The sequence below is a fragment of the Streptomyces sp. B93 genome (genome assembly GCF_018070565.1).
GTDB lineage: Bacteria > Actinomycetota > Actinomycetes > Streptomycetales > Streptomycetaceae > Streptomyces.
Map to the genome: position 1 here is coordinate 1 of NZ_JAGPXL010000013.1, position 57,671 is coordinate 57,671.

Here is a 57,671-nt window from a genome sequence, read left to right on the forward strand (position 1 = left end):
GGACGCAGGGGGCTGGTGTGGTGAGGCGGTCGGGGACGTTGGGGTGTGGTTGTTCGGTGGTGGGGGTGGGGGGTGGGGTGTTGGTCAGTTTGGCTTTGAGGCCGTCGAGGAGGCGTCGGTATTTGGTGCGGGCGTCGCCGGTTGGTTCCCAGCGGCCGGCTTCCCAGGCGCTGACGGTTTCTCGGCTGACTCCGACGGCTTGGGCGACCTGGGTCTGGTTGAGCCGGGCTTTGCGGCGGAGTTGTTTGCGTTCGGGGGGTGGGGGCAGGCCGTCGTCGATGGTCACCGAGGCGAGCAGGGCGTCCACTGCGTCGAAGTCCACGATCCCCTCATTCTCTTCACGGGTGCCTCGCATGGGGCTTCACATTCTACTTCTCATCTCGGTGAGGGGTTCGGGTGCCGGGTGTGGTGTGTTTGGCACTGTGGGTGGGTTGGCGGGGGGCGCGCGGGACACACGTATGTGGTGTGTTTCGGTGTGGCGAATGACCGGACCCGGGGGGTGGGTCCGGTCATCCGGGGGTGTGGGTCAGATGCCGGGGCCGGCGACGTAGGTGAAGGCGGCGACTGCGGTGTCGGAGCCGGCGGGGTTGGTGACGACGACGTCGGCGGTTCCGGCGGTGCCGGGTGGGGTGACGGCGGAGAGGGTGGTGGCGTTGATGATGGCGAAGGGGGCGGGGGTGCCGCCGAAGGTGACCGAGTCGGTGGTGTCGAGTTCGGTGCCGGTGATGGTGACGGCGGTGCCGCCGGAGGCGGGGCCGGAGGTGGGGGTGAGTGTGGCGATGGTGGGGGCGTCGAGGTAGGTGTAGGAGAGGCCGTTGTTGGTGCCGCCGGCGGTGGTGACGGAGACGGGGACGGGGCCGACGGCGGCGCCTGCGGGGACGGTCACGCTGAGGGAGCTGTCGGAGTTGATGGTGGGGGTGGCTGTCTCGCTGCCGAAGGACACGCTGGTGGCGGTGGACAGGCCGGTGCCGGTGAGGGTGATGGTGTTGCCGCCGGCCAGGGGTCCGGCGGTGGTGTCGAGGGATGACTTGAAGGGCGCGCCGACGTAGAAGAAGGGCACGGGGTTGCTGGTGCCGCCGGGTGTGGTGACGGTGATGCCGACGGTGCCGGTGCCGGAGGGGGACACGGCGGTGACCTGGGTCGGGGAGACCTGGGTGATGTTGGTGGCGAGCTTGGTGCCGAAGGAGACCTTGGTGGTGTTGGCGAGGTTGGTTCCCGTGATGGTGACCAGCGTGCCGCCGCCGGTGGAACCCTGGTTGGGAGAGACGGGCATGACAACAGTCCTCTGCTCGAACGTGTGGGAAGGGGTGCTGGCGGCGGGGTCTGGCGCGGTGGGTCCGTGTTCCGTCTTCGCGGGGCGTGTTTGAGCATCTCGCTGCGAGGAGGGTGGGGTTGGGGGCCCGGTGCGGCCTGGTCCGCCGTTGTCGGCTGGGGATGGGCGGCCCGCCGATTGGTTACTTCAGTCACCCATGGGGCGGTGGGAGGGACAAGCGGCGCTCGTCTGGCGTCACTCGAATGGAGTAGTGGGGTGTGGGGGTGGTGGGTGTCGGTGGGGCTTCGGTGTGCTTAGGCCATTTGGGTGTCCCTGGGTGGGTGGTCTTGTTGGCGGGGTGGGTGTGTGGGTCACTGGGGGCGGGGCCAACCGGTGGGCCGTTGTTGCCCGTTGTCTGTTGCCCGTTGGGGCCAGGGGTCTCCTTCCTTTCTTTCTTGTTCCGGAAATGACGTGGGCCGCTTTTGGTGTCGGTCTCGCGTGCCCGTCGGCTTCTTCGTTCCTGGAGGCACTCATGCCGCCCGTGGTCAGTTCCATCAGTCCCGCGCAGGGTCCTGTGTCCGGCGGTACGGCCGTCGTCATTACCGGTACGGGGCTGACGGGGGCCACCACCGTGCGTTTCGGTTTTGCGAGCGCGTCCTTCACGGTGGTGTCGTCGACGCGGATCAACGCGGTGGCGCCGCCGGGCAGTTCGGGGTCGGTACCGGTGTGGGTGACTTCTCCCACCGGTTCCAGCAACGTCTCGGTCTACTTCACCTATACGGTGGCCTCCGTTCCGGCGGTGACCGGTCTGTCGCCGTCGGGGGGTCCGGCCAGCGGGGGCACGGTGGTGACCGTGACGGGAAGTTCCTTCCTCGGTGCCACGCAGGTCCGGTTCGGTGCGGTTGATGCGGCGTCGTTCGAGGTCGTGTCCGGGAGTGTGATCACCGCGGTGTCGCCGCCGGGGGTGGCGGGGTCGGTGCCGGTGCGGGTGACGACGCCCGCGGGGACCAGTGCCGCCTCGCCGCAGTCGTACTTCTTCTATGCGGCGGTGCCGGTGCTCACGGCGCTTGCTCCGGGCGTCGGGGGGACGGGTGGCGGGGAGTCGGTGGTGTTGACGGGGTCGGGGCTGTCCCAGGCGAGTGAGGTGCGGTTCGGGGCGGTGTCGGCGGGGTTCAGTGTCGTCTCGGACACGGAGCTGGTGGCTCAGGCGCCGCCGGGGACCGGGCAGGTGCAGGTGAGCGTGGTGACGCCGGGTGGGGTCAGCAATCCGCTCGCCTACGCCTATGTGAGTGGGCCGGTGCTGAGTGGTCTGTCGCCGTCGGGCGGGCCTGCGGCGAGCGTCACGGTGGTGACGTTGACGGGCAGCGGGCTGGCGGGGACGACCGGTGTCACCGCGGACGGGGTGCCGGTGGCGTTCACGGTGCTCTCGGACACCCAGGTGATCGCGACGATCGGGGCGGGGCCGGTGGGTGGGGTCGCCGTGCGGGTGACGACGGCGGGGGGTACGTCGGGCGCGGTGGTGTTCCAGCGCCTGGCGGCTCCGGAGATCTAGGGGGTGCTGCGGCGGCCGGGCTGGTGGCACGGGCTGGGGCGGCTGGGCTGGTGGCACGGGCTGTCGGTGCCGGGTTTCTCACACGATCGGTCTGTTCGGCTGGACCGGGTAGACGCACCGGTGCGGGCGGTGAGCGGCGGAGGGGGTGTCGGGGGGCCTAGCGTGGACGCCATCGGCTTGGAATATTCCCCCCGCATTTTCTGGAGTCGCGTATGCAGCGCAGACATGGCAGACGTATCGGTGGTCTGGGGGCCGTCGCCCCGGCGGCGCTGGCGCTCGTGCTGGCGGCGGCCTCGTCGGCCGTGGCCGCCCCGTCCTCCACCACCCTCACCGCTTCGCCGATGTCGGCCGCGGTGGGCAGTGCCGTCCAGCTGACGGCCGCGGTGAGCTGCGGCTCGGATCCGGGCGGCGGGCTGGGTGTGTCGTTCTTCGACGGCGATGAACTGCTGGAGACCGTGCCGGTGGCCGGTGGGGTGGCGGCGTACCGGGCGACGTTCGCCACGTCGGGCAGTCACACCGTCACCGCCGCCTACAACGGCAACGGCGCGTGCGATGCGTCCCATGGCACGGTGACGGTGCAGGTGTCGCCGTCCGGGTCCTCGCCGTCAGCGCCGCCGTTGCTGGGGCTGCCGGATGTGTGTCTGCTGGCCTGCGGCGGTGTGTTCGGGTTCGGGGTGGGAGACATCCACAACAACGTCGACGTCCGCTGAGAGCCGGGGGGGGCTGGCGGCGGGCGGGCTTGGGGGTGTGTGGGCAACGGCGGGCGTCCGGCGGGCAGGATGCCCGCCGGATGCGTGTGCCCGACAAGGGGAGTTGTTTCTCAGCGGCGCAGGGAGACCGTCGCCCAGATCGTCCGGGAGCCGTCGTCGGCGACGTGGGTGCCAAGGGCGCGGGCGCAGCGGGCGACGATTCCCAGGCCGCGGCCGAAGCCGGAGGTGTGGTGCCAGTGCTGTCGGTCTTCGGGGGCGGTTCCCTGGTCGCGTACTTGGATGCGCAGGTGGCTGCGGTTTCGGCGCAGGTGGGTGGTGATGACGGTGCTGTCGGTGTGGAGGATGGCGTTGGTGGCGAGTTCGGTGGTGACCAGCAGGGCGGTGTGGCGGACGCTGTCTTCTCGGACGTGCTGCTGGTCGAGCCATAACCGTGTGAGGGAGCGGCAGATGGGGACGGCCCGGTCGACTGCGGGGAGGCGGACGGTCAGGGAGCGGGATCGGGGCCAGAGGGGGGGTGGGGGGTGGTCTGGGGGCCTGTCGGGCCACTGCTCGATGTCCTGGGGGGAAAGGACGATCCGGATGCATGCTGGTTCGCTCAACATGTCTTGATTGGTCGTCAACATGTCTGGGTCTCTCCTGGTGCTGTGAGGGTGCAGTCAACAGCGAGAGTGCCGGCGGGGCGTGCGGCCGGTCGTTCGGCAGGCGCGGTGGCATCGCGCAGCTGGTTGGTCCGCCTGTCGCCCCCCTGGTACAAGGCAGCATGGAGTTGGGCAGGCGTCAGCCGGCGCCGGCCGACGCCGGCTGACGGTCCAACTCCTCTCGCGGGGTGCCCATCGCGGCGGCCCGCGGTTCGGCGGCCGGCGTTTCTGCCGGCGCGCAAAATCCCGGACACCGCTTCCCCGGAGAGGACGGGCAGCCCACCGTTGGACGTAACTGTTATCGCTGGGTTGGCATATGGCGGCAACACATACCGGAGAAGCAACACCCAAACGGCGTAAGCGCGAGTGATAATAGCATTTCCTTTGATGCTCTAAAACGCGGTGGTCACATGGCGCGTTTTGCCGGTTAGGCGGGGGTGGACCGTCTGTGGTGTTTCTGATATCGGGGCCCGGCGAGGGCTGAATACGGCCCGGGATACCGACCATTTCATTGCCCCGATTTCCCCGGTCGAAACGAAAGATCGGGCGGCGTGTTTCGGCCACCGTGACGGGTCCTGGCCGGGGGTGGGTGGCCGCCGGTCCGGCGGCGGTGAGGGCGGCCGTCATGCAGGGGGATTCGCGGCTGGTGCTGTACTCCGATCGAGTGACGCGGGCATTGGGCCTCTTGAGATACGAGTTGTACGTGCCGCATTACTTGATTACGAACCGGCGGGTTGCCCATCCCTTTCCGGGAACGTGACAGCTATCCGCTCCGGTCGTCACTCCCAGCACGCAGACACCCCAGCGGCCAGGCCGCGTTCACGTTCCCCAGGCAGCCAGCTCCCCGTGACGGAGGGCGCTGTGGCCGGCGTCGTGATCAATCTGCTCTTACTACCTTTTCAGGGAGTGTCAACATGTTTCGTTCTCGTCTTGCCGCCGCGACCGTGACCGCCGTCATGGCGGCGGGTGTGGTCGCGGGGGTCGCCCCGCTGGCCGCGGCGGCTCCCGCGGAGTCCGTCTCGGCCTCCGCCCCCGCCCAGGCCGCCTCGACGTGCGTCTCCGACCTTCAGGCGGCGCAGGCGTCCAACAACGCGGCCATCGCGGCCAGCCAGGCCAACGACCCGTCGGGCGCGCGCAACCACAACCTGGCCACCGCCACCCACCTGGTGTCGGCGATCGGCAACTGCCAGGGCCAGCCCCAGGTGGTGGGGACCAATGTCCTCGCGGCCACCGCCGCCAACGCGACCGCGCTGGTGTACAACCTGCTCGGTGCCACGACCGCGGGGCTGGGGGCCGAGCAGGCCGCCGCGTCGGCGATCAGTCAGGCTCTCGCCCACGCGTCCTGACCACCACCCGGTCCGGGCGGCCGGCGGACGCCTGATGTCCTGCCGGTCCCCGGCCAGCCGCCTGCCGGGCGGTCTCCCCCCTCTCGTCCGGCGGGCGGTACGGGCGCCCGGCACTCACTGCCGAGGGTGAGTGCCGGGCCCCGGCTCCCCTGCCCTTGCGGTGCGGGCGCTGTGCGGGTCTCCCCCTTCGTCCGCCCTTTGTCCGCGCTTTCGCGCCGTCGGGGGGTGCGCTGCCTACGAGAAGCCGTCTTCCGTCGAACCTGACAGGACATCATGCTGGTTTCGGATTTCTTCGATTCGCTGTGCCGGTCCTTTCTCACGGTGTACCGGTGTCTGTTTCCGTCACCCTTCTTCTTTTCGTTCGACGACGCGGAGGGGAAGTCCTCGCACTACCGCCGGAGCCGAAAATGCCGAGAACGGTCCGAGTGATGCTTTCCGGGGGTCCGGACTGGGCCGAGGTTCCCGCCGTATGGGATGTCTCGTCCGTGGAGTCCGAACCCAAGGTGAAAATTCTGTGCGGGAATGCTTATGAACATTTTGAGTTCTCGGGCTCCTACACCCACCACCAGGGCGAGCGGATGCCCGTCTACCGCTGGTGCCGCCGCACCTATGTGGCCGAATAATCCACATCTGATCCTTAGGGAAATTTCTATGATCGACTTTTCGCCGCGGGCGGCAGCCTCATGAGGCGGCGCACTGGTGTACGGGCGCGGGACGCCGTCGTCACGGGGATCGGGCTGTGCCTTCCCGGACCGCAGGACCCGGTGTTCACCGCCGAGGACCTCTGGGAGGTCGCCTCCAGCGGAACGTCCTGTCTGGTCAAGAAGGGCGTCTACTACGGCAGTGTCAATCTGTCCGAGGAGGCGTTCGCCGAACGCGTTCCGGGTATTCCCGAGTTCTTCTCGCGTCACTACACCGACGCCCACCGCTTCGGGCTGGTGTCGCTGGCGCAGGCGTGCCTGGACGCCGGGCTGGATGTGCGGCGCGATCTGGAGGAGGCCGCCCTCCTGGTGGGCCGTGGCGGGGTGGACGCCAACATCGACAGCTACCTGGCGGTGCTGCGGGCCGATCCGGCGGCGTATCCGGTCGCCGAGGCGCTGGAGATGTTCGTGGCGGCGGAGCAGGCCGTGACCCCCTCGGACGTCGCCCTGGTGCAGGGGGCGCTCACCCGGTCCAGGGCCGCCACCTTCACGGTGTCGTGCGGCTGTGCCTCCTCGGCCCTGCAGATCGGCAACGCGCTGGGCATGATCGCCTCGGGTGAGGCGGACATCGTCGTGGTGACCGGGGTGGACGTCTTCAGCGTCACCATGATCCGCAACATCCAGCGGCTGCTGAGCGGGGCCCAGCAGGCCTACGACGCCATGCGGTCGACGGACATGCCCAGTCTGCTGCCGTCGTTCGACGCCCTGATGCGGCCCTACGACCAGCGTGCCGAGTGCATCAACCACGGCGAGGGGTCCGCGACGGTCGTCATCGAGAGCAGGGAGCACGCCTTCAGGCGGGACGCGCGCCTGTACGGGCAGGTGCTGTCGCAGGTCACCACCCGGGACGGGCTGGCGAACCCGCTGGCCTGCGACGAGACGGGCAAGGCGCTGGTGGCGGCGGTGCGGGGGTGCCTGGGTGACACCTGGGAGATCGGGCAGGTGCCGTACATCCACGGCGGCAGCGACGGCAACGGGGTCGTGACCGCGTTCGAGGCGAACGCGGTCAGGGAGCTGTACGGCTCGGCCGCGGGTGAGGTGCTGATGTCGTCGCAGGAGGGCTGCTTCGGTCACAACGGCGCTCCGGCCGGGTGTCTCGGGGTGGCGCTGACGCTGCTGATGATGGGTCACGGGCAGGTGTGTCCGACCACCAACTGCGAGCTGCCCGCCGAGGGCCTGCCCTTCGATCCGGTGCCGGGGTCGGTGCCGCGGCCGCTCGACTTCGACTACGCGTTCAGCTTCAACTACCAGGTCGGCGGGGTGAAGAGCGCGATCCTGCTGGGCTCCCCCGACATCTGAGAAGCGGGGCCGGCGCCCCGCGGCACCCGCCCGCCGCCCCGCTTCACCGCGCGCTGCCGCGCGTTCCCGCACACACCCCACCGGATGACGCTTCGCACCCCCGGACGACAAGGAGACTTCTGTGGCCCACGGCAAAAACGGCCCCCAGCCGGTGAACGTGCCCATCGCCGTCATCGGGATGGGCTGCCGCCTTCCCGGCGACGTGGACTCCCCGGCCGCACTGTGGCGTCTGCTGGTGGAGGGGCGCGACGCGGTCGGCCCTCCCCCGGCCGGGCGGGAGACGGCCGTTGGCGAGGCGGGCTCCGCCTCCGGGGGGCCTCCGGCGCCGCTGAAGGGCGGCTATCTGGCGGACGTCTCCCGCTTCGACGCGGACTTCTTCGGAGTCTCCGGGCGTGAGGCCGACGTCCTCGATCCCCAGCACCGGCTGCTGCTGGAGGTCGTATGGGAGGCGCTGGAGCACGCGGGGCTGCCGCCGGGACGGCTGGCGGGCTCCACGACCGGGGTCTACACCGGGCTGAGCTACACCGACTACATGGACCAGCTCGCCGGCCGTCCCGGGGAGCTGGAGGGGTCGATCCTGACCAACGGCCACTGTGTCGCCGTAGGGCGGATCTCCTACCTGCTGGGCCTGCACGGCCCGAGCATCGCGCTGGACACGGCGTGCTCGTCGTCGCTGGTCGCCTTCCACCTGGCCTGTGAGGCGCTGGGCCGCCAGGAGTGCGACCTGGCGCTCGCGGCCGGGGTCACGCTCATGCTCGCCCCGCGCATCACCCGGTCCTTCGCCCGGATGGGCATGCTCTCCCCCACCGGGTGCTGCCACACCTTCGACGCCGCGGCGGACGGTTTCGTGCGCGGTGAGGGGTGCGGGGCCGTCGCCCTGAAGCGTCTGCCGGACGCCCGCAGGGACGGGGACCGCATCCTCGCCGTCGTCCGCGGGAGTGCGGTCAACCAGGACGGCCGCTCCGACGGTCTGGCCGCCCCGTCCGCCGCCGCCCAGCAGGCCCTCTACCGCACCGCGCTGAAGCGGGCCGGTGTCGACCCGGCGCGGATCTCGCTGGTCGAGGCGCACGGCACGGGCACCCCGGTGGGCGACCCGGTGGAGTTCGCCTCGCTGGCCGCCGTGTACGGCACCGGTCTTTCGCCCTGTGCGCTGGGCTCGGTCAAGACGAACCTGGGCCATCTGGAGCCGGCGGCCGGGATCACCGGGCTGATCAAGGCCGTGCTGTGTGTGCAGCACGGCAGCATCCCGCCCAACTTGCACTTCTCCTCGTTCAATCCGGCCATCACCGCGGCGGACAGCCGCCTGTTCGTGCCGGTGCGGAACACGCCGTGGCCCGAGAAGGAGCCGGTGCGGTACGCCGCGGTGTCCTCGTTCGGTTTCTCCGGCACCAACGCGCACGTGATCCTCCAGGAGCCGCCGCGCACCGCCCGCCGCGGTGCCGTGCCCGCGCCTCGCCGGCCGCGGACCGCGCCGCCCGAGGTGATCCTGCTGGGCGCCGGGTCGCACCGGGTGCTGCCGGAGGCTGCCAGAAGGCTGGCCGACTGGCTGGAGGGGGACGGCAGCAAGGTCGCGCTGCGGGACGTCGCGCACACGCTGGCGCTGCGCCGCGGTCCGGGGAGGGGGCGGCTGGCGGTCGTGGCCCGGTCCCGGGCGGAGACGGCGGAGGCGCTGCGGCTGTTCGCCGACGGGCTGCCCGCGGCGGGTGTGGTGTCCCGGGCGGCCGATGTCACCGCCCCGCGTCAGCCCGTGTGGGTGTTCTCCGGGCAGGGCTCGCAGTGGCCGGGCATGGGCCGTGAACTGCTGGCCCGGGACCGGGCGTTCGCCAAGGCGCTGACCGAGGCGGACGCCCTGATCCGCAGCGAGGCGGGCTTTTGCGTGCTGGATGTGGTGCGCACCGGGATGCCGGTGGCCGGGTGCGGGCGGATCCAGCCGGTGCTCTTCGCGCTCCAGGTGGCGCTGGCGGCGGCGTGGCAGGCGCACGGGGTGCGGCCCGCGGCGGTCATCGGGCATTCCATGGGTGAGGTGGCGGCGGCGGTGGTGGCTGGGGCGCTGAGTCTGGCCGACGGGGTGCGGGTGATCTGCCGGCGTTCGGCGCTGCTGGAGCGGGTCGCGGGCCGGGGTGCGATGGCCAGTGTCGGTCTGGGCCGCCAGGCGGTGCAGGCGGCGCTGGCCGAGGCCGGTGCGGACGGGGTGTCGGTGGCGGTGCTGGCATCCCCGGGGACCACGGTGGTCTCGGGGGACGCCGACCAGGTCGCCGACCTGGTGGCGCGGTGGGAGGAGGGCGGGGTGGCGGCGGTGCCGATCGCGGTGGACGTCGCCTCGCACAGTGCGCATGTCGACCCGTTGCTGGGTGAGCTGCGGCAGTCGCTGGCGGGGCTCGCGCCCCGGGCGCCGCAGGTCCCGTTCTACTCCACGGTGAGCGAGGACCCCCGCAACAGTCCGCTGCTGGATGCCGCGTACTGGTGTGACAACCTGCGCCGGCCGGTGCGTTTCCACACCGCGGTGGCCGCGGCCGCCGCGGACCGGCATGAGCTCTACACCGAGATCTCGCCGCACCCGGTGGTCGGCCGGTCCCTGGCGGACAGTCTGGCCGAGACGGTCCCCGACGCGGTCGTGCTGCCCACGCTGCGGCGCGGTCAGGACGAGGTGGCCACCTTCCGTACGCAGCTCGCCGCCCTGCACTGCCATGGCGGCACCGTGGACTGGACACCGGTCTGCGGTGAGGGGGTGCTGGCGGACGTGCCGACCCTCACCTACGACCGCACCCGGCACTGGGCCGTGGGCCCGCCGGCCGACGCCGCCGGGCAGCAGGAGACGGCCGGGGCCAGGCAGGCCGCTTCGTCCTCGCCGGGTGAGGGGGCGGCGCTGCCGGGTCTGCGCACCGAGGTGCCGGGTGATCCGGTGCGGCACTGCTGGCACGCCACCGCGCCCGTGCGGCACCTGCCCTGGCTGGACGACCACCGGGTGCACGGCGCCCCGGTCCTTCCGGGGGCGGGTTTCTGCGCGGTGCTGCACACCGCGGCCCTCGGCGCGCTCGGCGCTACGGCCACCGAGGTGGACCTCGTCGACGTCTCCTTCCACGATCTGCTGCGGCTGGACGGCGAGGTGGACGTGAGTACCACCGTCACCCTCACCGGCGGCGACCAGGCGGCCTGTGAGATCCATGCGCGGGCCCAGGACGGTACGTGGCAGCTGTACGGCTCGGCCGTCGCGCGGCGCGCGCTGCCCTCGGGGCGGGAGCGGGCCGCGTCCGTGGCCGACCTGCACCGCAAGCATCCCGTCGCCCTGGAGCCCGCCCGGCTCTACGCCGGTCTGCGGGGCTGCGGCCTGGAGCACGGGCCGGCGTTCACCGGTATCACCGCGCTGCGCACCACCAGCCAGCGCAACAGCTTCTGGGCCGACATCCACCTGCCGGAGGCGGCGCGCACGCCCGGCGCCGCGCTGAGCGTGCATCCGGTGCTGGTCGATCTGTGTCTGCAACTGCTGGTCGCGGGGGCGGGTTCGCAGAGCGCGCCCGCGCCGATCCTGCCGGTCGGGGTCGGTGCCGTGCGGGTCCTGGGCGATGTGGAGCAGGCCGTGCACGCGCATGCGCTGGTCACCGAGGCGGGTGAGACGACGCTGGCGGGCAGTGTGCGGGCGCTGGACGCGCGGGGCCGTCTGGTCCTCGCCCTGGACGACGTGCGCTTCCTGCGTGGCGCGGGCGCCGAGGACCGGACGGTGGACCGGTGGTTCCTGGAGCTGGGCTGGCACCGCGCCCGGCGGCCCCGGACCGCCCCGGCGGCGGCCGGGAACTGGCTGGTGCTCGGCGAGGGCGACGGCCGGGCCGAGGCCCTGGCGGACGTTCTGCGCGCCTCCGGAGCACGGGCCGAGGCGCGGAACGTGCCGCTGGACTCGGGTGATCTGGCGTCCCTGGCCCAGACGTTCGGCCACTACCTGGCCGGCGGGGAGGGTTCCTGGCGTGCGGTCGTCCTGCTGTGCGGGGCGGCGGGGGACGGTGATCCCACCGAGGGCGCGCAGCAGCGTGCGCGGCGGTTGCTGGCGCTGGCGCAGGCCGCTGATGAGGAGCGCGGCACGTGGCGTCTGTACACGGTCACCGGGCGGGCGTTCGCGGTGGACGGGCAGGAGAGCGGGCGGCCCGCGCTGGGGGCGGTGCGCGGGGTGACGCGGGTGGTGGCGGTGGAGCGGCCCGGGCTGCGGCCCACCCTGGTCGACGGGGAACTGGATGAGGACGGGCTGCGGGCGCTGGCGGAGGAGTTGCTGGCAAACGCGCCGGAGGACGAGGTGGCGCTGCGGGGCGGGACGCGTTTTGTGGCGCGTTTGGACCGTGCTCCCCTCACCGCGGCCGAGACGCAGTCGCGTGCGACGCGGACGGTGCGGTTCGGAAGGGACGGGGTGCGGCTGCGGGCGGGGCGGCTGGGTGATCTGGACAGTCTGGAGCCGGTGGTGGCCGAGCGGCGCGGGCCCGGCCCGGGTGAGGTGGAGGTGCGGGTCAGGGCGGCCGGGGTCAACTTCCGTGATGTGCTGACCTCGTTGGGGATGCTCGGTTCCGATCCGCAGGCCGGGGGGCGTATCGGGTTCGAGTGCGCGGGCGTCGTCAGTGCGGTGGGGGCGGGGGTGTCCCATGTGCGGCCGGGGGACGCGGTCCTGGCCGTCGCGCTGGAGGGCGGTGCGTTCGGCTCGTTCGTGACCGTGCCGGGTACGGCGGTGGCCGCGCTGCCGCCTAAGGTGACGCCGGTGGCCGCCGCGGGGCTGCCCACGGCGTATCTGACCGCCTGGTACGCGCTGCGGCATGTGGCGCGGCTGGAGGCGGGTGAGCGGGTGCTGATCCACTCGGCCACGGGGGGCACCGGGCGGGCCGCGATCGCGGTGGCGCGGCTGCTGGGTGCGGAGGTGCTGGCCACGGCCGGTTCCGAGGACAAGCGGCATCAGCTGCGCGCGATGGGCATCCGGTGCGTGATGGACTCGCGGACGCTGGACTTCGCCGAGCAGGTGCGGCTGGCCACCGACGGGGAGGGGGTGGATGTCGTACTGAACTCGCTCAGTGGTCCCGCGGTGCGGGCCGGGCTTGAGTGTCTGCGCCCGTTCGGGCGGTTCGTGGAGCTGGGGGTGCGCGACATCATGGCCGATGCCGCGTTGAGGCTGGGGCTGCTGCGGCACAACATCAGCTTCAGCACCGTAGATCTCATCGAACTGCAAAACCGCAGGCCGCAGTTGCTGGCGACGCTGCTGCGTGAGGTCATGGACCATGTCGCGGCCGGGCGGCTGAAGCCGCTGCTGTGTACGGAGTACCCGTGGGAGCGGGCGGTGGAGGCGTTCCGGCTCATGGCGCGTGCCGGTCACACGGGCAAGATCGTGCTGACGGTGCCCGAGGAGGGCGAGACGACGGCGGTGGTGCCCGGCGGGCTGCCGGTGGTGCGCGAGGACGGCGCCTACATCGTCACCGGGGGGCTGGGCGGGCTGGGGCTGGCGACCGCGCGGTGGCTGGCCGGGCAGGGGGCCGCCCGGATCGTGCTGAACGGGCGCAGGCCTCCGTCGCTGGAGGCGGCCCGGGAGATCGGTGACCTGGCGGCCGAGACCACGGTGGTGCTCGGGGACATCTCCCAGCGGGGCACCGCCGAGCGGCTGGTGGGCGCGGCGACGGAGGGCGGTGTGCGGCTGCGGGGGGTGGTGCACTGTGCGATGGTCCTCGACGACGCGGCGCTGGCCGGGGTCACCGACCGTCAGCTGCGGCGGGTGTGGGCGCCGAAGGTGGGCGGTGCGTGGAATCTGCACCGGGCCACGGACGGTCAGGAGCTGGACTGGTTCGTCCTGTACTCGTCCATGAGTGCGCTGCTGGGCAATGCCGGGCAGGGGACGTACGCGGCGGCCAACGCGTGGCTCGACGCGTTCGCGGCCTGGCGTTCCCGCAACGGGTTGCCGACGCTGGCGGTGGGGTGGGGGCCGTGGGGGGAGACGGGGCGGGCCACGGACTTCGCCGAGCGCGGCTACGAGACCATTCCCACGGGTGAGGGGCTCAAGGCGCTGCACTGTCTGGTGGCGCACCGGCGGGTACGGACGGCGGTCATTCCCGGGCCGCCTGAGACGTGGATTCCGGGGGCGGCGGCCGCATCCAGTCTCTTCGCCCTGCTGGCGCCGGACGGTGCCGGGCAGGAGAAGGAGCAGGAGGAGCGGGTGGCGGCCGGTGGGGGTGCGGACATCCGGGCGCGGATCGAGGCGATGCCCGCGGGGATGCCCCGGCAGCGGGCGCTGGAGGACTATCTGACCGGTCACATCCGGGCGATCCTGCGCACCGGTGGGGCCGCGCTCGACCCGCAGACTCCGTTGAAGTCGCTGGGGTTTGACTCCCTGCTCGCCACGGAGCTGCGGATCCGTCTGGACACCGACCTGGCGGTGCGGCTGGCGAGCAACTTCGTCTGGCAGCATCCGACGATCGCCTCGCTGGCGTCCGCGCTGGCGGCGCACATGGGGCTGGCGGAGGAGGAATCGCCGGGGCGGTGAGGGTGCGGAAGCGGTTGTCGCCGGTTTCCCGGTCGTCTTGTCGAAGCGTGGTGGTGGCGGGCGGCCGGGGAGCCGGCCGCCGCCCTCCCGCTGAGGTGGTGGCGCACACGGCGCGCGGCTGCCGGAGCCCCGCCGTGGGGAGGCTCAGTGACCCGCTGTACCAGGCCGGGTCCAGGCGGGTCCAGGCGGGTCCAGGCGGGTGCCCTTGGGGCGTTCATGGGATGTGGGTGCGGACGTCGGTTGTGGACAGCCATCGCCGGACGTCGTCAATCAGGCTGCGGCTGGCGTGGAAGGCTTCGGCCAGGCCTTCCTGCGGGCTGGTTCCGGGACGTTGGTGCAGGACGACGCCGAGGACGAGGCGCGCCCATGAAAGTCCTGATCACCGGGGCCACCGGATACCTCGCCGGACACTGCGTGGCCGAACTCCTGGCCCACGGCTACGGCGTACGCGGCACCGTGCGCGACCTGCGCACCGCCGACGTCGCCCGTCTGCGCGCGCTGGCCGGGCGGATGGGCGGCGAACTGGAGTTCGTCGAGGCCGACCTGACCGGTGACGCCGGCTGGGCCGAGGCGGCCGAGGGGTGCGGGTACGTCTGGCACGTGGCATCGCCGTTCCCCACCCGCGTCCCGCGCGACGAGGACGAGGTGATCCGCCCCGCGGTCGACGGCACCCTGCGGGTGCTGCGGGCCGCCCGGGCCAGCACCACCGTCCGCCGCGTGGTGCTGACCTCGTCGGGGGCCGCCGTGCACCACGGGCACGACGACGGCCGCGTCTTCACCGAGACCGACTGGAGCGACCTGAGCACGGCAGGCCCGTACGCCAGGAGCAAGACGCTGGCCGAGAAGGCGGCGTGGGACTTCGCCCGCGAGACCGAGCTGGAGCTGGTCGTCCTCAATCCGAGCACCGTGCTCGGGCCGCTGCTCAACGCCGACGTCAACACCTCGGTGGAGCTGATCCGGCGGATCATGCGGGGCACGCTGCCGCTCCTGCCGAAGATCGGCTGGGACATCGTGGACGTGCGGGACCTGGCCCGTCTGCACCGGCTCGCCATGGAGACGCCCTCCGCGGCGGGCAACCGGTACATCGCCGCCGGGCAGTTCATGTGGGCCCGCGAGATGGCGCAGGTGCTGGCCGGCCGCTACCGGCCGCGCGGCTACCGGATCGCCACGGGCACGATGCCGTACTGGCTGATGTGGGCCGTCTCCCGCGTCGACCCGAGCAGCCGCCTGGCACTCACCTTCTGGGGGCGCATGGACCGCAGCAGCGCGGCCAAGGCGCAGAAGGAACTGGGCTGGACCTCCCGGCCACCGTCCGACGCCGTCCTCGACACCGCCGCCAGCATGATCGAGCAGGGGGTGGTCCCCCGGCGGTGACCTCACCGGCAAGCCGGACAGCCTCGAGATCAAGTAGCCGCCGCCGCCACCAGGGGCGGGGCATCACGCGAACTCGGGCCCAGGGCAGTTCACCTTCGCCGGCGGCTCGCCGGAACCGCTCCCGGACGCGGGAGCAGCCGTCGTCGCGCCAGGCGGCGAGCAGGTCACGGACGCCGCGCCCGGGGCCGCTGACGGCCAAGGCGCCCTGGACCACTCGCACATCCGTGCGGGGCAGGCCGGGCGGGTGGTGGCTGGGACGGCGTCAGCCAGGATCACGGTGGCGACCAGGACGACGGCGCCCGGCCGACCGGGATTCACCGGACGGGCGAGTCCGACGGCTTCCTGCTCGGGTACGCCGTACCGGCGGGGGGGCTGGTCACCGCCCGCCGCGCCCATCTGCGCAGCTCACGCTGAGAATACCCACGCGTAGCGCCAGTCGGGACGGTGGGTTCAGGTGGGGTTCAGCGGGGTGATGCCGGTTCCGGCGTACGACTCCGGCTCGAGGGAGAGCACCGTGAGGGGATCGCCCTGTCTGGTCGCCTGCCAGGCGATCGCCGCAGCGTGGGCCACCGGCCACTTCACGCTCGGCCAGCTCATCGCCTCCACGGCGTGGGCCGTGCTGAACGGCACGTTCTCCGCGAACCGCAGGGATGCGGCGTGCTTGCCCGCACCCGCCAGCTGACGCTCGGCAGCGAGGACGGACAGCGACGGGATCAGGACGCGGCCGGTGCCACGGGAGGCTTCGATGTACAGGCCGGTGAAGAACGGATCCGCCCGGTACAGGGCGGCGAGCGTGGTGTGGTCCAGTACGGCCGTCACGTTCATGCGACGGCGCCGCCCTGGTGGGCGCGGATCTTCGCCCAGGCGTCCTGGCCGGCCTGCTCGACCTGCTCGGTGTACTCGATGCCGAGTTCCTGGGCGGCCTCCCGCGCGCGCTGCTGCCGCTCGGCGGCCGTCAGCTCCCGGGCAGCGAGGTCCTCCAGCAGCTCCGTGATGGTGGTGCCGCGCTCCTCGGCGAGGACGCGCAGCCGGTCACGCACCTTCTCGCTGGTCTTGATGCTCGTCGGCTTGCTCATACCGCTGATTCTACCGCCGGTAGAACTTCTCGGGTCGCCGTGCGGCCAATTCGAGGCCGAGTGCCTCACCTGGCCACCCTTCGCCGTACCGCTTGCACTAGACCGTGTCCTATGTGGTGAGGCGTCCGAGCTCGACATGGGGCGGGGTACGTGGAGTTGGATTGTTCCGGACGGGTTGTGGGAGATCGCGAAGCCGCTGATCCCGCCGTCGAAGGTGCGGCCGCAGGGCGGTGGAACGCAGGACATCCCTGATGAGACGCTGTTCGCCGCGATTGTCTACGTGCTGGTGTCCGGCTGCGCCTGGCGAGCTCTGCCGCCGTGCTTCGGGATATCGAAGTCGACCGCTCATCGGCGGTTCCTGATCTGGTCGAGAGCCGGTGTCTGGGGCCGGCTGCACGAGGCCGTGCTGCACCGGCTTGACGACGCCGGCCTCATCGACGTCACCCGCGTCGTGCTCGACACCGCCCATGTCCGGGCCAAGAAAGGGGCGAACACACAGGTCCGAGCCCCGTGGACCGGGGCAAGCCGGGTTCCGAAATGCACGTCCTGCCGGACGCGAACGGCCTGCCCCTCCTCGTCGGCGTCTCCGCGGGTAACACCCACGACAGCGAAGGACTGAAGCCCATGGTGGAGGGTCACCACACGAGACACGACCCCCATCGCAGCCGGTACTTCACGCCCCAGCGCCTGCACGCCGACAAAGCCTACGACTGGGCCGACCTGCGCAGATGGCTCCAGAGCAAGCGCATCGGAGTGCGCATCGCCGCAAGGGCATCGAGTCCAGCAAGCGATTAGTACGACGCCGCCGGGGCATCGAGCGGACGATGTCCTGGCTGTCCGGCTACCGCCGCCTGAGCCCTCGCTACGAACGCAATCCCCGCAGCTACCTGGCCTTTCTCGGACTCGCCGCCGCCCTGTGCTGCTACAAGCGACTCATCCGCCTCACCACATAGGACACGGTCTTAGTTCCCCGCGCCCCCTGAGATGTACGGCCGCGAAGCCGCCACTTCGGAAGTCAACTCGCTGTCAGAGCTGTGCGGGATACCAGATCAGGCTGCGTTGATACGCCCACCGGCCGATGCCGGACGCCAGGACCGTCGCCTTCGAGACCTCCAGCCGCCTTTTGTGACAGAAGCGTTGACCCGGGCAGGTGCAGGATCTATGTTCTGGCCGAGTTTACGAACGACGTTCGAAATACCGGTCCGGACGGAGTACTCCGTGAGACTTGTGCTCGGCCGTCGAACGGTCCTCGGCACGATCACCGGCTCGGCCGCCGCCGCCTTCACCGGTGTCCCGGCCGGTACCGCCCATGCCGCCGTGCCCGCGTCACCCGGCGTCACGTGCCCGAACACCATCGCCGATCAGCGGGCCGCTCCGCACATCTACCAACAGGGCCTCACGTCGGTCCCCGGGACGACCGTCTGGATCCACTTGATCAACGGCAAGTGGTACATCCACGGGCGCCTGGACGGAGAGGAGCCGCATCGCGCTGCCGCTGGACACCTTCTCCCCGGACGCGACGACCTTCCCCGTCAACGGCACCCGCTACCTCTCCCCGGCGCAGCACGACCCGGCCGCCGGTCGGGGCACCAACCTCTGCAGAGCGCGGATGCCCAGAGGCGTGGCGGAGAAGAACGACGGGACATCTCCGACTCCGTCGGCGTCTCCTACGAGTCGCACAGCCTCCCCGGCCGCTACCTCCGGCACTACGACTACCTGCCGCACGTCCAGCCGCTCGGCACGGCGACCAACCGGGCCGACGCCACCTTCTCCACCCAGTGAGACACAGTTACGGTCTGTCACCCCTCGGGCAGCTTCGACGGCCCCTCTCTCGTCACGAAAGGGTGCAAGATGTCTTCCTCCGTCAGCAGACGGCGCCTCCTTCAAGCAGCCGGGGCCACCGCCGCCGCCTCTGCCACCGGCTCCTTCACCGGCGCGTCCCCCGCCTACGCGGCCGTCCCACCCGCGAGGGCTGACATCGGGGTCTCCGCGCACCCCTTCACACTCGGCCAGGTCCAGCTCACCGCAAGCCGGTGGCTCGACAACCAGAACCGTACGCGGAACTACCTGCGGTTCGTCGATGTCGACCGCCTGCTGTACAACTTCCGCGCCAACCACCGGCTGTCGACCAACGGAGCGGCGACCAACGGCGGTTGGGACGCGCCGAACTTCCCCTTCCGCACCCACGCCCAGGGGCACTTCCTCACGGCATGGGCCCAGCTGTACGCCGTGACCGGGGACACCGTCTGCCGGGACAAGGCGAACTACATGGTCGCGGAGCTGGCCAAGTGCCAGGGCAACAACAGCGCCGCCGGTTTCAACGCCGGCTACCTCTCCGGCTACCCGGAGTCCGACTTCACCGCTCTAGAGCAGCGGACCCTGAGTAACGGCAACGTGCCGTACTACACCATCCACAAGACCCTCGCCGGCCTGCTGGACGTATGGCGCCACATCGGCAGCACACAGGCCCGGGACGTGCTGCTCGCTCTGGCGGGGTGGGTCGACTGGCGCACCGGCCGCCTGAGCAGCCAGCAGATGCAGGCCATGCTGGGCACCGAGTTCGGCGGCATGAACGCTGTGCTGACCGATCTCTACCAGCAGACAGGCGACGCGCGGTGGCTCACCGTCGCCCGGCGGTTTGACCACGCCGCGGTGTTCGACCCCCTGGCGGCCAACCAGGACCAGCTCAACGGACTGCACGCCAACACCCAGGTACCCAAGTGGATCGGGGCCGCCCGGGAGTACAAGGCCACCGGCACGACCCGCTATCGGGACATCGCCACCAACGCCTGGAACATCTGCGTCGGCACGCACACCTATGCCATCGGCGGCAACAGCCAGGCAGAGCACTTCCGCGCTCCGAACGCCATCTCCGGCTACCTGAACCGGGACACGTGCGAAAGCTGCAACACCTTCAACATGCTGAGCCTGACCCGGGAGTTGTTCGCGCTGGACCCCAGCCGGGCCGAGCTGTTCGACTACTACGAGCGGGCGTGGCTGAACCAGATGATCGGCCAGCAGAACCCGGCCGACAGCCACGGCCACGTCACCTACTTCACCCCGCTCAACCCGGGAGGCCGACGCGGTGTGGGCCCGGCGTGGGGCGGCGGCACCTGGAGTACCGACTACGGCACGTTCTGGTGCTGCCAGGGCACGGGCCTGGAGATGCACACCCGGCTGATGGACTCCATCTACTTCCGCAGCGACAACACGCTGATCGTGAACCTGTTCGTACCCTCGGTGCTCAACTGGTCGGAGCGCGGCATCACGGTCACCCAGACCACGTCATACCCGAACAGTGACACCACGACCTTGCAGGTCACTGGCAACGTCAGCGGAACGTGGGCGATGCGCATCCGCATCCCGGGCTGGACCACCGGGGCGACTGTCAGCGTCAACGGCACGGTGCAGAACCTCGCCACCACGCCCGGCGCATACGCCACGCTGAGCCGCTCGTGGACCTCCGGTGACACGGTCACCGTCCGCCTGCCCATGCGGGTCGTCATGCGAGCGGCCAACGACAACCCGGACGTCGCCGCGATCACCTACGGCCCGGTGGTCCTGTCCGGCAACTACGGCGACTCCACGCTCAGCTCGCTCCCGTCGCTGAACACGTCCTCGATCACCCGGACCAGCAGCAGCTCGCTCGCCTTCACCGCCACCGCTAACGGCTCCCCCGTCAGCCTGGGCCCGTTCCACGACGCGCACGGCCACAACTACACCGTCTACTGGAACACCGGCGGCAGCACCGTCCGTCTCGCCAACGCGGGCAGCGGTCTGGTCCTGGGCATCCAGGACATGTCGACCGCCGACGGTGGCCGCGCTCTGCAGTGGTACGACTCAGGCACCGCGGACCACAACTGGCAGGTGATCACCGACGGAAACGCGGTCCGCTTCCGCAATGCCCACAGCGGCAAGGTCCTCGGCGTCCAGGACATGTCCACGACCGACGGCGCGACCGTCCTGCAGTGGTCGGACAACGGCACCGCCGACCACCGGTGGACGCTGCTCGACCAGGGAGACGGAACCTACAAGATCCGCAACTCGCACAGCGGCAAGCTGCTCGCCATCGCGAACAACTCCACCGCTGTGGGCGCGTTCGCGGTCCAGGACTCGGACAACGGCACCGCCGACAACCGGTGGCGCATCGTGAGGGACTAGGGTCCGTCTTCAAGCGGATCTTGCCCAGAGCAGGAACGACGCGAGACTGACCGCTGCTTCACAGGAGGTGGCGGTCTTCTCGTATCTGGTAGCGATGCCGCGGAAGCCCTTGAGCCGGTTGAAGCAGCGCTCGATCACGTTGCGCCGCCGGTAGGTCTCCCGGTCGAACCCTGGCGGTCGGCCGCCGTGGCCACCGCGCCTCAGCCGGTGTCACCGCTGGTCAGTCTTCTCGGGGATGGTGTGCGCAATGCCGCGTCGTCGCAGGTAGGAACGGAAGCCTCGGGAGCTGTAAGCCTTGTATGCGGAACCCGGATCCGTTCCAGCAGAGGACGTGCGCAGACACTGTCGTGGCGTTGGCCGGGCGTCACCAGGATCGCGAGCGGGCGACCCCGGCCGTCGCAGGCGAGGTGGATCTTGGTCGTTAGTCCGCCGCGGGATCGGCCGAGGGCGTGATCGTCCGGTTCGTCCTGCTGGTGCCGCCCCTTTTCGGCCGGTGGCGGCGGCGTGCTGGTGAGCGCGGACGATGGTGGAGTCGATCTGGACCAGCCAGTCGATGTCGCCGGCCGCGTCCGCCCGGGCCTGGATCTGCTGCAGGGCTTGGTGAACACGCCGTCGACCCTAGATCACCAGCCGACGTCCGTCGGGTTGGAGGCCGCCACGTCCGCGCCCAAGTCCCCGGCTCCGCCTACGACTTCGACATCGGTGCAGCCGTCGTGCCAGGCACAGGGCGGCTATCTCCGCCTCGACCTCCGCGGTGTCGGCGGCGTGGGTGCGGGCTGCTTGCTCATCACGCAGCACGTGGGTGGGCGGGCTAGCCGGCGGTGAGGACGATCTTGCCGCGGTTGTGGCCGGCGTCGCTGGCCTGCTGGGCCCTGGCCGCTTCGGAGAGGGGGTAGGTGGCGCTGATCGTGGTGACGAGGGTGCCGTCGGCGGCCTGCTGGGCCAGCTCTGCGAGGCGGGCGGCGGAGCGGCGCTGGGGGCCCACGGCGAAGACGACGCCGAGTTCGGCGGCGCGGAAGTCGGCGGTGGTGACGATCCGGTCCGTGCCGCCGCGCAGGGTGATGGAGTCCTCCAGTGCGCCCTTGCCCGCGGCGTCGAAGACGGCGTCCACCCCTTCGGGGGCAAGCTCACGGACCCGCTCGACCAGGTTGTCGCCGTAGACCAGTGCGGTGGCGCCGAGGGAAGTGACGTACTCCTGGTTGGCCGGGCCCGCGGTGCCGATGACTCGGGTGCCGCGTGCGACGGCCAGCTGGACGGCGATGGTGCCCAGTGCCCCGGAGGCACCGTGGATCAGCAGCGTCTCACCGGAGGTGACGGCGAGCAGGTCCAGGACGCGCTCGGCGCCGTCGGTCGCCACGGGCAGGGCGGCGGCGTGCGTCCAGTCCAGAGCGGCGGGCTTGGGTGCGAGGACGGCCGCGGAGGCCAGGGCGTACTGGGCGTAGGAGCCGGTGTCGGACCAGCCGAGGACCTCGTCCCCGGCCTTGAGGTGGTCGACGCCCTCGCCGACGGCGTCGACCACTCCGGCGATCTCGCCGCCGGGCACGGCGGGGAGGGTGGTGGGGAAGACGGCCTCCATACCGCCGGAGCGGATCTTGCCGTCCACCGGGTTGACGCCGACGGCCCGGACGCGCACACGGACTTGGCCGGGGCCGGGCTGGGGGGTGTCGATCTCCGCCTCGTGCAGGACCTCGGTGCCGCCGAACGTGTCGAAAACGATGGCCTTCATGGCTGCTCTCCTCGAAGTGGGGTGCTCCACCGGCCCATTTACGTGGCCAGCCACATAAAAGTAGCACTGCTTATGTGGCTAGCCAAGCGATTGTTTGAGGAGGCCCGGAACTCCCCCACCGGCGGTCAACGCCAAGCCGGTGATCCTGGCCAGGCTGGGGCCTTGGGGGGCGCGGTTCTCGTACTCGCGGCGCCGTGGGCGGCCGGGCCGTCAGCTCGGCCGCGTCGGAGCCGCGTGCGGCCGACATCTCCGCAGGTGGTGCTTCCCCGGCGGTGACCAAGGAACCACCGCCGGGGGCTGGGGCGGCAAACGTCACCGGCAGCCGCCTCTGCCCGAGACAGGCTCAACGCCGCTGTCCGCGGGCGGGAACCGGCGCGGGCGACGGCCGCCACTCCCGCCTGAGCAGGCCGAACACCCATGAGTCGGAGACCTCGCCGTTCACGACGCAGTCCTCCCGCAGCGTCCCTTCCCGCACGAAGCCGAGCTTCTCCAGGACCCGGGCGGATGCCACGTTGCGCGTATCGGCCTCGGCCTGCACGCGATTGAGGTCCAGCGTGCCGAAGGCCCACCGCAGCAGGGCGTGCGCGGCCTCCGTCGCGTAGCCGTGGCCCCACATCGCATCGCCGAGGACGTAGCCCAGCGACGCGCTGCGGTGGTCCGGGTTCCATCCGGTCACACCGCACCAGCCGACGAAGGCCCCGTCAGCGGCGCGGTCGATGGCCACCCGCGCCCCGGCGCCCTCATCCGCCATCTTCCGGCACATCCTGATGAACCGTTCGGCGCGGGCCGGTTCGGTCCACGGCGGGGAGTCCCAGTAGCGCAGCACGTGGGCGCTGCTGTGCAGGGCGAAGAGAGGGGCCGCGTCGGCGTCGGTGAAGGGGCGCAGTCGCAGGCGAGCGGTGTGCAGGACGGGGGTGGGCAAGGTCATGCGCCCCATCTTGTGTCCCCAGGGGGCGGGCGGGACAGCGAATTTGGTGAGTCGCGCTGTCAGATGCGGGCGCAGCCCAGGGTGGGGCTGTAGTGCCTCATCTTGTCGCGGGTCTGCGGGCCGTAGTAGCCGTCCGCGGAGATCCCGTACCGCTTCTGGAGGTCCTCGACGGCGAGGAACGTCTGCGGGCCGTAGAAGCCGTCGACGTCGAGGTAGGAGTAGCCCTCGCAGCTCTTCAGGCTCCGCTGGAGGGCCTTGACGGCCGGGTTCTCCGTGGTCCGGTTGAGCACCAGGTTGCAGGTCAGGGTCTTGGAGCTGCCGTAGGCGGGGACCGTGACGTAGTGGGCGGAGGTGATCGAGACGGCCTTGGTGGTGTTGCAGGTCGGGTACCCGCCGGCCGCGCTCGCGGCGGGTGAGACGGTGACGCCGCAGGCGAGTACGGCGGCCAGGGCGCCCAAGGCGGCGAGGGCGCGGGGCTTGTTCCGGGACGCGTGGGAAGACATCAGGCTCCTCAAGGGGGGATGTGTCGGGCATAAGTGACGGGGGCTGTCAGCGCTGGCGTCCGCGCTGACCCGGTGCGCCGCGGTCGGCGACCGACCGCACCGGCCCGGTCCGGGACGAGGCTGGCGGTTCGGCGCGGCGCCTGGCCACAGGCGGCGCGGAAGTGGCCGCCTTCCGGGACGTCCCGCTCGCTGAACTGCCAAGACGCCGCCCGCACAGTCACCGTGGCGGGACACCTGCGGACCGGGATCGGGTGCGGGCCTCAAGCCGGGGAGGGCGAGGGGGCATCCGCCGGCGTCGGCCGGGACTGGCCATTGTGGGGCCGGTGTGGGCGGCGAGCGTGCTGCGTGCGGGCCGTGTCCCAGCTGGGACGACGCCGTGGGCGGGTGTGGTGGCTGTGCGGTTGGGCCTGGTCGGGGTGTGGCCCGTAGCAGTGCTTCGGTTTCGGGTGGCCGGAAAGCCCCTCCCGAGCCGGTGCTTCCCGCAGCAGCCTTCTGGGCCATGGACATGATGAAGCGAACGGCCGTGGTCGCAACGGCGGCTGCCGGCCTCGCCACCGCGGCCCTGGCCTCGGCGCCCAGCGCCGCGGCCTACGACTACAACGGATGCGCCTGGCCCCGGGTCTGCTTCTATCTCACGGCCGGCAACTGGAACAACGCCAGCCCCACGGCCGCGTACCAGGACGTGACCAGCTCCTACCAGAACCTCGGCTCCCAGAGCCGGGGCGCGGACTACGTCCGCAACACCCGCAACGACGACCGGGCCTACCTGCGCTACATCCGCCACAGCACCGGCGCCACCGAGTACCTCTGCGTCCTGCCCAACCAGACCGCGTACTTCTCCTCCGCGTACACCGTGACGGGCATCCGCATCGACACGGCGGCCACCTGCCCGTGACGGGCCTTACGTGGCGGCGCCGGTGGCGTCCATCGTCATGCGGGCCACATGGAGGGCCAGGTAGGAGACCTCGTCGTCGCTCAGCTGCTGGCCCAGGCGCAGTTCGACGATCGTCGCCAGCTGCTGCGCGGTGCGGGTCGCCTCCGGGTAGTGCTGGCGGATGCCCTTGCCGATCGTGGACTCCTGGCCCTTGAGCTGGCGCCGCTGCTGGATCCGTACGAAGAGGTAGCGCACGTGGGTGATGAACCGTGCCGCGCTCATGGACGCCTCGGAGACGTTAAGGCCGTAGCGTTCGCGGACCACGGCGAGCATCTGCTGGATGACCCCGGTCATCGTGTACGTGAAGGACAGATCGCCCGAGACGAAGCCCGCGTTGACCAGGTGCAGGGCGAGCGCGGTCGCCTCGGAGGCGTCCAGCTTCGGGCTCACGCGCTCGTTGACGGCCCGCAGCAGGCGCTGCGCCTGGGCGTACTCGGCGGCGTACAGGGTCTGGACCTCGGCGCGCAGCGGGTACTCGACGACGATGCCCCGCCCGGCCCGTTCCAGCGCGCCCGCGATGTGGTCGGCGACGGCGATGGCGAGGGTGGGGCGGGTGGATTCGCGTTCCTCGATGCCCACCTCGTGCAGGGCGGTCACGACGGCCTGGAGGACCTCCTCGCTGATGAGGGCGAGGGCCTCGGCCAGGTGGTCGGGGTCACGGCCGTCGACCGGGACGAAGACCCGCTTGACCAGCGCGGGGTCGACGCGTTTGCCCTGGCTGGAGCTGAAGCCGATGCCGCGTCCGGTGAGGATGACTTCCTGGTTCTTCTCGTCGCGCGCGAGGACCACATTGTTGTTGAGGACACGCAGCACCTTCACCGCCGCCCCCCTCCTTCACGTCCGTGCCCCCATCCTTCTGCGGCCTCTTCCGGTCCGGCGCGCACCCGTCATGCTAGAGGGTGGCGCGCCGGACCGGTCGCGGCCGTCACCGCCGTACGGTCACCACCGGGGTGCCGGCGGTGACGTCCTGGCCGGTGTGCGGCTCGACCGCGGTGAGGTCGGCGGTGTTCAGGACGGTCATGAGGGTGACGGTCGGGTGGTTGGCCACGCGTACGGCGCCGAGGTCGACCTCGGCCAGGAGGTCTCCGGTGCTGACGTGCTGGCCGGGCGTGACGTGCACGTCGAAGCCCTCGCCGCGCATCTGTACGGTGTCGATGCCGATGTGGATGAGCACCTCGACGCCGTCCGCGGTACGGATGCCGAAGGCGTGGCCGGTGTCCGCGACCGTGATCAGCTCACCGTCGACGGGAGCGACGACGCGGCCGTCGGCCGGTTCGATGCCCACGCCCTCGCCTAGCGCGCGGGAGGCGAAGACCGGGTCCTCGACCTGGTCGAGGCCGATCACGCGGCCCGCGACGGGGGCGGAGAGGCCGGTGCCGGTGCCCGTCGTCCCGGCGGGGGCGGCGACGACGGGAGCGGTGGCGGTGGTGGTGGCCGGGGCACCGGCGGCCGCCGCGCCGACGGTGACCAGTTCGCGGTCGTCGGCCGCCGCGGTCCCGGTGCGGGTCTCGGTGGCGGCGGCCTCGGCGGCGTCACGCTCGGCGTTGGCCTGGGCGCGCTCCTCGGGGGTGCGGTAGTCGGAGACGTAGACGAGGACCATCGCGGTGACGAAGGCCGCCGTGATCGCGATGAGGTAGACGCCCACCGGGGAGAACACCGGGATGGTCAGTACGGAGGTGAAGGCGAAGGCCTCGGTGTCCACGCCGCCCAGGACGCCCACGATCACACCGCCGACCAGGCAGCCCACCAGCATGCGCGGGTAGATCCGCTTGAAGCGCAGGTGGATGCCGTACAGGGACGGCTCGGAGATGCCGCCGAGCAGGCCCGCGGCCAGGGCGCCGGTGGCGGTCTGGCGCATCAGCGGCTCGCGGTGGCGGATCGACAGCAGCAGCACGCCCGCGGTCGCGCCGAAGCAGGCGAAGTTCCAGGCGCCCATCGGGCCCTGGATGAAGTCGTAGCCGATGGTGTTGATGTTCTGGAGCATCAGCGCGTTCAGCGGCCAGTGCAGGCCCAGCGGCACCAGGAACGGGTACAGCAGCGGGATGAAGATCGCGAAGACGATCGGGGCGTTGTCGTTGAGCCAGGCCAGGCCCTCGCCGATGCCGCTGCCGGCCCAGACCCCCAGGGGGCCGATGAGGAAGGCGGTCACCGGGATCATGATCAGCATGCTGAAGAACGGCACGAAGACCAGCTGGATGTTCTCCGGGAACACGCGCCGCAGGCCCTTGTAGACCAGGGCGAGCAGAGCGACCATCAGCAGCGGTACGAACACCTGGCCGCCGTAGTCGTTGAGCTGGAGCGGCAGGCCGAAGACTTCCGCCACGCACTGCTGGGTGCCCAGCGTGGAGTTGGTGGTGCAGGTGACGCCGGGGATGCCGGAGTCGGGGTTGAGCATGCCGGTGAAGTTCGGGGTCATCACCGCGGCCATCACCGTGGCGCCGACCCAGGGGTCGATCTTCAGCTTCTTGGCCGCGTTGTAGGCGACCATGATCGGCAGGAAGTACAGCACCGAGCGCCACATCGCGTCGACGAACACCCAGGTGGCCGACTTGTCCTCGGCGCGGAAGTCGACCACGCCCAGGGCGTCCAGGACGGAGGCGATCGCGATGATCAGCGAGGCGCCGAGCAGCACGCCCAGCAGGGGGCGGAAGGAGTCGGAGAGGTACTCGAAGAAGTTGTCGAGCCAGGCGAAGCGGCCCCGGCCCTTGGCGCGGACCGCGGCCTTGACGTCCGCGTCGGACTGCGGGCGGGCCGCCCCGGAGCGGCTCATCGACGGCAGGTTGACGATCGTGGAGTGGACGTTCGCGACGGCGCCGCCGATCACGATCTGGAAGCGGTCCCCGGACTGCGGCACCGTGCCCATGACGCCGTCGAGGGCGTCGAGGGCGGTCTGGTCGACCTTGCTGCCGTCATGGAGCTGGAAACGCAGCCGCGTCGCGCAGTGGGTGAGGCTCTCGATGTTCTCCGGTCCGCCGACGCCGCGGAGGATTGCCTCCGCCAGTCCGTCGAGCCCCGGTTCGGGGGTGTTCATGATGCGTCCTTGCATCGCTGGTTCCTGCCGTCCTGCCTAGGTCCGCGATCTCTCCCGCCCGGATCCGGGCAACAAAAAAGGCCCGGGTCGCGCACGCGGCGCTACCCAGGCCTTGCCTCTCCTCAAGCGGTCCACCGGCCGTGGCACCGCGCGGGGCGATGACGGTGGCGACCTCGGAGAGTCACAATCCTGCGATCGAGATCGATCAGGCAACACTGTAGCAGCGGGCGGGGGCGGGGTGGGGCGCGCTGCGCTGTCTCGCTCGTCACTCGTCGCTCGGCACTCGGCCCTCGGCACTCGTCGCTCAGTGAGCGCGGCGCCTGGCGAGGTGGCGGGTGAGCCGGGGGACGGTCAGGGCGGCCAGCAGGGCGGCGAGGGGCACGAGGACGTCCGTCCAGGGGTCGCGGAGCGGTTTGTACGTGGCGGTGCCGTCCTTGATCTCGATGAAGCCGACGGGTCTGGCCGCCGCTCCGCCGCCTCCTCCCCCGCCCTCGCCGCTCTTGTCCTTGCCGGTCCTGTCCTTGCCGACCTCGCGTCCCGCGCCTGCGCCGAAGCCGAAGCCGACCTCGGCGACGGGGATGACGGTGACGCCCTGGGCGGTCACGGGTTCGCCGTAGACGGCGGTCACCGAGGCCCGGCCGCCGAGCTTGTCGGCCAGGCGTTCCAGCAGGGTGACCGAGGCGTGGGCGGCCGTCATGTCGGCCAGGGCGGCGGGAGGTGCCCCCGGCAGCGCGGCGGGGGGTTCGGCCGGGGTAGCGGGGCGTTCGGGCAGCGCGGCGGGGGGTTCCGCCGGGGCGGCGGGGGGTTCAGGGGTGTCCGGGGCGGTCATCGGGGGCCTTCCAGGTCAGGGCGTAGGGCGGTGCCGAGAATGTGGGTCGCGGCCGGGGACGGGACGCGGGTGGCGGGGAAGGGGAAGCGGTCGACGGAGGTCAGGGTGAAGCCGGACGCGGTGAGGGCCTGCTGGGTGTCGCGGCCGGTGTGGCAGCCGCCCATCAGCCGGGGCCAGAGCGTGGCGTCCAGCACGCGCTGGACCCGCCGCATGGCGGGTGAGTCGGCCTGGACGTGTTCGAAGAACCGCAGTTGGCCGCCCGGCCGCAGGACTCGGTGCAGTTCGGCGAGGGCCGCCCGCGGGGCGGCCACGGAGCACAGGGTCAGGCAGAGGACCGCCGCGTCGAAGGAGGCGTCGGGGAAGGGCAGGTGCTCGGCCCGGGCGTCGTATGTCCGTACGGGGACGGGGGCGGCGCGGGCCTGGTGTTCGGCCAGGGCGCGCAGGCGTGGTTCGGGTTCGACGGCGGTCACGCGTGCCACGTCGGGCGGGTAGTGCGGGAAGTTCAGTCCGTTGCCCGCGCCGACCTCGATGACCTCGCCGGACAGGCCGGACAGCAGGCGGCGGCGGTGTTCCGTGACGCCGGCCCTTTCCAGGGCCGGGCCGGCGAGGTTCGCGTAGAAGCGGGCGAAGACCGGGTGCCTGGTGCGCTGTCCCATGGGAAGCGTCTCCCTCTGCGGCCGCGTCCCGGCGGCGGCGCCGGGGCTAACCTGGTGTATGGAGGTACTGCATAGTGAAGTCACTTCACGATATGCCGGAGGGTCCCGTTTCCGCCAGCGTCTCACTGGACCGGCTCTTCGAGCTGGCCGAGGTGCTGGGCGAGATGATGCGGCGCGGGGTGGCGGAGCGCGGCCTGACCACGGCGCGGGCCGGGGTGCTGTGGGCGCTGTTCCACCAGGGGCCGATGACCCAGCGGGTGCTGGCCGACCGGCTGGGGGTCACGCCGCGCAACGTCACCGGGCTGCTGGACGCGTTGCAGGAGGACGGGCTGGTCGTGCGTGAGGCCCACCCGACCGACCGGCGGGCGACGGTCGTCTCGCTGAGCGCGGCGGGCCGGGCGCTCACGGCCGAGCTGCGCGGCGGACGGGACGGGCTGGCCGCCGTGCTGTTCGACGGCATGTCTCCCGGGCAGCTCGATGCCTTCACCGTCTCCCTGGGGCGGGTGATCGAGCGGCTCAGGGGTGCCGGTTCCGCCGGGGGGCCGTGACCGCGGCGGCCTCCTCAGGCCTGTGGTCCTGGTACTGCAACGGTGCTTGTGCTGATTGGTGACCAGTTTCAGGGACTGTGGCCGCGCCGCTTGTAGTGACTGACGCCGACCTGACGTTGTCGTCTGCAACGCCATGTGGGGCAGTGCAGGTGTGGTCGACGGGTGAGGGCCGGCGGTCGTAGTCCGCCGTTCGCCCGGCGGTGCCGGAGTACTGCCGTTGCATGCCCGGCCTCCGATTCCCGGCGGGTGGACTGGCTCCCCGGTGGGCCCGCGGCGGGCGCGGCTGCACCATGCCTCGCGGGCGGGTCCAGCCAGCCGGACGGGAGGCACTCGCACATGCGGTCACTGCCACACGCACTCGTCGATGACGATCTGAGGGTCGGCCGTGCGGGGCGTGAAGACATACCGCAGCCATCCCCGGCCGTGGTCGAAATAGAGCACGTGGGCGCCACCGGGGCGGCTGGACTGGACGGGCTCGACGCTCATGCCGTCGGGGAGGTCAGCGGCCGTGTCGATGCCCCGGAAGTAGGGGTCCCGGGCGATGACGAGTTCGGCCCGGGCGGCGTCGACCAGAGCACGGGCCGCCGACGGGAGGGCGTTTCTGTTGTCCTCGGCCTCCTTCGTCCAGTCGGCCTGCCACGGAGGGCCCATGAACGCGGAGGTCACTGGCCGGGTTCCGCCTTGCTCGCCTCGCGGCGCAGCCGTCCGGCCTGTTCGACAAGGCTCTTGGCGCGGGCGTTGTCCGTGGCGGCGGCCGCCTCGTCCTCCAGGCGGTGCACCTCGGACTCCAGCCGGGGGTCCCGGGCGAGGGCGAACTCGGCCCACCAGCGGGCCATGAACGCAGGGACAGGGGCGAGATCGTACGTCTCGGCGATCTTCTCGCGCCAGTTGCGGTCGAAGTCGGGCAGGAGTTTGGGGGTGTGCTGCGCGATGGCGGCGCGCAGCGCTTTGGGTGTGCGTTCGGGCATGGGGGGGACGGATCCCCGCATGCCGATGGTGGAGGCGGTCATCGGGCGGACTCCTTGATGGCGACCCTACGGGTCAGGCGGCTACGGGCCGGGACGCGGAACCCTCGGAGGCCGGCGGCTGGGTGAGGGCGTCGCGCTGGGCGGTGGTGACCATGCGGGCGTAGGAGTGGATGTCACCGCGGGCGTACGCGGCCAGGAGGGTTTCGCACAGTGCGGACATGGACCGGACGTTCTCGGTCCGGCGCCGTGCGTCCGCGGCGGACCATACGGCATCGGTCGCGAAGACGCTGCGGCCGCGGCGGCCGCCGGCCTGTACGCCGGGAACGGTCCGAGGCAGGGGGAGGGTTCCGGCGGCGTACTCGGTGAGAGCCCGGCTCATGATCCAGATGAGGGGCAGTCCTTCTGACCTGGCGCGGGCCCCGGCGGCCTCCCACACGGTTCTGGCGATGTTGGGGGCGCGTTCGCTCTCCCCTGCTGCCGGCATACCAGGCTCCTGTCCGTACGTCGTCGCGGTATGTAACTACCGATGAGAACGGTAGTACTGATTCTATCGGTGCGACAGGTCCCGCTGCGCCCCGCACAGCGTCCGCTGTCCTGTGAGGCACACGGCAACACTCTCCCCGCGCCGGGCGACAACCGAGGGCCGGCCGTGTCCCTGAACACAGGCAGGCCCGGCTGCCGTCTCAGATTGATGCCTGCGATCTCACACCCGAGCAGGGCAGCGGCGCACCGGACCGAACGCTTCGGCGTCGAAGGTCCCCCGCTGAAGAGCGTCCCCTGTCCGGCGACCGCCGCGGTGGGCCACAGAGGCAGATGGAGACCTCAGCTGCGCCGCCAACTCAAGGCCGTCCGGATGCACTGCTGTGAACTCCCGACGCTCTTGTCCGGCACGGCCGGTCCTGCGCGGCCATGCTCACCGGCCGCCAGGGCGAGCGCCTGCCTGACTGGCTCGACGCTTCCGACAGGACGACTTGCCCAGCTTCCACACCCTCGCCGCCGGCATTGGCCGAGACCGTGACGCCGTCATGGCCGGCCTCACTCTGCCCTGGAACTCGGGCGTCCTTGAAGGCATGTGCCCGCTTGACCTGCATGCCCTTCGGGGAGTCCCTGCGCACCTTCAACCAGCCGCGAGTGCCGTCCATACCCCCGGCGGGTGCTCAGTCGGCTTCAGCCACAACTGCGGTTGAGACTGCTGGTATTGCTGGTCGGCCTCCGACTGCCAGAGGAAGCGACCGTCGGCGTCCGGCCACACTGCCTGGAGCACCGGAATCGGAGGTCTGCGGTAAAAGGAGATCGCACGCCCGAAGAACTCCCGGTACCAGCGCAGATCTGCTGGTTTCAGGACGACCGGATGGTCCTCGATGATGCCGTGGCATTCCCTGCCGCCCTCCGGCAGAGCCCCGGCCGCGGCCTCCTGGCCGAGGGAGTTGAGCAGCACGTGCATCGTCTGGATACCCAGTCCGAACACGGCAAGCTCAGGAACCGTGTGCGTGTGCCAGAGCCCGATCGTGTACGCGAAGCCGGGGCCTTCGTCATCCGCCGGCACCATGACCACGCTCCAGCCATGCTCCTTGACCTGCTCGACAGTCCGCAGGTCCATCGGACCGGCCTCTTCCCGATCACCGTAGTCATGGCAGATCACACAGCGGCAGGAAGGGAGGTCGGGAGGCATGCCGGTGACAGTACCCTGCACATCTTCGGCCACCCACGCTCCGGCTCTTCACTGCTGGGGCGTGCGGGTCGGGTTCGGGCGGGAGGCGGTGAGCACGGTTTCGCTGGGCCGATGCCGCTCCAGGTCCGCGGCTGGGGTGCGGGCCTGGGCGAGTGCCCGGCGGGGCGGCCTCGAGGGCTGGCCGATGGAGGGTTGCCGAAGTTGGTCAAGTGTGGCCGCGTCGCGTCGGCGGCGCGCGGGGCGGCCACAGTGGGGGCGTTGCAGTTCGAGCAGACCGGCCGCCCGTCAGTGCCTGCTGTGGTGGGAGGTCGCCGACGGGACTGTCACGTCAGATCTGAGGCTTCGACGGGCAGTTGGGACAGGCGCCACTCCAGCATGCCGTCGTTCAGGCGGATCGCGCGGCGGCCGCGGGCGGTCAGGAGCCGTACGGCGTCGTAGGCCAGGACGCAGTACTCGCCGCGGCAGTAGACGACGATCTCCGTGTCCTCGGGCAGTTCGTCGATCCGGTCCGCGAGTTCCTCGACGGGGAGGGAGAGGGCGCCGGGGATGTGTCCGGCGCGGTACTCCTCGGCGGGGCGGACGTCGAGTACGACGACGTCCCCGGCGGTGATGCGTGCGTGCAGTTCCTCGCGGCTGACCTCGGCGGCGGTGTCCTCGCCGAGGTAGGCGTCGCGGGCTGCGGGCACGGTGGCCTGGTGGGTTTCGGCGACCTTGCGCAGCAGGGCGAACAGCTGGGCGACGTCGTCGCCGGCCAGCCGGTAGTGGATGCGTACGCCTTCTCGGCGGGTGGCGACGAGGCCTGCCTGTTTGAGGGTCTGCAGGTGGGCCGAGGTGGTGGTCAGGTTCAGCGCGGCCGCCTTGGCGAGTGCGTCGACGGTGCGTTCGCCCTGGGCCAGCAGGTCCAGCAGTTCCAGTCGTTTGCCGCTGGCCAGGGCCTTGCCGCTGGCCGCGAACGCTTCGTACAGCCGCGTCTTCGTCTCGCTCTTCGTCTCGCTCTTCGCGTGCTCCGGCATCTTGGACAAGACATCCTCCATAAATCCATGGATTATTGTAGACGGGTCGGGAGGGTGTGACCACACGCCCCCGTTTTCCGAGATCCGGGAGGACGCCGTGGGCTTTGCGGACGATCACCTCATACCGCTCCTGGACGAGGGGCTCGGCAACAGTGCCTACCTGCTCGACCTCGGTGAGGGGCGCGCCCTGGCCGTGGACGCCAGCCGTGACCTGCGCGCCCTGCACGCGAGCGCCAAGCGGCGGGGGCTGCGCGTGGCGTTCGCCGCGGACACGCACCTGCACGCCGACTTCCTCTCCGGCGCCGTACAGCTCGGCCATGACACCGGGGCGACGGTGCTCGCCTCCGTGGCCGGTCGGCGGGCCTTCGCGCACCGGGCGCTGGCGGACGGGGACGAGGTCGACCTGGGCGGGCTGACGCTGCGGGCCCTGGCCACCCCGGGGCACACCGACGAGCACCTGTCCTTCCTGCTGCTGGACGGCTCCCGCAAGCTCGGGGTGTTCACCGGCGGGTCGCTGCTCGTGGACTCCGCCGCCCGCACCGACCTCCTCGGGCCCGGGCGCACCGGCGAACTCGCCCGCGCCCAGTACCGGTCGCTGAAGCGGCTGGCGGAACTTCCCGACGAGACCGCGGTGTGGCCCACGCACGGCGCCGGGTCCTTCTGCTCCGCCCCGCCCGGCGCCGGGCGCACCACCACCGTCGGCGCGCAGAAGCGGGCCAACCCGCTGCTCGCCGCACCCGACGAGGACACCTTCGTGACCCGGCTGCTCGCTGGCCTGGGCACCTACCCCGCCTACTTCGACCGTCTCGCCGAGACCAACCGGCGCGGCCCGGCGGTGCTGAGCGCCGCCCCCGTGCTGCCCGCCCTGTCCGCGCGGCGGGTCCGGGCCCTGGTGGCGGACGGCGGTCATGCCGTCGATGTCCGTCCGGCCGCCGAGTACGCCGCCGGTCACATCCCCCGCTCGCTGTCCGTCCCGCTGCGCGAGCAGTTCGCCACCTGGCTCGGCTGGCTCCTGCCCGACACCGCGCCCCTGGTCTTCGTCACCGGCGCGGGCCAGGACCCGGGCGAGATCGTCTGGCAGGCGTACAAGATCGGCTACGAGCGTCTCGCCGGCCGCCTCGACGGTGGCATGGAGGCGTGGCTCGCCGACGGCAATCCGCAGACGGCCACCGCGTTCCTCACCGCCGACCGTGCCGCGGGCCGCCCTTACCTCGATGTGCGGCAGGCATCGGAGTTCGCCGCCGGGCACGTCCCCGGCGCGGTGCACATCGAACTCGGCGCCCTGCACGGCGCCGTCGCCGACGCACCGCACCGTCCGGTCGTGGCGTGCGGGCACGGCGAGCGGGCCATGACCGCCGCCAGCGTCCTGGAGCGGGCCGGCCGCACCGATGTCGCCGTCCTCGACGGCGGACCGGCCGATTACACCGCCGCGCGGGGCCAGCGGCTCGTCCAGGGCACGCGGGACGCCCGCCGGTGAACGGCGCCTCCACCGCGGCCGCCACTGCTGCGGCGGACGGCGCCGGGCGGCCCGTGCGTCTCGGGCTGCGGGAGAACCGGCTTCAGTTCACGCTGCTGGTCATCGTCAACGTGTGCGTCGGCGGGCTGGTCGGCCTGGAGCGCACCACCGTGCCGCTCATCGGTTCCGAGACGTTCGGCCTGACCAGCGACCTGGCCGTCTTCTCGTTCATCATCGCCTTCGGCCTGACCAAGGCCGTCACCAACCTCGCGGCGGGGGCGCTCACCGCCCGCTTCCGCCGTAAGCAGCTGCTGGTGGCCGGATGGCTGACCGGCGTGCCCGTCCCCTTCGCGCTCGCCTGGGCGCCCTCGTGGGGATGGATCGTCGCCGCGAACGTCCTGCTCGGCCTGAACCAGGGCCTGACCTGGTCGATGACCGTCAACATGAAGATCGACCTCGTCGGCCCCGCGCGCCGGGGACTGGCCACCGGCCTGAACGAGGCCGCCGGATACACCGCGGTCGGTGTGACCGCCCTGCTCACCGGCTACCTCGCCACCGGCTACGGGCTGCGCCCCGTCCCCGAGCTCATCGGCGTCGTCTTCGTCGCCGCGGGGCTCGCGCTGGCCCTCGTCGTGCGCGACACCGCCGCCCACGTCGCCCTCGAACTCGCCCACCACGCCCGGCCCCTACCCACCGGTGAGGACACCGGCCTCAAGGCCGCCTTCGCGCGCACCTCCTGGCGCGACCGCTCGCTGCGCGGCGCCAGCCAGGCCGGGCTGGTCAACAACCTCAACGACGGCCTCACCTGGGGCGTCTTCCCCCTGCTCTTCACCGACCACGGCCTCGGCCTGGCCGCCGTCGGCCTGATCAAGGGCCTCTACCCCATCCTGTGGGGCCTCGGCCAGATCCCCACCGGCCACCTCGCCGACCGCGTCGGCCGCAAACCCCTCATCGTCCACGGCATGCTCGTCCAGGCCGCCGGACTCGTCCTCGCCCTCGCCCTGCTGGAGCGGCCCCTGCTCGCGGGCCTGCTGTCCGCGGTCGCCCTCGGCCTGGGCACCGCCATGGTCTACCCGGCCCTCATCGCGTCCGTCTCCGACCACGCCCACCCCGCCTGGCGGGCCAACGCACTGGGCACGTCCCGCCAGAACCGGTTCTGGCGGGACGTCGGCTACGCGGTCGGCGCCCTGGTCGCGGGCGTCCTCGCCGACGCCCTCGGCCTGAACGCGACCGTCATCGCCGCCGCCGTCCTCACCGCGGCCTCGGGTCTCCTGGCGGCCCGCTGGATCACGGAGCACCGGCCGGGCGCCCCACCGGCGTGACAGCGCCAGGCTCCCTGCGGGCATGCGCCTGGCCTCCCGTGGGGAGGGCCGGGAGGGCGGCGCGGCCGCGCTCTGCCGGGGGATTGCAGGGCGCGGCCGGGTGCGCCTCCTCCGCCCAGTGCGGCGGAGTGGTACGCGCCGCCAGCATGGCATTAGTTCCGGCCATATGGCAGGGGCGTGACTGGAATTGGCCGTACTGGTGAGTCAGTGGTGGTCGTCTCCCCGGCGGGCGGCGACGTCCTCCAGAGCGCCGGTCTCCGGAACGCCAGTCTCCAGAGCGACATTCTCCAGAGCGCCGGTCTCCAGAGCGACGTTCTCCGGAACGCCGGTCTTCGGGGCCGCCGCTTCGGCGCCGGGCCGGAGGGGTGCGGTGTTCTCCGGGCCGCGCAGGGCGACGTAGAGGAGCAGTGCGGTCATGACGGCGGCGCCGATCGACATGGCCTGCTGCCAGCCGTCCACGAAGGACTGCTGTGCCGCCTGGACCAGGTCCTGGGCGTGGCTGCCGGTGCTGGGGGCGACCTCGACGGCGTTGGCGATGCCCTCGCGGGCGGTGTCCGCGGCGCCCGGGGGGATGCCGTCGAGCCTGCCGTCGATGGCGCCGCGGTAGCCGCCCGCCAGGAGGGCACCGAGCAGGGCGACGCCGAGCGCGGTGCCGAACTCGCGGGTGACGTCGTTGAGCGCGGAGGCCACGCCCTGCTTGGCGCGGGGCAGGGAGCTGGTGATGGCCTCGGTGGAGGGTGTCATCGACAGGCCCATGCCGGCGCCCATGGCGAGCATGCCGGCCAGGACGGACAGGTAGCCGCCGTCGACGGAGACGAACAGGGCCATCAGGGCCAGGCCGAGGGTGGCCAGGGCGACGCCGGCGGTCATGGCGGAGCGGGCACCGATCGCGGCGGCCAGCTTCGGGGCCAGGCCCGAGGCGGTCATCATCATGACGGCCATCGGCATCATCGCCGCCGTGGACAGCAGTCCGGACCAGCCGAGGACGGCCTGGAAGAACGGGAAGAGGACGACGGCGATCCCGGCCTGGACACCGAAGACGACGAGCAGGGTGACGGAGCCTCCGGCCAGGCCGCGCTCACGGAAGAGGCGTACGTCCAGCAGGGACGCGTCGCGGCGGTGCAGTTCCCAGGCGATGAAGGCGGCGGCGGCGAGGGCGCCGACGGCCAGGCCGGCCAGGGTGAGGGGGGAGGTCCAGCCGCGTTCGGGGCCTTCTTGCAGGACGAAGATGAGTCCGGCCACGGCGAGGACGGAGACCAGTGCGCCGGGGGTGTCGAAGGAGTGGGCGGAGCGTTCGCGGGAGTCGGGCACGAAGGTGAGCGTCATCGCCAGGGCGATGACGACCAGGACCACGGGCAGCGCGAACAGCCAGCGCCAGTCGGCGACGTCGACCAGCAGGGCGGAGAGGAACATGCCCAGGATGCCGCCGCCCCCGGCGACGCCGGTCCACACGCCGATCGCCTTGCCGCGCTGCTCCTCGGGGAAGGTGGAGGTGATGACGGCCAGCGTGATCGGCATGATCATCGCGGCGCTGACGCCGGCGGCCGCGCGGGCGCCGATCATCACCGCGGCGGACGGGGCGAGTCCCGCGACGACGCTGGCGGCGCCGAAGACAACCAGGCCGGTGATCAGCATGGGCTTGCGGCCCAGACGGTCACCGATCGCACCGAGCGGCAGCAGCAGGGCGGCCAGGGCGAGGGTGTAGACGTTGATGATCCACAGCACGGTGGTCTGAGCGGCGCCCCACTCGACGGCCATGTGGGTCTGTGCGACGTTCAGCCCGGACACCGAGGCGATGACCGCCATCAGCGCGATCGATACGGCGGTCAGGACCGCGCGCAGCTGACGCGCGTCCGGCGCGCCCCCGCCGCCTGCCGGTGTGGCGGCCGCTGCCTGAGAAGGCTGATGGGTGCTCATGGTTTCCTTCCGGAAAGGGCGTGCAGGCATGCGGGATCAGCGCCCGGGCAGGGCCGGTCGCCGGGTCACTGGGATGGGGCCGCTCACCGCACGGCGTGTCTGGGTGCGACGCTAAACCCGTATTGCACCTGGGGCATACCATGTTGCTCATGACGCAAGAAGATGGGCAGCTGGACAGCCTCGTACGCAAACGGATCCGCGCGCTGCGCGTCGCGCAGGGCTGGTCGCTGGAGGAACTGGCCACGCGCGCCAACCTCAGCCAGTCCTCGCTCAGCCGCATCGAGAACGGTCAGCGCCGCCTCGCCCTGGACCAGCTGGTCACCCTCGCCCGCGCACTGGACACCACCTTGGACCAGCTGGTGGAGAACGCCGCCGACGACGTCGTCATCAGCCCGATGATCGACGGCGCCCACGGGGTGATGCGCTGGCCCATGAAGGGCGAGCCCGGCATGAGCGTGATGCGTCAGCGGATGACGGACCCGCCGCCCGACAACCCGGCCCGCATGCGCGCCCACCCGGGCCGCGAATGGCTGGTGGTGCTGTCCGGCACCGCCGTCCTCATGCTCGGCCACCGGCGTTTTCGCATCGGGACCAACCAGGCCGCCGAGTTCCCCACGATGATGCCGCACGCCATCGGCGCCGAGGGCGGGCCCTGCGAGATCCTGGGCATCTTCGACCGCGATGCCCGCCGCGGCCATCAGAAGGACGCGGGCGCCGAAGACTCAGGGCGCGGTGCGGGTGGTGGGTGATGTTGCGTGGCGGGCAGCCCAGCGGGCCACTGTCTTGCGCGTTCCGCAAGGTTTCGTGCCGAAGGGGCATGACCGGGCTTACGGTGACGCCATGACCCACACGCATCAGCACAGCGACGCCGACCAGGCGGAGATCCTCGATCTGGACGCCGAGGTGCTCGCCGAGCACACGGCGTCCATCACCGCCTGGCTGCCGGTGCGGAGCGCGCCGCGCCAGATCGTCGACCTGGGCTGCGGCACCGGCACCGGCACCTTCGCCCTCCTCGATCGCTTCCCCGACGCGCACGTCACCGCCGTCGACACCTCGGCCGGGCACCTCCAGCTCCTGCGCGAGAAGGCGTGCGCCCGCGGTGTCGAGGGGCACGTACGGACCGTGCACGCCGACCTCGACAGCCCGCACTGGCCCGACCTCGGCACACCGGACCTGGTGTGGGCCTCCGCCTCGATGCACCACATGGCCGACCCCGCCCGCGCCCTGCGCGGCGTCCGTGAACTGCTCGCCCCCGGCGGCCTGTTCGCCGTCGTCGAACTCGCGGGCTTCCCCCGCTTCCTGCCCGCCCATGCCCCCGAGAACCGGCCCGGCCTCGAAGAGCGCGCCCACGCCGCGACCCACGCCTTCCACTCCGAGCACGTTCCGCACCGCGGCGCCGACTGGGGGCCCATGCTGACCGACGCCGGTTTCACCATCGAGGACCAGCGCACCCTCACCGTCACCGTCGAAGGAGAACGCGGCGAAGCAGTCGGCCGCTACGCCCACGCCAGCCTGCGCCGCGTCCGCGCCGCCGCCGCACCCGCCCTCAGCCCCGAGGACCTCGCCGCGCTCGACGAACTCCTGGACCCCGACAGCCCGCACAGCCTTCTGCACCGCGCAGATCTCGCCGTCCGCACCGAGCGCACCGTCTGGGCCGCCCGCCGCGCCTGACATCCGGCGTCACCCACAGCCGCGTTGCCAGAGGGCCCCACCACCCGGCCGTCTGCCAACCCGCCTGTCCGTCTCCTGCACGACGCCTGCGCAGCACCGGGCTGAGCGCGTGGCAGCGGCGCTCCTCGAACCCGAGGTGCGGCACCCGGCCACCGTGACCCCACGGGAATCCATCAGCAGGTGCTGTTTGCCGACGCTGCCGAACGGACATCCTCCCTGCCGTCAGGGGTGGAGCCGTTGGCTTTCCTCACGCCGACCAGCCAGCCGCTTTCGCCGTACAGGGTCACCACTGACCTCGTTCCCCTCCGGCATCTGACGGCAAAACGACTGACCCGGGGCCGCCGGTACCGGCTCCGGACTGCGGTCCGCCGATCGGACCGCACCTGACGCCAATCCGCCCCCTTGTACGGTATTTGAGGTCATGTAGGCGATTCTCCGCTTCCGCCTGCCGAAGCATTCCGGGTCACCTACGGCGCCTGGGATGTCAAGTGTTGACATCCCTTCCGCATCTGGCTGATGATCACCGTTGTCTCACGGTTTCCCGTCAGTCTGCCAGCCGCCACCACGATGGCGTGGTCATTTAGTCGGCTGGCAGCGTCTGGTAATTGCGCTGCGCTTGACCGGGGCCTTTTTCCGTTATCGCCTCGGGACACCTTTCCTGATACCGCTCTCCGACATGCCACCGCTTTCTGGGCGCTGGATTCTCTGCGGCGCCGTCTCGACAGGAAGGCCAGACCTTGCCGGTGCAGTACACCTCCCCCACGGTCCGTCCCGCCTCCTTTGCCCAGCAGCGTCTGTGGTTCCTGGCACAACTGCCGGGCGCGAACGCCGCGTACAACGAGACCATCGCCTACGCCCTGACGGGCCCCCTCGAGCTGGACCTGCTGAGACGCGCCTTCGATCTGCTGACGGAGCGTCATGAAAGCCTGCGCACGCGGCTGGTGGCGGAGGCGGGCACAGTGCAGCAGCACATCGACCCGCCGGGTACGGGCTTCGTCCTCTCCTACGAGGACCTCACCGCCGACGCCGACCCCGCCGCCCGTCTGGCCGCACGCCAACGGGACGAGCACACCGCGCCGTTCGACCTCGCGTCCGGACCGCTGGGCCGCGGCCGCCTGCTGCGCCTGGGCACCGAGTACCACGCGCTGCTCCTCACGTTCCACCACAGCATCTACGACGGCGCCTCGATGAACGTGATGATGCGCGAGGCCGGGCTTCTCTACCGGTCCCTGCTCGACGGCGCACCCGACCCGTTACCCGCACTGGCAACCCAGTACGCCGACCACGCCCAGGCCCAGCACAGGGCCGTGCTCGACGGCTCGCTCAAGGACCAGGAAGAGCACTGGAAAAGGGCGCTGCGTGACGCGCCGCCCGTTCTCGAACTGCCCATCATAGGCCCGCGGCCGGCCGAGCAGGACTACGACGGCGGACGCGTCGAGTTCAGCCTCGACGCCGCCACCACGGCGGCACTGCGGCGTCTGGCCCGCGAACACCGCGCCACCCTGTTCGTGGCGGTCCTGGCCGGCTGGGCCGTGCTGCTGTCACGATTGTCAGGGCAGGAAGACATCGTTGTCGGAACTCCGGTCACCGGCCGCCGCGGTCCCGGCACCGCCGATGCCATCGGCTTCTTCGTCAACTCGCTGCCGGTCCGCGTGGACCTGTCCGGGGCCCCCACCGGATCGGAGGCTCTCGCCCGCACCCGCGCCGTCGTCCGCGAAGCGCTGGCTCACCAGGACGTGCCCTTCGAGCGCATCGTCGAACTGGTCAACCCCCCGCGCAGCGCCTCCCACACCCCCCTGTTCCAGACCATGCTGGCCTGGGTGCCGGACCGGGCCGACCTGCTGCGCATACCCGGGATCGAGGCCCGCCCGCTCCCGATCGCCCTGGCCCCGGCCAAGTTCGACCTCGCCCTGTCGGCCACCGAGTCCCAGGGAAAGGTCACCGGGCACCTGGACTACGCGACCGCGCTCGTCGACCACGCCACCGCCCGGCGCTGGGCGGACCACCTGCAGCGGCTGCTGACCGACCTCGCCCGGTACCCGGACCGGGACATACGCGACCTGGAACTCATGGGAGCCGACGACCGGGCCCGCCTGATCTCCTCGGGCGACGCCGCGGCGGTCGTGCCGCGCGACCCGGTGGCCGCCGCCCTGCGCGCGGCCGACGGCCTCGCCTCCCTCTTCGAGTCGCAGGCCCGCCGGCACCCCACCCGCATCGCGGTCGCCGACCAGGACCACGCCCTGGACTACGCCACCCTCGACAACCGCGCCAACCGGCTCGCCCACGCCCTCGCCGCCCGCGGTGTGCGTACGGGCGACGCCGTGGGGCTGCACGCACGCCGCACCTGCGGGCTGGCCGTCGGCATCCTGGGCATCCTCAAGGCGGGCGCCGTCTACCTCCCGCTCGATCCGCAGCAGCCGCCAGACCGCCTCACGGGCATGGCTCAGGACGCCGCCTGCTCCGTCGTCCTGAGCGACCACGGCCCGCACGAGTGGCCCGCCGACTGGCTCGGCCTCGGCGCCGTCGAGGCCGAGGGAAGCACGGGGGAGCACCCGCCGCCCGACGTCGGCCGCTCCCCCGGCCAGACCGCCTACGTGATCTTCACCTCCGGGTCCACCGGACGGCCCAAGGGTGTCGCAGTCGAGCACCGCAGCGTCCTCAACCTCTTCGCGACCTGGCACGAGCGGATGGGCACCGCCCCCGGTGACATCGGCTCCGCCTGGTCCAGCATCGGCTTCGACGCCTCGATCCACGAACTGCTGCTGCCCCTGACCACCGGCGGTGCCGTACACATCGTCCCCGAGGACCTGCGCGGCGACCCGGCCGCGTTGCTGGCCTGGATGCGCGAGCGCCAGGTCACCCAGGCCTTCCTGCCACCCGCCTATGTCAAGTGGATCGACGAGGATCCCGCCGCCCGGCTGCGCGACCTGCCGCTGCGCACCCTGCTGACCGGCGTGGAGTCCCTCACCGAGGCCGCCTTGCACCGTATGACACGGCACCTGCCGGGTCTGCGGATCTGCTTCGGGTACGGCCCCACCGAGGCGACCCTGTACAGCACCGCCTACTACGCCCCCCGCCCTCTGGAGCGTCCCTGTCCCATCGGTCGGCCGCTGCCCGGCACCCGCCTGTACATCCTCGACGGCCGTATGCGGCCCGTGCCGCCCGGCGTGGTGGGTGAGGTCTACCTGGGCGGCGCCTCCCTGGCCCGCGGCTACCTCGGCCGCCCCGATCTCACCGAGAAACGTTTCCTGCCGGACCCGTTCGTGCCCGGCGCGCGCGTCTACCGCACCGGGGACCTCGCCCGCTGGGACGGGGACCGCCAGGCGCACTACGCGGGCCGCGCCGACGACCAGGTCAAGCTGCGCGGATTCCGTGTCGAACCCGCCGAGATCGAGGCCGCGCTCATGGCCCTGCCCGGCGTCCGCGAGGCCGTCGTCCTCGCGGACCGCGACCCGGCCGGGCAGCCCCGGCTGGTCGCCGCGGTCGGCGGGGCGGGCACCTCGGACTCCGGCGACGGCCTGCGCGCCGCGCTCGCCCGCCGACTGCCCGAGTACATGATCCCCGCCGTGGTGCTCGGTCTGGAGACCCTTCCGCTCAACCGCAGCGGCAAGGCCGACCGGGCGGAACTGCTGCGGCTCGTGCACGAGCGCACCGCCACCCAGGTCAACACCGCCAGTCCACGCGACCACGTCGAACACACCCTGTACCGCATCTGGCAGCGCATCCTGCTGCACCCCGGCATCGGGGTGCGCGACAACTTCTTCGACATCGGCGGCACCTCCCTGTCGGCCATCAAGATGGCCCACGAGGTCACCCAGGCATTCGGCCGACACCTGCCCGTCGCCGAGGTCATGGTGCGGCCCACGATCGAGTCGCTGGGCGCCCTGCTGCGCGAGGACGGCCGCCACCACACCTCCGGCAGCCTCATCGAGTTCCGCGCCGGCACCGGCCCCCGCGTGGTATGCGTCCACCCCGCCGGCGGCACCGCCTTCTGCTACCTGCCCCTGGCCTCCTTCCTGCCCGGACACATCGCTCTCCACGGCATCCAGTCACCGGGAGTGAACCCCGCCGAGGAGGTCCTGCCCACGGTCGAGGCCATGGCGGAAACATATCTGCGCATGCTCGGACCTCTCGGGGACGGCCCCGTCGTCCTGACCGGACTGTCCTACGGAGGTCTCGTCGCCCACGAGATGGGGCGGCTGCTCGGCCGGGCCGGACACCGGCACGTGAGCGTCGTCCTCCTGGACACCCAGGCCAGCGACGCCCCCAGCGCCCGCGAGGCAATCACCGTCGTCGACGCGGCCGAGTTCCGCGACAAACTCGTGAGGTTCAACGGAATGTACCCCGGTATAGACGACGCCCAGGTCGACCGCTACTTCCGGATCTACAACCACAACCGGCTCACCGCCCGCGACCACGTCCCCGCCCCCTCCCCGGTCCGTCTGGTCCTCGCCCAGGCCGTACCCGGCGGCACGGACACCCCCTTCCACGCCGAGGTCCGCGACTTCTGGCGGCGTCGCGCCGAGGGCGCGTTCCACGTCGAGACAGTGGAGTGCGACCACTGGGAGATCCTGGAGGGCACCGGGGCGGCCCGCGTCGGCGCCCTGCTCGCCGCCGAACTGGCCCACCACTCGGCGCAATCCGGCGCGGCCCCTGCTCCGGCCGCCTCCGTGCGGGAGGGACGATGACCCCGCCCGCCCCGTCCGACGCTGCGAGCGCGCTCGCCGCCGCCGTTCTCACCCAGGCCCGCCGCACCCCGGGCGCCACAGCCGTCCAGGACGGCACGCGCACCCTCGACTACGCCGAACTGGACATGCTCAGCGCCCGGGTGACCGAGCGGCTCTGGGCCCGCGGAGTGCGGCCCGGACACTCCGTCGCCGTCGCGCTGCCCCGCTCCTGGCAGCTGATCTGCGTCATGCTGGGCATCCGCCGCGCCGGAGCCACCGTCGTCCCTCTGGACCGGCTCAGCCCGCCCGACCGCCAGCACCACATCCTCACCGACTGCGGCGCCGTCACCGTGATCCGCGACGATCACGGCACACCGCCCGGCCTGCGCCCCGGACCGCTGCTCGATCCGCTGGAGCCGGCCGACCCGCCCGCTCCGGCCGACTCAGCCGCCACCGGCACCGCCACCGGCTTCGTCTTCTACACCTCCGGCAGTACCGGACGCCCCAAGGGGGTCGAGGTCACCGACGCGGGCGTGCTGCGACTGGCCCGCCCCGGCTACATCCGGCTGTGGCCCGGCGCCCGCTACGCCTGCCTGTCCAACCCCGCCTTCGACGCGATCAGTTTCGAGGTCTGGGCCCCGCTGCTCACCGGCGGCACCTGCGTCATCCTCGACGACACCGAGGTGCACAGCCCCAGCCTGCTCGCCCGCACGCTGCGCACCCGCCGCATCGACACGCTGTTCATCACGGTCGCCCTGTTCAACGCGGTCGTCGAGAAGGTCCCCGAGTGCTTCGCCGACGCCTCCCAGGTCCTCATCGGCGGCGAACGGCTCAACGTCCCCCTGATCCGCCGCTGGTACGACGCCAACCCCGCCTCACGCACCCGCCTGCACAACGTGTACGGGCCGACCGAGGCGACCACGTTCGCCCTGTGCCACCCCATCGCGCGGGACTTCTCCGGCGTCACGATCCCCATCGGCACCGTCCTGCCCGGCACCGGCATGCTCCTGCACACCGCGGACGGGCCGCGTGCCGAACCGGGCACGGTCGCCGAACTCCTGCTGTCCGGCGAGGCGCTGGCGCGCGGCTACCGGAATCTGCCCGCACAGACCAGGCGCAGCTTCGTCGAACTGCCCGACGAACACGGCCGCCCCCGCCGCTGGTACCGCACCGGCGACCTCGTCCGGCAGGACACCGACGGCCTGGTGACCTATGTCGGCCGAGCCGACCGGCAGGTCAAGGTGCGCGGCTTCCGCATCGAACCCGGCGAGGTCGAACGCCAGCTCCTGGCCCATCCCGCCGTCCGCCAGGCCCATGTGTGCACCCTGCGCGACCCGTCCGACCGCAACGAACTGCTGGCCTTCCTCGTCCTCGGCGACGACCTCGGCTTCGACGCCTACGAACGTCATCTCACCGCCACGCTGCCGTCGTACATGCGCCCGCACCGCACCCACCTCGTGTCCGAACTCCCGCTGACCGCCAACGGCAAGGTCGACCAGGCCGCCCTGGTGCGCGGCGCCGGGCCGGCGTGGACCCGCACCCACCGGAGCGAGGCCCCCGTCAGCGGCCGGCACCGGCCCGTCCTGGAACTCGCTGAGGAGATCCTCAAGGTCACCGGCCTGCGCCCTGAGGACCGCTGGACCGCGAGCGGCGGTGACTCGTTGAAGGCCCTGCAGTTCCGCTTCGAGATCCTCCAGCGCCACGGCGTCGACCTGCCGCAGAGCCTCGTGCTGCGCTCCGACTTCGCCGCCCTCACCGACGCGGTCCTCGCCCCTGCCGCGGTCGCCGCCGACCACCCGCCGGTCCCCGCCGCCCGCGCTGCCACGGACGCGCCGGCCACCGATGAGCAGGAACGCCTCTGGCTCCTCCACCAGCGCGACCCGGACGACCGCTCCTACGACGTCCCGCTCGTCCTCGACATCGAAGGCCGCGTCGATGCCCGGGTCCTGCGGCGTGCGGTCCGCACGCTCGTCGAGCGGCACCCGGCGCTGCGCACCCGGCTCGTACCCACCCCGGACGGCCTGCGCCAGCAGGCCGAGGAGCCGTACGACCCCTGGCAGGAGGCGGACGCGCGGGCGGGGGAAGGATGGCAGGAAACCGCCGGCCGCTTCTTCGCCCGGCCCTTTGACCTCACCGACCACCGCATGCTGCGGGTGGCCTGGGCGCAGCGTCCGAACGGTGGACTGCTCCTGCTCCACCTGCACCACGTGGCCGTGGACGGCTGGTCCCTCAACCTCCTCTTCCGCGACCTGAGCGAGGCCTGCGCCGAAAGGGGCGGCCGTCCAGCACCCGTCACCACCCCGCTCGACTTCGCCCGCTGGCAGCGGACCTGGCACGCCACGCCGGCCTACGAACACCGCCGCGCCGCCCTGCGCGCCCACTACGGCCACACGCCGGAGGCATCACCGGTGCTGCCCGTCCCCGCGGGCCCGGCCCGGCGGCAGGCGCGGCTGCTGCGCACCTCCCTGGACCTGGTCAGGCGCGCAGCTGTGGACCGCCGGGCCGCGGAACTCGGCCTGACCAGGTTCCAGTTCCTGGTGTCCGCGTTCACCGCGAGCGTGTACGGCGTGACCGGGCAGAGCCGTCCCCTGATCGCCACCCCTGTGGCGAACCGGCCCCGGCCGGAGTTCGCCGAGACCGTCGGCATGTTCGCCAACACCGCGCTCCTCGGCCTCGCCGCGCGCCCGGAGGATTCCCTGGGCGCCCACCTCTCCGCGCACGCCGAGACCGTGCGCACCGTCCTTGAGGGTCAGGACGTCGCGCTCGCCGACGTCCTGACCGAGCCGGCCCTGCGCGGGCGCGCCCCGCTGTTCGACTACCTCTTCGTACTGGAGAACACACGGTTCGAGGCGGTCCGTCTGGACGGATGCGCGATCCGGCCGAGGTGGCCCGAACCCCTGGGCGCCAAGTGCGCCCTGACGCTGTCCGTCGTCGAGCACGAGGGCGGCTTCGACTGCCTGTGGGAGTACCGCGACGACATCGGCGCCGACCGCGCCGAGGCAGCCGCCCGGCTCTTCGGCCAGGCCCTGGACCAGCTGACCACGAACCCCGGCGTCCTCCTCCGGGACCTCGTCACCCCCTACCGCCTGGCTCCGCACGACACCGGCCGCGGCTCCGCCCCGGATCCCGACTTCACCACCGTCGCCGAAGGCTTCGCCTGGCAGAGGGCCCGCACCCCCGACGCCCCGGCCGTCACCGACGGTCGGCGCCGCCTGACCTACGCCGAACTGGACGCGCAGGCGAACGAGCTGGCCGCTCTCCTCAGCGCCCGCCTCCCCGCCGACCCCACCGCGCCGGCGTCCGTGGCGCTCTACCTTCAGCCCTCCGTCGAGCACGTCGTGGCCGTCCTCGCCGCCGCCCGCCTCAACCTCACCGTCGTCCCGCTCGACCCCGCCTACCCGCCGCAGCTGCTACGCCACGTCCTGGGACAGACTGACCCGCTGTGCGTACTGGCCGCCCCCGGCGACCTCGGTCTCCTCGACGGTCTGGCCCCGCCGCACCTGCCCCGGCACCCCCTTGTCCTCGCCGACGCCCCGCAGGCCGCGACGGTGCCCCACCGCCCGGCGGTGCGCCCGCTCTACACCCTGTTCACCTCCGGCTCGACCGGTACGCCCAAGGGCGTCCAGGTCCCCGACCTCACCCTGTGCAACCTGCTCACCTGGCAGCGCACCGAGGGCGGCCTCGCACAGCCCGCCGTCACCCAGCAGTTCTCCATGCTGTCCTTCGACGTCTCCTTCCAGGAGATCCTTACCACCCTGTGCTCGGGAGGCCTGCTGCGCCTGGTCGAACCCGCCTGGCGGCATGACGTCCCCGCGCTGCTGGACCAGTTGGAGGCCGGCGGGGCGGAGCGGATCTTCCTGCCGTACGTAGCACTGCAACTCCTCGCCGAGCACGGGGTGAGCAGCGGACGGTTCCCGTCCCGGCTACGCGAAGTGGTGACGGCGGGCGAGCAGCTGGTGTGCACCGACGTGATCCGGCGCTGGTTCGCCGGCCTGCCCGGTGCCCGGCTGTTCAACCACTACGGTCCCACCGAGACGCATGTCGTCAGCGCCCTGTGCCTGGAGGGCGACCCCGCCGCCTGGCCCGCCCGGCCCGCCATCGGGCGACCGGTGTCGCACGCTGTGCTGCGGGTGGTCGACGAGTGCGGGCTGCCCGTCCCGCCGGGCGTCACCGGAGAGCTGCTGATCGGCGGGCCGATGGCCGCACGCTGCTACCTGGGCGGCCCGGACACCCATCACGACCGGTTCATCGACGATCCCGACGCGGGGACCTTCTACCGCACCGGCGACCTGGCCCACTTCGGCCCAGAGGGCCTGCTGCACTACGCCGGCCGCGACGACGGCCAGGTCAAACTCGGCGGCCACCGGCTCGAACTGGGCCAGGTCGAGGCCGCGCTGCTGCGGTTTCCCGAGATCACCCACGCGGTCGCGTCCGTCGCGGACGGCCGGCTCACGGCGTCCCTGGAGTGCCGGGGCGACGACCCCGACCCCGCCCGGCTCGCCGCCCACCTCGCCCGCTTGCTGCCCGCCCATGTGCGTGTCGCCCGCTTCCGGCGCCTGACCGAGCTGCCCCGCACCCCGAGCGGCAAACTGGACCGCAGGGCGGCCCTCACCGCACCGGGCCACGAGCTGCGCGCCCCCGGCGGCACCGCGAGCGCCCTCAGCCCTCTGGAGCGGAGACTGACCGACCTGTTCGAGGCCGTCACCGGCAAGGCGGTCGCCGTCGACCAGAGGTTCTTCGACGCGGGCGCCACCAGCCTGGACCTGATGCGCTTCCAGCTGAGGTGTTCGGGGCCCGGCGATCTCCCGTTCACCGTTCCCGACCTGTTCGAGCACGTCACCCCGCGCGCACTGGCCCGGCTCCTGGACGGCCGCGCGCGGACCGCCGATCCCGGCCACGGCACAGCCCCTGTCCGGCCGTCCGACGAACCCGTCGCCGTCATCGGCATGGCCGTACGGCTGCCGGGCGCACCCGACCTCGCCGCCTTCTGGGACCTGGTCACCTCCGGGCGGCGCGGCATCGAGCACTTCCCGGCACCACAGGGCAAGGTCGGGGCCCGCAGCCAGATGGCGGGACTCCTCGCCTTCGACCCGGGCCGTTTCACAATCAGCCCGCACGAGGCGCGGCTGATGGATCCCCAGCAACGCCACCTGCTGATGAACTGCGTCGAGGCACTCGCCCACACTGGGCTCGCCGACCCCGGCACCCGGCGCGTGGGCTTGGTCGCCTCCTGCGGCGAGAACACCTACGGCCAGCGGATGCTGCGCGAGGGCGACCCGGACAAGCTGCCCGACGCCTTCCGGCTGGCGCTGCACCAGGAGAAGGACTTCCTCGCCACCAAGGCCGCCTACCATCTGGGGCTCACCGGACCGGCGTTCACGCTTCAGTCCGCCTGCTCCAGCTCACTCGCCGGGGTACACGTGGCCGCCGGCCTGCTGCGGCAGGACGACGCCGACGTGATGCTCGTCGGCGGCGTCCTGGTCGACACCGAACTCACCGGCGGCTACACCTACCGGCCGCAGCACATCTTCTCCCCGGACGGACACTGCCGGCCCTTCAGCGCGAACGCCCAGGGAACCGTCGGCGGCAGCGGCGCGGGCGTGGTCGTACTCAAACCGCTGGCTGCGGCCCGCCGGGACGGCGACACCGTGTACGCCGTCATCACCGGCTCCGGCCTCAACAACGACGGCCACGACAAGCTCGGTTACAGCGCGCCGTCGGTGGCCGGGCAGCGAGCAGCGATCCGTGCCGCGCTGCTCCGCAGCGGTCGCGACGCCACCGACCTCGGATACGTCGAGGCGCACGGCACCGGCACCCGGCTCGGCGACCCCGTGGAGGCGGCGGCGCTACGGCAGGCGTACGGCCTTGCGGACAACGCCCGGGTGGCGCTGTCCTCCGTGAAGAGCCAGATCGGTCATCTGGGCGCCGCGGCAGGCATCGTCGGCCTGGTGCGGGCGGTGCTCGCCGTGCACCACGGGATCATCCCGCCGACGGCCGACTTCGACCGACTCAACCCGCAGATCGACGACGGCGCCTTCCGGGTCCCGGTCACCGCCGAGCCCTGGCCGGGGGACCAGCCGCGCGTGGCCGCCGTGAGCAGCTTTGGCGTCGGCGGCACCAACGCGCACCTGCTGCTGGAGCAGCCCGGCCCGGCGCCGGTCCCAGTGCCGGACCCGGCCGAGTCACTGCCCTGCCTGCCGCTGTCGGGAAGTTCCCCGGCCGCGGTACGCGCCGACGCCCGCCGTGTCGCCTCCTATCTCACGGCACGCCCCGAGACCTACCCCCAGGTCCTGCGCCACCTCCAGGCGGGACGGCCCGCGCTCGCGCACCGCGCCGGGGCGGTCTGCCCGGACGCCGCCTCGGCCGTCGCGTGGCTCTGCTCCGCCTTCGAGGTCACGGCGCCGGACCCGCGCGACCCGGTGCCCGTCCAAGGCCGCGACCCGCACGCGCTCACCCGAGCCTGGGCGAACGGCCACACCATCGACTGGCCCCGCGGGCCCGCGCAGGCCCCCTGGGACTTCCCGCCACCCGCCTTCGACACCACCGAGCACGACTTCCCCCGCGCCGCCATCGCCGCGGCCGGGGCGATCCCCCCGGCCGACGACACCGTGCGCCCTGACCGGCTGCCCGCCGACCAGTGGCTGCACCAGCCCCTGTGGACACGGCTGCGCCGCGCCCGCACCGTCGCCCACCAGCCGCTGCGCACCGCCGTGGTGGTCACCGACGGCAGTGCGGACGCCGGACGGTGGCGGTTCCTCGAGGACCACTACGCCCGGCTGATCGTCGTGCGGGCCACTCGCGACCGGGCCCTCACCCGTCTCGGCGAGGACTGCTACGCGGCCGACCCCGCCGACACCGGGCAGCTGGCCGCCGTGCTGGACACCCCGGCGGTGCGGTCCGCCGCCGGGGTCGACTGGCTGCACGCCCTGCCACTGGCCCTGGGTGAGGTCCTCGACGATGACGTCCTGGAGACGGCCCAGTGGGCCTGCCTGGACACGGTCGCCGCGCTCGCCCGCGCCCTGGCCGACCTCCCCGGCGTCCAGCGCCCCCGTGTCCGGCTGCTGTCCCACGGTGCCCAGCCGGTGACCGGCACGGTCCGTACCCCGGCCGCCGGCCTGCTCGGCGCCGCCCTGGAGGTGCCCCGGCAGGAGCTGGGCGTCCAGTTGCACTGGACCGACCTGCCCACCCACCGTCCGGCCGACTGGGCGGCGTACCTGCCCGACCTGCTGCTCGACGAGACCCTCACCGCGCCGCAGAGCGCCCTGCGCGACGGCTTCTGGTGGCACCGTGTCCTGCAGCCCGTGACCGCGCGCTCACCGGATCCGCTCGCGCAGGTCTCCCCCGGAACGCATCTGGTGCTCGGTGGAACCGGCGGGATCGGCAGCACCCTGGCCGCGCGTGTCTTGCGGCATCCCGGCAACCGGGTCGTCCTCCTCGCGCGCGGCACCGAGACACCCTCCGTGCTCCGTCCCCACCAGGACCGCGTCGCCCTGGTCCAGGCCGACCTGGCCTCGGACGACCTGGCCCAGGTCGCGGCCCGGCTCGCCCCGCACCTGGCAGGGCTCGCCGGAATCGTGCACGCCGCCGGCACGGCCGCCGGTGCCCTCCTCGCCCGCCGCGACCCCGCCGCCGCCCGGCTCACCACAGCAGCCAAACTGCGCGGTGTCCTGCTCGTCGAACGGCTCATCGCCGAACACGGCCCCGCCTACGCCCTGTACTGCTCGTCGATGGCGGCCCGGTTCGGCGGGACCGGCCAGTTCGACTACGCGGCGGCCAACGCCTGCCTGGACGCCTGCGCCCACTACACGCCGCCCGGCGGGACCGACGCCACCGCACGCACCAGCATCGGCTGGGACGCCTGGCGCGAGGTCGGCATGGCGCAGCACGCGGGGATCACCGATGCCCGCCACCACGACCACCTGGCGGTGGCGCTGACCCCCGAGGACGGAGCGGAGCTGTTCGAGCGCGCCCTGGGCCTGCGCCTGCCCCATCTCATGGTCAGCACCACCCCTCTGGACCAGGCACACCACTTCTACGCACCGGCAGCAGCGGCGTCCGCCGCGAAACCAGCCGGCCCCCCGCGCCCGTCCGGCACGCCACAGACCGCTCTGCCCGGGCCGTTCACCGGGGAGGCGACCGCGGGCGCCGGGCCGGCCTCCCGGGCCCCGGCAACCCCCGTCCCCGCCGACCCCACCGCCGGCCTGACCGAGATCGCGCGGAGCCTGCTCGGCGTGGACACCATCGACCCGCAGGCCGCCCTGTACGGCCTGGGCACCGACTCGCTCACCCTGCTGGAACTCCTCGAAGAGGTGAAACGCCGTTACGGCACCGACATCGACCTGTCCCGGCTCAGCCACCGCGTAAGCCTCGCGGAGATCGCCGGACACCTGCGCACCGCGGCCGGTCCGGCCACCGTGGAGGCGGAGGTGTGGCAGCGCGGTACGGGCCGCGAGGTGCTGTGCCTGGTCCATCCGGTCGGAGGTGACATCCAGGCCTACCAGCCCCTGGCCGCCGCGCTGCCCCCGGACCTGACCCTCTGTCTGATCCCCGACCCCCGGCTGCGCGACCCGGGCCTGCCTGCCCACTCCATAGCCGACCGCGCCGCCCCCTACCTGGAGGCCGTTCGGGCGGCCGTCCCCGGCACCGACCGCCGGCTGCTCCTCGCGGGCTGGTCCTTCGGGGCCTGGACCGCACTGTCCATGGCCGCCCTGGCCGAGGAGAGAGGCCACCCCGTCGACTCGCTCCACCTCCTCGACCCGCCGCCGCCCGGCACCGGCGACCGGTACGCCGCCTACGACGACGAGCAGGTGGCCGCGGTGTTCGCCCGCGAGCTGAGCGGCAGCGGCGCCGACCGGCTCACGGCCGCCGGACGCGCCTACGCGGAACGCCTCGCGCGCTGCTGCCGGGCCAACCTCACTGCGATGGCCGGGCACCGCCTGCCGCGGCTCACCCGCACCCCCACCACCTTGTGGCTGGCGCAGCGCCCCGTCCAGGACCGCGTCCTGGCCCCCGCACCGGCCGCACCGGACGCCTGGAACGCGTATCTGACCGAGCCGTACGCCGTACGCCGCGTCGACACCGACCACTACGAACTCCTCGCCCAGCCCCATGTGCGGGCCCTCGCCGCCGCGCTGGCCACGCCTTTGGACGCCGCGCACACCGCCCTGTCCCACCCCGACGGACGCTGAGGAGGCCGCCGTGTCCCACCCCTACGCCCGTCTGCCCGCACGGTCCTTCTGGCGTACCGCCGTCGCCGAGCCCGGCCCCGCTGACATCACCGACCTGTGGACGCCGAAGTTCGCCATCGGCACCAACGCCCCCGTCGTCACCGCCGGATCCTGCTTCGCCGCCCACATCGGACGCGCTCTGCTGAGCGAGGGCATGCACTGGTACGACGCTGAACTCCCGCCGCCGGGCCTGACGCCCGCCGAGCAGGCGGCCCGCGGCTACCGCCGCTTCTCCTTCCGGACCGGAAACATCTACACCGCGGCGGCACTGCGCCAGTGGGTCGGCTGGGCACTCGGCGAAGAGAAACCACCCGAGGAGGTGTGGCAGGACAACGGAGCCTTCTACGATCCCTACCGGCCCTCCGTGGAACCGGACGGCTTCGCCTCCCGGGAGGACCTGCTGGCGGCCCGCGAGGTCACCCTGGCCGCCATCCGCACCGCCCTCGCCAGAGCCAACGTCCTTGTCTTCACCCTCGGCCTGACCGAGGCCTGGCACGACACCGCGACGGACACGGTGCTGCCGACGTGTCCGGGCACCGTCCGCGGCACCTTCGACCCGTCCCGGCACGTCTTGCGCCAGCACACGGTGGCCCGCGTCGTCGACGACCTGACGGCCGTCCTGGCTCTGGCCCGCGGTGTCAACCCCCGGCTGCGCACGGTCCTCACGGTCTCCCCGGTTCCGCTGACGGCGACCGCCACCGGCCGCCACGCCCTGGTCGCCACCACCCACTCCAAGTCGGTGCTGCGTGCGGCGGCCGGCCAGCTCGCCGACGCCTCCCACGACGTCGACTACTTCCCGTCGTACGAGATCGTCGCGGGCTTCCCGTACCGGGCGGCCTTCTTCGCACCGAACCTGCGCACGGTCACCCCCGAGGGCGTGGCCTTCGTGATGCGGCACTTCCTGGGCGCTCTGCGGCCGGGGAGCGACCCGGTGACGCGCTCCCAGCTGCCCGCGCCGGCCCCGGCCACCCCTGTCACCGGCGGAGAGGACCACTGGTGTGACGACGCCGTGCTCGACTACTACAACCCCAGCACCCCGCTTCCTCCTGCTCGGTGACTCCCACGCCGGATGTGTCGGGCGCGCCGCCCGGGAGGCCGCTCTGCCCTTCGTGGGCGGCCCCCTCGGTTCCGGGCGGGATTTCCTCGGGCCGTTCTTCGACGTCGACGGCGGCACGCTCACCTTCCGGGACGCGCACGCGCAGCGACTGTTCCGAGAGTTCCTGGACGCCCTGGAGGTCACCGAGCTGGGCGGGCTCAAGGCGCCGCTCGTGTGCACCTTCGGGCTGAGTGCCCACACCCTGGCCACCCGGCAGAACTGGGACATCCACCGCGACCGGCACGGCACCGTCCCCGAGGCGTTCCTGCGCAGCGCACTGTTCACCGACCTGATCCGGGCGAGCGTCCGCGGTGCGCTCGCCTTCTACGCGCACACGGCCGCCCACGGACTGCGGGTGCTGGCCCCGCTGCCGCCGCAGCGCGTCCCCGGCATGTCCGACCCCGCCGTCTTCTTCGCCGCCCAGGACATCGTCGGCGCCGAACTCGCCACCCGCGGCATCGAGATCGTCGACGTGCGCGACAAGGTCACCGACGGCACGGGACACCAGCGAGCCGCCTTCTGCCAGAAGGACGACACCATCCACGGCAACGACGCCTTCGGCCGCCTCGTCGTAGCCGACCTCCTCGACCACGGACTCTGACCCCGCTCCCCCACCCCAGGAGGTACCTCATGGAGGACTACGCACTGCGAGCCCTGGAACAGCTCACCACCCGCCCCGCCGAGCACTACGACACCCTCACCCTCACACCGCTCACCCCGGTACTGGGCGCCGAGGTCACCGGCCTCGACCTCTCAAGAGAACTGACCCCCCGGCAGGAGAAGGAACTCAAGCACGCCTTCCACGCCCACCACGTCCTCGTCTTCCGCGACCAGGACCTGACCCCCGAGGAACACAAGCGGTTCGCGGGCGTCTTCGGTGGACTGCACCCCGTCGCCCTCCCCGCCGAGGGATCCGACCCGCACATCCTGGACATCAGGGCGGGCAAGGACTCCAAAGCCGTCGCCGGCAACGGCTGGCACTCCGACGGCACCGCCGACGCCGAGCCCTCCCTCGGCTCCACGCTGTACATCACCACGATCCCCGAGGGCGGCAGCGGCGGCGACACCCTGTTCGCCAACATGCACCTCGCCTACGACCTGCTCTCCCCCACCCTGCGGGGCTTCCTGGACGGCCTGACCGCACTCCACGACGGCGCCAAGCCCTGGACAGACGCCGGGCTGACCCCGCCTCCCGAGTACGACGTGCCGCGCACCGAACAGCCGGTCGTCGTCCGCCACCCGGACTACGGCCGCAAGCTGCTCTTCGTCAACGCCCCCTACACCTCACACATCACCCAGCTGTCGCGCACCGAGAGCGACGCCCTGCTGACGATGCTGTACGCGCACATCGCCCAGACCCCGCTCCTGCACTGCCGCGTCCGCTGGCAGCAGCGCACCCTCGTGCTCTGGGACAACCGCAGCGTCCAGCACCACGCCGTGTGGGACTACTTCCCGCACACCCGTGAGGGGCGCCGCGTGGCCATCGACGGCAGCCGACTGCACAGCTGACCAGGTCCCCCGACGAAAGTGAAGGCGCCCCGTGACCCCGCCCGCCGGCCGTGCCGCGTTCCGTGCCGCGCTGCGCGCCCAGCCCGCCGAACCTCCGGACCCGGCCACCGTGGGCGGGGCGGCCCCGCCCGCCTGGGCGTGGCACCTCGCGACCGCTCTTCACGGCCTGCTGCCGTCCGACGTCGCGGACGACTGGGCGGGGCGGCTGCACACCGTCCTCGCCCAGCCCGCTCCCGCGGGCCTGTACGCCGTCCACCGCTGGCAGGCCGGCACGGTCCTGCCGTTGCTGGCCCGCACGGTCCACGCGCAGGACACCGCCGCGGTGACCGCGCTGGCCGGCCTGCACACCTCGGCGGAAAGGGGCACACCCGCGGGCCGTGACCGGTGGCGGCCAGCGCTCACCGCCGTCCTCCTGCGCCTGCATGACGCGGCCTACGACCGGACGAGCGCGTACGCCCAGTCCCACACCGGCGCCCGTGACTTCGCACTGGCCAACGGCTTCTCCGCAGCTGAAGCCGACACCTACGGCCACGAGTACGCACGCCTCAGCAGCGACGCCAACGCGCGTGCCTTCGCCGAGTCACACGCGCAGGCACTCGGCGAGGCCCTCACGGACGCGTACGCTACCGGCAGTCCCGAGGCGTACGCGGACACCTGGCCCGGGGCGCAGGCCCGTGCGGTCGTACGGGCCGTTGCGGGAACCGCGCCGCCGGGCGGCGCCGCGTCCGCCGCCGTCCGCCTGGCAGACGGTCTGGTCACGGCGCTGCGGCCCGGCGAGGACCCAGCATCACGTGGCGCATCAGGTCGCCGCGTACCACCCGCAGACCCCTCACCAGCGCCCGCACACAGGCCGAGGAGAACGGACTGACCCTGTGCTGCGGTAATCGACCGGTTCGGACGCCGCTCATCCATCGCCTCGGCCGGCGGATTCCCCCGATGACGGATCCCTGCGCCTCTCACACCCGGCGGTCCACGAGGCTCTCCGCCCCCAGGGCGTAGCCTTCACCGCCATCGGCTACGGCGGCTGACCTCATAGGGCAACGTCCTATGCGCCCGCGGTGTCCTCGGCCTCCCAGCGAAGCAGGTCGCCTGGTTGGCACTTGAGCACCTCGCAGAGCGCGGCGAGTGTCGCAAAGCGCACCGCCTTGGCGCGGCCGTTTTTGAGTACCGCCAAATTGGCGGGCGTGATCCCCACGCGGTCCGCGAGCTCGCCCACAGACATCTTCCGCCTGGCCAGCATCACGTCGATGTCGACGGCGATCGGCATCAGATCACCTCGTCCAACTCCGCCTGCATCTGCGCCGCTTCCAAGTCGCGCGCGACGGCCTGGGCGAGCAGCATCCGCAGCACGAGCACGATGAGCGCAACCCCCAGGATCGCCACGCCAACC

42 protein-coding genes and 2 pseudogenes (1 of these 44 running past the window's edge) are annotated in these 57,671 nt (G+C 72.1%); 22 read left to right on the forward strand and 22 right to left on the reverse strand.

Annotated elements, in window-relative coordinates; genetic code table 11:
• Both KBY47_RS15055 and KBY47_RS15060 read right to left on the reverse strand, forming a co-directional pair.
• Positions 1-322 (reverse strand): helix-turn-helix transcriptional regulator (locus KBY47_RS15055; RefSeq protein WP_308405161.1); only part of this gene is annotated, 322 nt, incomplete at its 3' end.
• A 204-nt stretch (positions 323-526) separates the two neighbouring features.
• Positions 527-1,273, reverse strand: coding sequence for an IPT/TIG domain-containing protein (locus KBY47_RS15060; RefSeq protein WP_210921614.1), 747 nt, complete (start codon positions 1,271-1,273; stop codon positions 527-529).
• A 397-nt stretch (positions 1,274-1,670) separates the two neighbouring features.
• Here KBY47_RS15060 and KBY47_RS15065 point away from each other — a divergent pair, with 397 nt between their 5' ends.
• Together KBY47_RS15065 and KBY47_RS15070 are read left to right on the forward strand one after the other, a co-directional pair.
• Positions 1,671-2,804: an IPT/TIG domain-containing protein gene (locus KBY47_RS15065; RefSeq protein ID WP_247694736.1), complete on the forward strand. Its 1,134-nt coding sequence runs from the start codon at positions 1,671-1,673 to the stop codon at positions 2,802-2,804.
• A gap of 212 nt (positions 2,805-3,016) precedes the next feature.
• Complete coding sequence (locus tag KBY47_RS15070) at positions 3,017-3,514, forward strand: Ig-like domain-containing protein (RefSeq protein WP_247694737.1); 498 nt, start codon at positions 3,017-3,019, stop codon at positions 3,512-3,514.
• A gap of 110 nt (positions 3,515-3,624) precedes the next feature.
• On the opposite strand, the gene KBY47_RS15075 is transcribed toward KBY47_RS15070, so the two are convergent.
• Positions 3,625-4,116 carry an ATP-binding protein gene (locus tag KBY47_RS15075; RefSeq protein ID WP_210921615.1) on the reverse strand — a complete coding sequence of 164 codons (492 nt, stop codon included), beginning with the start codon at positions 4,114-4,116 and terminating at the stop codon, positions 3,625-3,627.
• Positions 4,117-5,066: 950 nt separating this feature from the next.
• On the opposite strand from KBY47_RS15075, the gene KBY47_RS15080 reads away from it, so the two are divergent.
• The 5 genes from KBY47_RS15080 (at position 5,067) to KBY47_RS15095 (ending at position 15,371) form a co-directional block, all read left to right on the forward strand.
• Complete coding sequence (locus tag KBY47_RS15080) at positions 5,067-5,498, forward strand: hypothetical protein (RefSeq protein ID WP_210921616.1); 432 nt, start codon at positions 5,067-5,069, stop codon at positions 5,496-5,498.
• A gap of 407 nt (positions 5,499-5,905) precedes the next feature.
• The gene (locus KBY47_RS37375) at positions 5,906-6,121 is read left to right on the forward strand and encodes a DUF5988 family protein (RefSeq protein WP_374103084.1); all 216 of its coding nucleotides are present in this window, start codon (positions 5,906-5,908) and stop codon (positions 6,119-6,121) included.
• A gap of 60 nt (positions 6,122-6,181) precedes the next feature.
• Positions 6,182-7,498 carry a beta-ketoacyl synthase N-terminal-like domain-containing protein gene (locus KBY47_RS15085; protein ID WP_210921617.1) on the forward strand — a complete coding sequence of 439 codons (1,317 nt, stop codon included), beginning with the start codon at positions 6,182-6,184 and terminating at the stop codon, positions 7,496-7,498.
• A gap of 121 nt (positions 7,499-7,619) precedes the next feature.
• Positions 7,620-13,997 carry a type I polyketide synthase gene (locus KBY47_RS15090; protein WP_308405162.1) on the forward strand — a complete coding sequence of 2,126 codons (6,378 nt, stop codon included), beginning with the start codon at positions 7,620-7,622 and terminating at the stop codon, positions 13,995-13,997.
• A 366-nt stretch (positions 13,998-14,363) separates the two neighbouring features.
• Complete coding sequence (locus KBY47_RS15095) at positions 14,364-15,371, forward strand: aldehyde reductase (RefSeq protein ID WP_210921618.1); 1,008 nt, start codon at positions 14,364-14,366, stop codon at positions 15,369-15,371.
• A gap of 450 nt (positions 15,372-15,821) precedes the next feature.
• Here KBY47_RS15095 and KBY47_RS15100 read toward each other — a convergent pair whose 3' ends face one another.
• Together KBY47_RS15100 and KBY47_RS15105 are read right to left on the reverse strand one after the other, a co-directional pair.
• Positions 15,822-16,196, reverse strand: a complete 375-nt coding sequence (locus KBY47_RS15100; protein WP_210921619.1) for a PIN domain-containing protein — start codon at positions 16,194-16,196, stop codon at positions 15,822-15,824.
• Positions 16,193-16,447: a hypothetical protein gene (locus KBY47_RS15105; RefSeq protein WP_210921620.1), complete on the reverse strand. Its 255-nt coding sequence runs from the start codon at positions 16,445-16,447 to the stop codon at positions 16,193-16,195. Before KBY47_RS15105 ends, KBY47_RS15100 begins: the two co-directional genes overlap by 4 nt.
• A gap of 136 nt (positions 16,448-16,583) precedes the next feature.
• Between KBY47_RS15105 and KBY47_RS15110 the strand changes: the two are divergent.
• The 3 genes and pseudogenes from KBY47_RS15110 to KBY47_RS15125 all read left to right on the forward strand — a co-directional run bounded on the left by KBY47_RS15110 (position 16,584) and on the right by KBY47_RS15125 (position 20,608).
• Positions 16,584-17,400 (forward strand): annotated as a pseudogene (locus tag KBY47_RS15110) (IS5 family transposase).
• Positions 17,401-17,665: 265 nt separating this feature from the next.
• On the forward strand, positions 17,666-18,229 hold the full coding sequence (locus tag KBY47_RS37215; protein WP_308405163.1) for an AbfB domain-containing protein: 564 nt from the start codon (positions 17,666-17,668) through the stop codon (positions 18,227-18,229).
• Positions 18,230-18,298: 69 nt separating this feature from the next.
• Positions 18,299-20,608, forward strand: coding sequence for a beta-L-arabinofuranosidase domain-containing protein (locus KBY47_RS15125; RefSeq protein ID WP_210921621.1), 2,310 nt, complete (start codon positions 18,299-18,301; stop codon positions 20,606-20,608).
• Positions 20,609-20,808: 200 nt separating this feature from the next.
• Here the strand turns inward: KBY47_RS15125 and KBY47_RS36560 are convergent, their stop codons facing one another.
• From KBY47_RS36560 to KBY47_RS37050, 5 genes and pseudogenes are all read right to left on the reverse strand, one after another.
• Positions 20,809-21,216 (reverse strand): transposase, encoded by a 408-nt coding sequence (locus KBY47_RS36560; protein ID WP_210921622.1) that lies wholly within the window; start codon positions 21,214-21,216, stop codon positions 20,809-20,811.
• A gap of 13 nt (positions 21,217-21,229) precedes the next feature.
• A pseudogene (locus KBY47_RS36565) lies at positions 21,230-21,358 on the reverse strand (restriction endonuclease); the annotation flags it as partial.
• Positions 21,359-21,419: 61 nt separating this feature from the next.
• Entirely contained in the window at positions 21,420-22,334 is a 915-nt protein-coding gene (locus tag KBY47_RS15140) for an NADP-dependent oxidoreductase (RefSeq protein ID WP_210921623.1), read from the reverse strand.
• Between the two features lie 343 nt (positions 22,335-22,677).
• Positions 22,678-23,262, reverse strand: coding sequence for a GNAT family N-acetyltransferase (locus KBY47_RS15145; protein WP_210921624.1), 585 nt, complete (start codon positions 23,260-23,262; stop codon positions 22,678-22,680).
• Between the two features lie 59 nt (positions 23,263-23,321).
• On the reverse strand, positions 23,322-23,765 hold the full coding sequence (locus KBY47_RS37050; RefSeq protein WP_210921625.1) for a peptidoglycan-binding protein: 444 nt from the start codon (positions 23,763-23,765) through the stop codon (positions 23,322-23,324).
• A 499-nt stretch (positions 23,766-24,264) separates the two neighbouring features.
• Between KBY47_RS37050 and KBY47_RS15155 the strand changes: the two genes are divergently transcribed.
• The gene (locus tag KBY47_RS15155; protein WP_210921626.1) at positions 24,265-24,660 is read left to right on the forward strand and encodes a hypothetical protein; all 396 of its coding nucleotides are present in this window, start codon (positions 24,265-24,267) and stop codon (positions 24,658-24,660) included.
• 6 nt (positions 24,661-24,666) lie between these two features.
• Here KBY47_RS15155 and KBY47_RS15160 read toward each other — a convergent pair whose 3' ends face one another.
• The 4 genes from KBY47_RS15160 to KBY47_RS15175 form a co-directional block, all read right to left on the reverse strand.
• Positions 24,667-25,518, reverse strand: a complete 852-nt coding sequence (locus KBY47_RS15160; protein WP_210921627.1) for a PRD domain-containing protein — start codon at positions 25,516-25,518, stop codon at positions 24,667-24,669.
• A 106-nt stretch (positions 25,519-25,624) separates the two neighbouring features.
• On the reverse strand, positions 25,625-27,730 hold the full coding sequence (locus KBY47_RS15165; protein ID WP_210921628.1) for a glucose PTS transporter subunit IIA: 2,106 nt from the start codon (positions 27,728-27,730) through the stop codon (positions 25,625-25,627).
• A gap of 304 nt (positions 27,731-28,034) precedes the next feature.
• Positions 28,035-28,559 (reverse strand): spore germination protein GerW family protein, encoded by a 525-nt coding sequence (locus KBY47_RS15170; protein ID WP_247694738.1) that lies wholly within the window; start codon positions 28,557-28,559, stop codon positions 28,035-28,037.
• On the reverse strand, positions 28,556-29,215 hold the full coding sequence (locus tag KBY47_RS15175) for a class I SAM-dependent methyltransferase (protein WP_210921629.1): 660 nt from the start codon (positions 29,213-29,215) through the stop codon (positions 28,556-28,558). Before KBY47_RS15175 ends, KBY47_RS15170 begins: the two co-directional genes overlap by 4 nt.
• A gap of 92 nt (positions 29,216-29,307) precedes the next feature.
• Between KBY47_RS15175 and KBY47_RS15180 the strand changes: the two genes are divergently transcribed.
• Positions 29,308-29,763: a MarR family winged helix-turn-helix transcriptional regulator gene (locus KBY47_RS15180; protein ID WP_210921630.1), complete on the forward strand. Its 456-nt coding sequence runs from the start codon at positions 29,308-29,310 to the stop codon at positions 29,761-29,763.
• Positions 29,764-30,105: 342 nt separating this feature from the next.
• Here the strand turns inward: KBY47_RS15180 and KBY47_RS15185 are convergent, their stop codons facing one another.
• From KBY47_RS15185 to KBY47_RS15205, 5 genes are all read right to left on the reverse strand, one after another.
• Positions 30,106-30,414 carry a hypothetical protein gene (locus KBY47_RS15185; RefSeq protein WP_210921775.1) on the reverse strand — a complete coding sequence of 103 codons (309 nt, stop codon included), beginning with the start codon at positions 30,412-30,414 and terminating at the stop codon, positions 30,106-30,108.
• An 11-nt stretch (positions 30,415-30,425) separates the two neighbouring features.
• Positions 30,426-30,773, reverse strand: a complete 348-nt coding sequence (locus KBY47_RS15190) for a DUF6247 family protein (RefSeq protein ID WP_210921631.1) — start codon at positions 30,771-30,773, stop codon at positions 30,426-30,428.
• A 31-nt stretch (positions 30,774-30,804) separates the two neighbouring features.
• Positions 30,805-31,215 carry a hypothetical protein gene (locus KBY47_RS15195; protein WP_210921632.1) on the reverse strand — a complete coding sequence of 137 codons (411 nt, stop codon included), beginning with the start codon at positions 31,213-31,215 and terminating at the stop codon, positions 30,805-30,807.
• Between the two features lie 633 nt (positions 31,216-31,848).
• Positions 31,849-32,436 carry a DUF4262 domain-containing protein gene (locus KBY47_RS15200; RefSeq protein WP_308405164.1) on the reverse strand — a complete coding sequence of 196 codons (588 nt, stop codon included), beginning with the start codon at positions 32,434-32,436 and terminating at the stop codon, positions 31,849-31,851.
• A gap of 290 nt (positions 32,437-32,726) precedes the next feature.
• Positions 32,727-33,437 (reverse strand): metalloregulator ArsR/SmtB family transcription factor, encoded by a 711-nt coding sequence (locus KBY47_RS15205; RefSeq protein ID WP_247694739.1) that lies wholly within the window; start codon positions 33,435-33,437, stop codon positions 32,727-32,729.
• A 76-nt stretch (positions 33,438-33,513) separates the two neighbouring features.
• Here KBY47_RS15205 and KBY47_RS15210 point away from each other — a divergent pair, with 76 nt between their 5' ends.
• Positions 33,514-34,893 (forward strand): rhodanese-like domain-containing protein, encoded by a 1,380-nt coding sequence (locus KBY47_RS15210; protein ID WP_210921633.1) that lies wholly within the window; start codon positions 33,514-33,516, stop codon positions 34,891-34,893.
• Positions 34,890-36,194 carry an MFS transporter gene (locus KBY47_RS15215; RefSeq protein ID WP_210921634.1) on the forward strand — a complete coding sequence of 435 codons (1,305 nt, stop codon included), beginning with the start codon at positions 34,890-34,892 and terminating at the stop codon, positions 36,192-36,194. Before KBY47_RS15210 ends, KBY47_RS15215 begins: the two co-directional genes overlap by 4 nt.
• Before the next feature lie 204 nt (positions 36,195-36,398).
• Here KBY47_RS15215 and KBY47_RS15220 read toward each other — a convergent pair whose 3' ends face one another.
• On the reverse strand, positions 36,399-38,111 hold the full coding sequence (locus KBY47_RS15220; protein ID WP_210921635.1) for an MFS transporter: 1,713 nt from the start codon (positions 38,109-38,111) through the stop codon (positions 36,399-36,401).
• Positions 38,112-38,260: 149 nt separating this feature from the next.
• Between KBY47_RS15220 and KBY47_RS15225 the strand changes: the two genes are divergently transcribed.
• The 8 genes from KBY47_RS15225 to KBY47_RS15260 all read left to right on the forward strand — a co-directional run bounded on the left by KBY47_RS15225 (position 38,261) and on the right by KBY47_RS15260 (position 57,149).
• Positions 38,261-38,860: an XRE family transcriptional regulator gene (locus KBY47_RS15225; protein WP_210921636.1), complete on the forward strand. Its 600-nt coding sequence runs from the start codon at positions 38,261-38,263 to the stop codon at positions 38,858-38,860.
• 91 nt (positions 38,861-38,951) lie between these two features.
• Positions 38,952-39,782 (forward strand): trans-aconitate 2-methyltransferase, encoded by an 831-nt coding sequence (locus KBY47_RS15230; protein ID WP_210921637.1) that lies wholly within the window; start codon positions 38,952-38,954, stop codon positions 39,780-39,782.
• Positions 39,783-40,519: 737 nt separating this feature from the next.
• Entirely contained in the window at positions 40,520-44,470 is a 3,951-nt protein-coding gene (locus KBY47_RS15235) for an amino acid adenylation domain-containing protein (RefSeq protein ID WP_247694740.1), read from the forward strand.
• Complete coding sequence (locus KBY47_RS15240; protein ID WP_210921638.1) at positions 44,467-53,637, forward strand: non-ribosomal peptide synthetase; 9,171 nt, start codon at positions 44,467-44,469, stop codon at positions 53,635-53,637. Before KBY47_RS15235 ends, KBY47_RS15240 begins: the two co-directional genes overlap by 4 nt.
• Positions 53,638-53,647: 10 nt before the next feature.
• A complete protein-coding gene (locus tag KBY47_RS15245) occupies positions 53,648-54,733 on the forward strand; it encodes a GSCFA domain-containing protein (protein ID WP_210921639.1) in 1,086 nt (361 codons plus the stop codon).
• Positions 54,675-55,373 carry a hypothetical protein gene (locus KBY47_RS15250; protein WP_210921640.1) on the forward strand — a complete coding sequence of 233 codons (699 nt, stop codon included), beginning with the start codon at positions 54,675-54,677 and terminating at the stop codon, positions 55,371-55,373. Before KBY47_RS15245 ends, KBY47_RS15250 begins: the two co-directional genes overlap by 59 nt.
• A 29-nt stretch (positions 55,374-55,402) precedes the next feature.
• Positions 55,403-56,281, forward strand: a complete 879-nt coding sequence (locus KBY47_RS15255) for a TauD/TfdA family dioxygenase (RefSeq protein WP_210921641.1) — start codon at positions 55,403-55,405, stop codon at positions 56,279-56,281.
• 31 nt (positions 56,282-56,312) lie between these two features.
• The gene (locus tag KBY47_RS15260) at positions 56,313-57,149 is read left to right on the forward strand and encodes a hypothetical protein (RefSeq protein ID WP_210921642.1); all 837 of its coding nucleotides are present in this window, start codon (positions 56,313-56,315) and stop codon (positions 57,147-57,149) included.
• A 177-nt stretch (positions 57,150-57,326) separates the two neighbouring features.
• Here KBY47_RS15260 and KBY47_RS15265 read toward each other — a convergent pair whose 3' ends face one another.
• Positions 57,327-57,548 carry a helix-turn-helix transcriptional regulator gene (locus tag KBY47_RS15265; protein ID WP_210921643.1) on the reverse strand — a complete coding sequence of 74 codons (222 nt, stop codon included), beginning with the start codon at positions 57,546-57,548 and terminating at the stop codon, positions 57,327-57,329.
• Positions 57,548-57,671: the end of a DUF2975 domain-containing protein gene (locus tag KBY47_RS15270; protein ID WP_210921644.1), read on the reverse strand. 368 nt of this gene lie beyond the right edge of the window; only the last 124 of its 492 coding nucleotides appear in the window; the start codon falls outside the window, past its right edge; it ends in the stop codon at positions 57,548-57,550. Before KBY47_RS15270 ends, KBY47_RS15265 begins: the two co-directional genes overlap by 1 nt.

What these genes read in the sequence shown, in the direction of transcription:
- KBY47_RS15060 (WP_210921614.1), bottom strand. Translation starts at nt 1,273, where the DNA reads ATGCCCGTCTCTCCCAACCAGGGTTCCACCGGCGGCGGCACGCTGGTC.
- KBY47_RS15070 (WP_247694737.1), top strand. Translation starts at nt 3,017, where the DNA reads ATGCAGCGCAGACATGGCAGACGTATCGGTGGTCTGGGGGCCGTCGCC.
- KBY47_RS15075 (WP_210921615.1), bottom strand. Translation starts at nt 4,116, where the DNA reads ATGTTGAGCGAACCAGCATGCATCCGGATCGTCCTTTCCCCCCAGGAC.
- KBY47_RS15080 (WP_210921616.1), top strand. Translation starts at nt 5,067, where the DNA reads ATGTTTCGTTCTCGTCTTGCCGCCGCGACCGTGACCGCCGTCATGGCG.
- KBY47_RS37375 (WP_374103084.1), top strand. Translation starts at nt 5,906, where the DNA reads ATGCCGAGAACGGTCCGAGTGATGCTTTCCGGGGGTCCGGACTGGGCC.
- KBY47_RS15085 (WP_210921617.1), top strand. Translation starts at nt 6,182, where the DNA reads ATGAGGCGGCGCACTGGTGTACGGGCGCGGGACGCCGTCGTCACGGGG.
- KBY47_RS15095 (WP_210921618.1), top strand. Translation starts at nt 14,364, where the DNA reads ATGAAAGTCCTGATCACCGGGGCCACCGGATACCTCGCCGGACACTGC.
- KBY47_RS15100 (WP_210921619.1), bottom strand. Translation starts at nt 16,196, where the DNA reads ATGAACGTGACGGCCGTACTGGACCACACCACGCTCGCCGCCCTGTAC.
- KBY47_RS15105 (WP_210921620.1), bottom strand. Translation starts at nt 16,447, where the DNA reads ATGAGCAAGCCGACGAGCATCAAGACCAGCGAGAAGGTGCGTGACCGG.
- KBY47_RS15125 (WP_210921621.1), top strand. Translation starts at nt 18,299, where the DNA reads ATGTCTTCCTCCGTCAGCAGACGGCGCCTCCTTCAAGCAGCCGGGGCC.
- KBY47_RS15140 (WP_210921623.1), bottom strand. Translation starts at nt 22,334, where the DNA reads ATGAAGGCCATCGTTTTCGACACGTTCGGCGGCACCGAGGTCCTGCAC.
- KBY47_RS15145 (WP_210921624.1), bottom strand. Translation starts at nt 23,262, where the DNA reads ATGACCTTGCCCACCCCCGTCCTGCACACCGCTCGCCTGCGACTGCGC.
- KBY47_RS37050 (WP_210921625.1), bottom strand. Translation starts at nt 23,765, where the DNA reads ATGTCTTCCCACGCGTCCCGGAACAAGCCCCGCGCCCTCGCCGCCTTG.
- KBY47_RS15155 (WP_210921626.1), top strand. Translation starts at nt 24,265, where the DNA reads ATGGACATGATGAAGCGAACGGCCGTGGTCGCAACGGCGGCTGCCGGC.
- KBY47_RS15165 (WP_210921628.1), bottom strand. Translation starts at nt 27,730, where the DNA reads ATGAACACCCCCGAACCGGGGCTCGACGGACTGGCGGAGGCAATCCTC.
- KBY47_RS15170 (WP_247694738.1), bottom strand. Translation starts at nt 28,559, where the DNA reads ATGACCGCCCCGGACACCCCTGAACCCCCCGCCGCCCCGGCGGAACCC.
- KBY47_RS15175 (WP_210921629.1), bottom strand. Translation starts at nt 29,215, where the DNA reads ATGGGACAGCGCACCAGGCACCCGGTCTTCGCCCGCTTCTACGCGAAC.
- KBY47_RS15180 (WP_210921630.1), top strand. Translation starts at nt 29,308, where the DNA reads ATGCCGGAGGGTCCCGTTTCCGCCAGCGTCTCACTGGACCGGCTCTTC.
- KBY47_RS15185 (WP_210921775.1), bottom strand. Translation starts at nt 30,414, where the DNA reads ATGGGCCCTCCGTGGCAGGCCGACTGGACGAAGGAGGCCGAGGACAAC.
- KBY47_RS15190 (WP_210921631.1), bottom strand. Translation starts at nt 30,773, where the DNA reads ATGACCGCCTCCACCATCGGCATGCGGGGATCCGTCCCCCCCATGCCC.
- KBY47_RS15195 (WP_210921632.1), bottom strand. Translation starts at nt 31,215, where the DNA reads ATGCCGGCAGCAGGGGAGAGCGAACGCGCCCCCAACATCGCCAGAACC.
- KBY47_RS15205 (WP_247694739.1), bottom strand. Translation starts at nt 33,437, where the DNA reads ATGGAGGATGTCTTGTCCAAGATGCCGGAGCACGCGAAGAGCGAGACG.
- KBY47_RS15220 (WP_210921635.1), bottom strand. Translation starts at nt 38,111, where the DNA reads ATGAGCACCCATCAGCCTTCTCAGGCAGCGGCCGCCACACCGGCAGGC.
- KBY47_RS15225 (WP_210921636.1), top strand. Translation starts at nt 38,261, where the DNA reads ATGACGCAAGAAGATGGGCAGCTGGACAGCCTCGTACGCAAACGGATC.
- KBY47_RS15230 (WP_210921637.1), top strand. Translation starts at nt 38,952, where the DNA reads ATGACCCACACGCATCAGCACAGCGACGCCGACCAGGCGGAGATCCTC.
- KBY47_RS15240 (WP_210921638.1), top strand. Translation starts at nt 44,467, where the DNA reads ATGACCCCGCCCGCCCCGTCCGACGCTGCGAGCGCGCTCGCCGCCGCC.
- KBY47_RS15255 (WP_210921641.1), top strand. Translation starts at nt 55,403, where the DNA reads ATGGAGGACTACGCACTGCGAGCCCTGGAACAGCTCACCACCCGCCCC.
- KBY47_RS15265 (WP_210921643.1), bottom strand. Translation starts at nt 57,548, where the DNA reads ATGCCGATCGCCGTCGACATCGACGTGATGCTGGCCAGGCGGAAGATG.